Annotated in this window: 46 protein-coding genes, 2 pseudogenes and 1 other annotated feature (1 of these 49 cut by a window edge); of the genes and pseudogenes, 25 read left to right on the top strand and 23 right to left on the bottom strand. The window is 59.4% G+C overall.

Annotated elements, in window-relative coordinates:
- From ACVWZU_RS01675 to carA, 7 genes are all read left to right on the top strand, one after another.
- Nucleotides 1-468, top strand: partial view of a pentapeptide repeat-containing protein gene (locus tag ACVWZU_RS01675; RefSeq protein ID WP_457443025.1) — the 3' portion only. Its footprint begins 135 nt before the window's first position; 468 of the gene's 603 nt are visible here — the last part of the coding sequence; the start codon falls outside the window, past its left edge; it ends in the stop codon at nt 466-468.
- Nucleotides 469-572: 104 nt separating this feature from the next.
- A complete protein-coding gene (locus ACVWZU_RS01670) occupies nt 573-1,169 on the top strand; it encodes a response regulator transcription factor (RefSeq protein WP_011432870.1) in 597 nt (198 codons plus the stop codon).
- Nucleotides 1,170-1,324: 155 nt separating this feature from the next.
- Entirely contained in the window at nt 1,325-8,875 is a 7,551-nt protein-coding gene (hpsA, locus tag ACVWZU_RS01665; RefSeq protein ID WP_457443023.1) for a hormogonium polysaccharide biosynthesis protein HpsA, read from the top strand.
- Nucleotides 8,876-8,948: 73 nt separating this feature from the next.
- Nucleotides 8,949-9,704: a prepilin-type N-terminal cleavage/methylation domain-containing protein gene (locus ACVWZU_RS01660; RefSeq protein WP_099887272.1), complete on the top strand. Its 756-nt coding sequence runs from the start codon at nt 8,949-8,951 to the stop codon at nt 9,702-9,704.
- Between the two features lie 50 nt (nt 9,705-9,754).
- The gene (locus tag ACVWZU_RS01655) at nt 9,755-10,921 is read left to right on the top strand and encodes a PilW family protein (RefSeq protein ID WP_457443020.1); all 1,167 of its coding nucleotides are present in this window, start codon (nt 9,755-9,757) and stop codon (nt 10,919-10,921) included.
- A 5-nt stretch (nt 10,922-10,926) separates the two neighbouring features.
- Nucleotides 10,927-11,481 carry a pilus assembly FimT family protein gene (locus tag ACVWZU_RS01650; RefSeq protein WP_457443018.1) on the top strand — a complete coding sequence of 185 codons (555 nt, stop codon included), beginning with the start codon at nt 10,927-10,929 and terminating at the stop codon, nt 11,479-11,481.
- A 61-nt stretch (nt 11,482-11,542) separates the two neighbouring features.
- Nucleotides 11,543-12,730 (top strand): glutamine-hydrolyzing carbamoyl-phosphate synthase small subunit, encoded by a 1,188-nt coding sequence (gene carA / locus ACVWZU_RS01645; RefSeq protein WP_457443016.1) that lies wholly within the window; start codon nt 11,543-11,545, stop codon nt 12,728-12,730.
- A 2-nt stretch (nt 12,731-12,732) separates the two neighbouring features.
- Here the strand turns inward: carA and ACVWZU_RS01640 are convergent, their stop codons facing one another.
- From ACVWZU_RS01640 to ACVWZU_RS01620, 5 genes are all read right to left on the bottom strand, one after another.
- Nucleotides 12,733-14,265, bottom strand: coding sequence for a UDP-N-acetylmuramoyl-L-alanyl-D-glutamate--2,6-diaminopimelate ligase (locus tag ACVWZU_RS01640; protein WP_457443014.1), 1,533 nt, complete (start codon nt 14,263-14,265; stop codon nt 12,733-12,735).
- A 60-nt stretch (nt 14,266-14,325) separates the two neighbouring features.
- Entirely contained in the window at nt 14,326-16,089 is a 1,764-nt protein-coding gene (locus tag ACVWZU_RS01635; RefSeq protein WP_457443012.1) for an ABC transporter ATP-binding protein, read from the bottom strand.
- A gap of 59 nt (nt 16,090-16,148) precedes the next feature.
- Nucleotides 16,149-17,327, bottom strand: coding sequence for a 1-deoxy-D-xylulose-5-phosphate reductoisomerase (locus ACVWZU_RS01630; RefSeq protein WP_414350389.1), 1,179 nt, complete (start codon nt 17,325-17,327; stop codon nt 16,149-16,151).
- 388 nt (nt 17,328-17,715) lie between these two features.
- Entirely contained in the window at nt 17,716-18,978 is a 1,263-nt protein-coding gene (locus tag ACVWZU_RS01625; RefSeq protein ID WP_457443010.1) for an RNA-guided endonuclease InsQ/TnpB family protein, read from the bottom strand.
- 78 nt (nt 18,979-19,056) lie between these two features.
- Nucleotides 19,057-19,356, bottom strand: a complete 300-nt coding sequence (locus ACVWZU_RS01620; protein WP_457443008.1) for a nucleotide-binding protein — start codon at nt 19,354-19,356, stop codon at nt 19,057-19,059.
- Between the two features lie 201 nt (nt 19,357-19,557).
- On the opposite strand from ACVWZU_RS01620, the gene ACVWZU_RS01615 reads away from it, so the two are divergent.
- Together ACVWZU_RS01615 and rpsU are read left to right on the top strand one after the other, a co-directional pair.
- Nucleotides 19,558-20,844, top strand: coding sequence for a trypsin-like serine protease (locus tag ACVWZU_RS01615; protein WP_457384909.1), 1,287 nt, complete (start codon nt 19,558-19,560; stop codon nt 20,842-20,844).
- A gap of 354 nt (nt 20,845-21,198) precedes the next feature.
- Complete coding sequence (rpsU, locus tag ACVWZU_RS01610; RefSeq protein WP_011432857.1) at nt 21,199-21,384, top strand: 30S ribosomal protein S21; 186 nt, start codon at nt 21,199-21,201, stop codon at nt 21,382-21,384.
- Nucleotides 21,385-21,664: 280 nt separating this feature from the next.
- On the opposite strand, the gene ACVWZU_RS01605 is transcribed toward rpsU, so the two are convergent.
- Nucleotides 21,665-21,898 (bottom strand): TonB family protein, encoded by a 234-nt coding sequence (locus ACVWZU_RS01605; protein ID WP_457443006.1) that lies wholly within the window; start codon nt 21,896-21,898, stop codon nt 21,665-21,667.
- Nucleotides 21,868-23,019: a hypothetical protein gene (locus tag ACVWZU_RS01600; RefSeq protein WP_457443004.1), complete on the bottom strand. Its 1,152-nt coding sequence runs from the start codon at nt 23,017-23,019 to the stop codon at nt 21,868-21,870. Before ACVWZU_RS01600 ends, ACVWZU_RS01605 begins: the two co-directional genes overlap by 31 nt.
- Before the next feature lie 549 nt (nt 23,020-23,568).
- Between ACVWZU_RS01600 and ACVWZU_RS01595 the strand changes: the two are divergent.
- Nucleotides 23,569-23,826 (top strand): annotated as a pseudogene (locus ACVWZU_RS01595) (hypothetical protein); the annotation flags it as partial.
- 57 nt (nt 23,827-23,883) lie between these two features.
- On the opposite strand, the gene rplL reads toward ACVWZU_RS01595, so the two are convergent.
- From rplL to ACVWZU_RS01545, 10 genes are all read right to left on the bottom strand, one after another.
- Nucleotides 23,884-24,294 (bottom strand): 50S ribosomal protein L7/L12, encoded by a 411-nt coding sequence (rplL, locus tag ACVWZU_RS01590; protein ID WP_457443003.1) that lies wholly within the window; start codon nt 24,292-24,294, stop codon nt 23,884-23,886.
- 65 nt (nt 24,295-24,359) lie between these two features.
- Entirely contained in the window at nt 24,360-24,923 is a 564-nt protein-coding gene (gene rplJ / locus ACVWZU_RS01585; RefSeq protein WP_011432851.1) for a 50S ribosomal protein L10, read from the bottom strand.
- A 58-nt stretch (nt 24,924-24,981) separates the two neighbouring features.
- Nucleotides 24,982-25,141: a sequence feature (ribosomal protein L10 leader region), on the bottom strand.
- A gap of 79 nt (nt 25,142-25,220) precedes the next feature.
- Nucleotides 25,221-25,931 carry a 50S ribosomal protein L1 gene (gene rplA, locus ACVWZU_RS01580; RefSeq protein WP_457443001.1) on the bottom strand — a complete coding sequence of 237 codons (711 nt, stop codon included), beginning with the start codon at nt 25,929-25,931 and terminating at the stop codon, nt 25,221-25,223.
- Between the two features lie 106 nt (nt 25,932-26,037).
- Nucleotides 26,038-26,463, bottom strand: coding sequence for a 50S ribosomal protein L11 (gene rplK, locus ACVWZU_RS01575; protein WP_011432849.1), 426 nt, complete (start codon nt 26,461-26,463; stop codon nt 26,038-26,040).
- A 9-nt stretch (nt 26,464-26,472) separates the two neighbouring features.
- Nucleotides 26,473-27,138, bottom strand: a complete 666-nt coding sequence (nusG, locus tag ACVWZU_RS01570) for a transcription termination/antitermination protein NusG (protein ID WP_011432848.1) — start codon at nt 27,136-27,138, stop codon at nt 26,473-26,475.
- A 62-nt stretch (nt 27,139-27,200) separates the two neighbouring features.
- Nucleotides 27,201-27,473, bottom strand: coding sequence for a preprotein translocase subunit SecE (gene secE, locus ACVWZU_RS01565; RefSeq protein WP_414329112.1), 273 nt, complete (start codon nt 27,471-27,473; stop codon nt 27,201-27,203).
- A gap of 103 nt (nt 27,474-27,576) precedes the next feature.
- Nucleotides 27,577-27,954, bottom strand: a complete 378-nt coding sequence (locus ACVWZU_RS01560; RefSeq protein ID WP_457442999.1) for a hypothetical protein — start codon at nt 27,952-27,954, stop codon at nt 27,577-27,579.
- Between the two features lie 3 nt (nt 27,955-27,957).
- Nucleotides 27,958-28,713: a tRNA (guanosine(37)-N1)-methyltransferase TrmD gene (trmD, locus tag ACVWZU_RS01555; protein WP_414424411.1), complete on the bottom strand. Its 756-nt coding sequence runs from the start codon at nt 28,711-28,713 to the stop codon at nt 27,958-27,960.
- Nucleotides 28,714-28,718: 5 nt separating this feature from the next.
- On the bottom strand, nt 28,719-29,117 hold the full coding sequence (locus tag ACVWZU_RS01550) for a hypothetical protein (RefSeq protein ID WP_414355814.1): 399 nt from the start codon (nt 29,115-29,117) through the stop codon (nt 28,719-28,721).
- A 150-nt stretch (nt 29,118-29,267) separates the two neighbouring features.
- On the bottom strand, nt 29,268-29,462 hold the full coding sequence (locus ACVWZU_RS01545; RefSeq protein ID WP_414329471.1) for a hypothetical protein: 195 nt from the start codon (nt 29,460-29,462) through the stop codon (nt 29,268-29,270).
- Between the two features lie 142 nt (nt 29,463-29,604).
- Here ACVWZU_RS01545 and ACVWZU_RS01540 point away from each other — a divergent pair, with 142 nt between their 5' ends.
- The 5 genes and pseudogenes from ACVWZU_RS01540 to ACVWZU_RS01520 form a co-directional block, all read left to right on the top strand.
- On the top strand, nt 29,605-30,747 hold the full coding sequence (locus ACVWZU_RS01540) for a 5-(carboxyamino)imidazole ribonucleotide synthase (RefSeq protein WP_457442997.1): 1,143 nt from the start codon (nt 29,605-29,607) through the stop codon (nt 30,745-30,747).
- Complete coding sequence (locus tag ACVWZU_RS01535; RefSeq protein ID WP_457442995.1) at nt 30,744-31,193, top strand: hypothetical protein; 450 nt, start codon at nt 30,744-30,746, stop codon at nt 31,191-31,193. The genes ACVWZU_RS01540 and ACVWZU_RS01535 overlap by 4 nt, the downstream gene beginning before the upstream one ends.
- A gap of 6 nt (nt 31,194-31,199) precedes the next feature.
- The gene (gene rimI / locus ACVWZU_RS01530) at nt 31,200-31,733 is read left to right on the top strand and encodes a ribosomal protein S18-alanine N-acetyltransferase (RefSeq protein WP_457384917.1); all 534 of its coding nucleotides are present in this window, start codon (nt 31,200-31,202) and stop codon (nt 31,731-31,733) included.
- Nucleotides 31,734-32,292: 559 nt separating this feature from the next.
- Nucleotides 32,293-33,879, top strand: a complete 1,587-nt coding sequence (locus tag ACVWZU_RS01525) for a mechanosensitive ion channel (protein WP_457442993.1) — start codon at nt 32,293-32,295, stop codon at nt 33,877-33,879.
- Nucleotides 33,880-33,881: 2 nt separating this feature from the next.
- Nucleotides 33,882-34,532, top strand: a pseudogene (locus ACVWZU_RS01520) (zinc ribbon domain-containing protein); the annotation flags it as partial.
- Nucleotides 34,533-34,625: 93 nt separating this feature from the next.
- Here the strand turns inward: ACVWZU_RS01520 and cydB are convergent.
- Nucleotides 34,626-35,675: a cytochrome d ubiquinol oxidase subunit II gene (gene cydB / locus ACVWZU_RS01515; RefSeq protein ID WP_457442991.1), complete on the bottom strand. Its 1,050-nt coding sequence runs from the start codon at nt 35,673-35,675 to the stop codon at nt 34,626-34,628.
- Nucleotides 35,676-35,868: 193 nt separating this feature from the next.
- Nucleotides 35,869-37,302, bottom strand: a complete 1,434-nt coding sequence (locus ACVWZU_RS01510) for a cytochrome ubiquinol oxidase subunit I (RefSeq protein ID WP_457403576.1) — start codon at nt 37,300-37,302, stop codon at nt 35,869-35,871.
- A gap of 474 nt (nt 37,303-37,776) precedes the next feature.
- Between ACVWZU_RS01510 and mfd the strand changes: the two genes are divergently transcribed.
- The 3 genes from mfd (at nt 37,777) to ACVWZU_RS01495 (ending at nt 43,082) form a co-directional block, all read left to right on the top strand.
- Nucleotides 37,777-41,253, top strand: a complete 3,477-nt coding sequence (gene mfd / locus ACVWZU_RS01505) for a transcription-repair coupling factor (protein ID WP_457442989.1) — start codon at nt 37,777-37,779, stop codon at nt 41,251-41,253.
- 120 nt (nt 41,254-41,373) lie between these two features.
- Entirely contained in the window at nt 41,374-42,312 is a 939-nt protein-coding gene (locus ACVWZU_RS01500) for an ABC transporter ATP-binding protein (protein ID WP_457442987.1), read from the top strand.
- Nucleotides 42,303-43,082 carry an ABC transporter permease gene (locus ACVWZU_RS01495; RefSeq protein WP_457442985.1) on the top strand — a complete coding sequence of 260 codons (780 nt, stop codon included), beginning with the start codon at nt 42,303-42,305 and terminating at the stop codon, nt 43,080-43,082. Before ACVWZU_RS01500 ends, ACVWZU_RS01495 begins: the two co-directional genes overlap by 10 nt.
- Before the next feature lie 18 nt (nt 43,083-43,100).
- Here the strand turns inward: ACVWZU_RS01495 and ACVWZU_RS01490 are convergent, their stop codons facing one another.
- Nucleotides 43,101-43,634 (bottom strand): TM2 domain-containing protein, encoded by a 534-nt coding sequence (locus ACVWZU_RS01490; RefSeq protein ID WP_414342801.1) that lies wholly within the window; start codon nt 43,632-43,634, stop codon nt 43,101-43,103.
- Nucleotides 43,635-43,880: 246 nt separating this feature from the next.
- Here ACVWZU_RS01490 and ACVWZU_RS01485 point away from each other — a divergent pair, with 246 nt between their 5' ends.
- Together ACVWZU_RS01485 and ACVWZU_RS01480 are read left to right on the top strand one after the other, a co-directional pair.
- Nucleotides 43,881-44,156 carry a hypothetical protein gene (locus ACVWZU_RS01485; RefSeq protein WP_041436392.1) on the top strand — a complete coding sequence of 92 codons (276 nt, stop codon included), beginning with the start codon at nt 43,881-43,883 and terminating at the stop codon, nt 44,154-44,156.
- A gap of 80 nt (nt 44,157-44,236) precedes the next feature.
- The gene (locus ACVWZU_RS01480) at nt 44,237-45,211 is read left to right on the top strand and encodes an ABC transporter permease (protein ID WP_457442983.1); all 975 of its coding nucleotides are present in this window, start codon (nt 44,237-44,239) and stop codon (nt 45,209-45,211) included.
- Between the two features lie 68 nt (nt 45,212-45,279).
- On the opposite strand, the gene ACVWZU_RS01475 is transcribed toward ACVWZU_RS01480, so the two are convergent.
- The 3 genes from ACVWZU_RS01475 to ACVWZU_RS01465 form a co-directional block, all read right to left on the bottom strand.
- A complete protein-coding gene (locus tag ACVWZU_RS01475) occupies nt 45,280-45,705 on the bottom strand; it encodes a MarR family winged helix-turn-helix transcriptional regulator (protein WP_457443031.1) in 426 nt (141 codons plus the stop codon).
- Between the two features lie 336 nt (nt 45,706-46,041).
- Nucleotides 46,042-46,380 (bottom strand): hypothetical protein, encoded by a 339-nt coding sequence (locus ACVWZU_RS01470; protein WP_457442981.1) that lies wholly within the window; start codon nt 46,378-46,380, stop codon nt 46,042-46,044.
- A 256-nt stretch (nt 46,381-46,636) separates the two neighbouring features.
- Nucleotides 46,637-49,003: a transglutaminase TgpA family protein gene (locus ACVWZU_RS01465; protein ID WP_457442979.1), complete on the bottom strand. Its 2,367-nt coding sequence runs from the start codon at nt 49,001-49,003 to the stop codon at nt 46,637-46,639.
- A gap of 183 nt (nt 49,004-49,186) precedes the next feature.
- Here ACVWZU_RS01465 and uvrA point away from each other — a divergent pair, with 183 nt between their 5' ends.
- The 5 genes from uvrA to ACVWZU_RS01440 all read left to right on the top strand — a co-directional run bounded on the left by uvrA (nt 49,187) and on the right by ACVWZU_RS01440 (nt 57,546).
- Nucleotides 49,187-52,090 carry an excinuclease ABC subunit UvrA gene (gene uvrA / locus ACVWZU_RS01460; protein WP_457442977.1) on the top strand — a complete coding sequence of 968 codons (2,904 nt, stop codon included), beginning with the start codon at nt 49,187-49,189 and terminating at the stop codon, nt 52,088-52,090.
- A gap of 223 nt (nt 52,091-52,313) precedes the next feature.
- Nucleotides 52,314-54,554 carry a WD40 repeat domain-containing serine/threonine-protein kinase gene (locus ACVWZU_RS01455; protein WP_457387966.1) on the top strand — a complete coding sequence of 747 codons (2,241 nt, stop codon included), beginning with the start codon at nt 52,314-52,316 and terminating at the stop codon, nt 54,552-54,554.
- Nucleotides 54,555-54,604: 50 nt separating this feature from the next.
- Nucleotides 54,605-55,900 (top strand): FAD-dependent oxidoreductase, encoded by a 1,296-nt coding sequence (locus ACVWZU_RS01450; RefSeq protein WP_457442974.1) that lies wholly within the window; start codon nt 54,605-54,607, stop codon nt 55,898-55,900.
- A 109-nt stretch (nt 55,901-56,009) separates the two neighbouring features.
- Complete coding sequence (locus ACVWZU_RS01445; protein WP_457440626.1) at nt 56,010-56,735, top strand: glycerophosphoryl diester phosphodiesterase membrane domain-containing protein; 726 nt, start codon at nt 56,010-56,012, stop codon at nt 56,733-56,735.
- Between the two features lie 97 nt (nt 56,736-56,832).
- The gene (locus tag ACVWZU_RS01440; RefSeq protein WP_414329739.1) at nt 56,833-57,546 is read left to right on the top strand and encodes a hypothetical protein; all 714 of its coding nucleotides are present in this window, start codon (nt 56,833-56,835) and stop codon (nt 57,544-57,546) included.
- Nucleotides 57,547-57,671: the final 125 nt, after the last annotated feature.

Raw genomic sequence — 57,671 nt, 5'->3', positions numbered from 1 at the left:
AAAGATTGCCCCGCCTGCAACCTAACGGGGGCAGAACTGCCGGGAGCTGACCTCAGTGGGGCCAACCTGAAAGAAGCGATCCTCAGACAGGCCAATCTCCAAGCTGCCGACCTCTCCCAAGCAATCCTCAATCTGGCCGATTTGAGAGGGGCCAATCTGAGTGGCTCAGCTCAGGCAGGGGCTTTCTTGTGGGAAGCCGATCTGGCGCAGGCCAACCTGCAGCAGACAGATCTGACGGGTGCCAATCTGCAGGTGGCCAACTTAAGCGGGGCCGACTTGCGTCGAGCCATCCTCACCGGCGCCGACCTCACAGGGGCCAAGTTACACAATGCCGATCTGCGGGGGGCCGACCTGCGAGGCGCTTTTCTGGAGGGGGCGGATCTGACCGGCGCCCTGTACAATGCCCAAACCCGGCTGGATCCCACCTTTGACCCCCAGGCCCGCGGCATGGTCTTGGTGAAGCCATAACTCCCCTCTCCCCAAGGGAGAGGGGCTGGGGGTGAGGGCGCTTTATTTGGGATCCCCCCTTGGGCAGATTAAAACCAGCACCCCCTCGGCTGGGATCCCCTGCCATGACTTCCCCTGTCCGCGTTCTCATTGCCGACGATCATCCCCTCTTCCGGCTGGGGCTGAAGTTTGCCCTGCAAGCGCAAGGATTTGAGGTGGTGGCCGAAGCCGAGACGGGATCCCAGGCCGTTCAGTACTGCCGCAGTTGCCCCATCGACGTGGCCATTTTGGATGTGCGCATGCCGGATGGGGATGGGATCGCCGCCTGCCAGCAAATCACCGAGCTGGGCCTGCCGGTGGTGGTGGTGATGATGACCACCTTTCAGGAGCCGGGTCTGATTGAGGCAGCCCGCCGCGCCGGGGCCAAAGGCTACCTTTCCAAAGAGACCGACCCGGCGGAATTGGCCCGCGTCATCCGTCAGATTTTGTCCAACCCCGAACGAGACTGGCTGCCTGCCCGACAGGAGCTGCCCAAGCTCACCCCCCGCGAGCTGTGTGTGCTGCAACTGATGAAAGAGGGCCTGGCCAACAAGCAGATTGCCCGCCGCCTGGGCCTGAGCATCGAAACTGTCAAAGAATACGCCAGCACCGCCTACCGCAAGCTGGATGCCAGCGACCGCGTCACCGCCCTCCTCAAGGCGCAACAACTGGGGATTTTGTGAAAGGATATTGAGGATTCTTAAGAATCTTGCAGAGAGGGGGCTGGCAGCTCCCCCCAGCGGTGGGGATGTCCGAAACTCCGGATCCCTTGCATACTGTTGCTATCTTGGCATCTGCCCAAGTGCCCCTTCTCACCTGCGTTATCTGAGATACGGCCATGTCTGCTCCTTCCCCGCTGCTGCTCAAGCTCACCCTGCGCTTGCTCGCCTCTTTGAAAGCACGGGTGGATCGGCGCAAGATCCGAGAGCGGGGCTTTGTCCTGCCGGTCGCTGTTTTGATCGTGCTGGTCTTGAGCTTGGTGACGGTAGGGCTGCTGACCCGCTCTACCCAGCGCACCATCCAAACCCAGGTGGAACGGGCGGAGCTGACCATCAGCCGGCAACTGAATGCTGCCATCGACCGGGCCAGGGCCAAGATTGACAACCTCATTCGGGATCGCCGCCTGCCCAACAGTGCCCCCACCGATGCCCAATTCACCTCTGCGCTGCTCAACGATGGCGCATTGGTGCCTGCAGAGCCCTCGGATCCCTATACCCTTCCCGATGAGCGGCGCTTTTTGCTGAACTACAGCGCCCTTGTTCGGGATCCCCAGAATCGGAGCCAGGGAATTGAAGTGCAGCGGCAAGCCCCAGTCTGGTGGTTCTTGGTGGATACCGACAACAACGGGATCGACGACTCCGTTACCGCCTACACCATTCTGTACAACCGCCGAGCGCCGGTTACGGGGCAAAGGAACCTCCAGGACTTTGAGGAAAACATTTCCGATACTGAGCGGGCGCGGCGACTGGTGATCCGCGGTGGGCCACTGCAGGGTTCGGCCTTGGCGGGGTGTACCGATTCTCCGGCTGAACAGACGGTCAACCCCAACGTGGGGGACTGGTTCCAGGTGGGCTCATCTTTGCAAAAGCCCTTTCAGGTCTATGCAGTTACTCTTCCCATTGAGGGGGCCGACTCCACCACCCGCGCCGTTTCGGCTCTGCAGTTTCAGCAAGATCGGCGGCGGGATCTGCTGAACAAGTGGGGAATTTTCAACCGCGGCGACGTGGAGTTTTTCTTTACTCCTGGCTACAACTGGAACGGTGCTATCTACGCAGGCGGTAGCCTTTTCTTCCGGAACACTGCCAACAACTTGTTCCGGGCTTTCGCCATCAGCTCGGAGCAATCCTGCTTCTACATGCCCGCTGACAACTCTGAGATCACTGCCTTTGGAGAGCTGGTGGCAGGGGCCATTGGCTACGCCGGCCAGCAGGTGAGCGATACTCTGATTTTCGATGTTCACTCTGACCAGAAAGACGTAGCGCCACAGGTGCTGGCTCGGTTGAACAACCAAAATTTTGACTCGGTGCAGAACCAGGTAGAGCCAGAAAATGTGGCGCTGGATCCGCTGGAGCTACAGCTTTTTGGTCGCATTCGCACCCGCGGAACCTACGCCCAAGATGTAGCAGGATGGGCAAATTCTCCTCTCAACGCCAAAAAGAGAAAGAGGGAGGACCCTGACGCCCAAGAGAGGGAGAACCCTGGCCGGATTAAAGCTGGCGGCTTTCGGTCCGACCAGGCCTGCCCCCCCTACGTGGACGATGTGTATCGGGCCGACAACCGCTTTGGCCCCAAGGCCAGCTATGACCGTCCACCGGTCGAACCTAACCAGCAGAGGGGCTGCGACGTGGACACCTTTGCTCAGAGGTTTGGTGTCAATGCCGGTAGCCCGATTCCTGCTGATGCCAGGAACAACCAGAATGAGTCTTTGACCGAGGACAACCCACCCCCAGGCGCCCTTTCCGAGGTGGGCTTGGATGGCTATTGGGAGCGGCGGGCACGCGTGGAGGGCTTGCGGGTGATCGTGGGGCAGCGGCTGGAGCTAACCCGCACCGATTCTTTGCCTTTGCCTTTGGTGCCCACCGGGAATGCGGATGATCCCACCAAGTTACAGGCCATTTTCATCAGCAACGAGGCGCGGCAACGGCTAACGCTACGGGATAACCCAGCGGCAGTGCAGGCCACGGCCGTTTACCACTACAGCCATGAGCAGGGGCGCTTTCCCATTGCCTGCTTGGCCACGGTGGCTCACCCCGGCACTCCCTGGAGCTTGCAGCGGGCTTCCACCTTCCCTACCGGCGACCAGCGCACTCAACTGGGCATCAACTTCTTTACCGGAGAGGGCACCAACGTTTGGGAGTATGACCCCGAGCCGATGCGGGAGCAACTGCGGCCTGGCACTCCTTTGTGGACAGCGCTCACCAACCTGGCCAATTTTGCCGGCGATCCCGATGGGGCCTATCCACCCAAGCAAGAAGCGGGCCGCATTCACCCGGATCCGTTTATTACGGCTTTTGGCAACTTCTCCGAGCTGCGGCGGGCGATTGGGCAGGCGATTGATCTGGTCAACCGAGGCACTCCCGCTGACCAAGTGACTGACCAACTGAGCCTAGCCGACCAAACCACGCTGCAAACGGCAGGCTGCATGTTGGGCATGCTGGCCGATAACATCCTGCGCATTCGGGATGCCGCCACTGCCAGCAATCCTGATCCCACAGCTCAAATCCTTTGGAACGACATCCAAGCCAGCCGAGCTGGGAACCGAGAAGCAGCCAACCGGTTTTATCTGCCGCTGCGCTACATTTTCCCTCTGCAGCCCTTCCACCACAGCGTGCCCCCCAACCCCAACGATCCCCTTGAAGATGAGCGGAGGCGGGCCTACCCCTTCTTACAGGGGCCAGTAACCTATCAAGCCGTGGTGGATCTGGAATCCATGAGGCTGAGGCCCCGGGCCACCATTGACCAGTGGACTTTGCCCCATGCCCCAGCCAATTGCACTGCTGCTGGCCCCAATAGCAACCAATTTGATCTCATTCGGATTGGCAACCAGTGTCGTCGCGTGCCCTTCAAAGATTCCGTCTTCTACGATGGCCGCGAGGCGATGGCGGTGCGGGCCCTCAACATCGACCTGGCCCTGCTGACCAACAACGTCAACGGACAGGCCAGGGGGTTGATTAACGGGGACACTTGGCTGCCTGCCGGCATTGGCGAGAACCGAGAAGGGGGGATTTTCTACGCCTTCCGGGAAGATGCCGTGCGGGAAGATGCCATTGCTCGTCCGCCCTTGGGCACTTTTGATAGCTACCTAACCAGCTGGCGCAACGGAAATGCCCGCGGTGACTTGGGCAGCGCCGGTATTATGAACGCCGGTCAGCCGAATCGAGGCACGGCCAATGGCCAAACGGTCTGGGATCCCCCTGTTTCCAATCCAGGTGGACTCAGCCCCAAACCGGTGGACTACTATGCCGATCCGGATCGGCGGCCCTACGGCTTCCGCCTGCGCAACGGGGCAGTGTTGGCCCGCAGTGTGTTTAACCCCAGTAACGACATCAGGCCTACTGAAGCTCTCTTTGGCTTGTCCTTCATTTCCGACAACCCTGTCTACATCCAAGGGGACTTTAACCTGCACCAGACGAGGAACGGGCAGCGGCTGGAGGAGTTCAAAACTCTCCTCAATTTCGGAGCAGACGGCCTCTACAGCAACTTCTACGGGCGGCCGCGATTATTATTCAATAATGTCAATGAAGACCGGCGCTTTGCTCGGGTGGCGGAGGATCTCTGGCGGCCGAGCGACGTGTTGGGCGACTCGGTGAACATCCTCTCTGCCGATTTCTGCGATGGCAGCATCGACGACGGCTTTGTGCAGGATGCTACGCTCAACGGCGGCGGCAGCAGCTTTGTGGCTAACCGGAACTACCAGGGCAGCCCACAACGAGCCTCGGCTCCTCGCCGCAACGAACACTACGGCTGCAGCGGAAGTAACTTAGGAGCCAACACCTCCTTCCTCAACCAAGCGCTGGTGATCCGGGGCGACAACTGGCCGGCTCGGGATCCCAACAGAGATGGTGCTGGGGTTCTGCGCTTCGACAACACCAACGGGGCGCAGAATTTGGGCAACCACGTGCGGCAGCCAGGCTGGCCGGAGGTCTTCGCCCGCGACACCATCTTTGCCCGCCGCGACAGTGCCAACCCGAGCTCAAATAACGCTGACAGGACAGCAGGGCTTGGCGTGCCAGAAGTGCGGCTCTTGCGCGCACCCGATGCGGGCTATGCCAACTTTGGCACCCGCATTTCGGCTTTGGGCAACCCGGTGCTGGACACCTCCCGCTGGCTGCTGATAGCTTCCCTCCAGCCTTGCCGACCGCCTGAAATAGAAGGAGGCGGTGGCCTGTTGGCCGAGTACTACAACGGCTGGATAACCAGCCCGGAGAACCAGTACAACCCCGACACAGGGTTTGGGGACACCGACACCGACGTTGAAGTCTCTGAGCTTCTGAGGGCTCCAGATGCTAACCTGCCCTACTTGCGGGCAGTGCGCTGGCCGGATCCAACCTACCCTGTTCAGCATTGGAGGCTTGGCGTTCCAAATGAATCCTTCATGAGAGAAGAAGACCAGGGAGGACCAAAGTGCGATCCCTCAGGTGATTGGAACACTCCATACGACGAGCGAGCCTCACGGTGGTGGGCCTGCATTCGGGACGCTTTGGAAACAGATAAAGATGGCCAGGTTTCCGGCTGGCAGCCAGGTAGTTTTGCCCGCTGGGTCAGCGGTACCAATCTGCCGGTTTGGGGTGGGTTCTACTACCTGTTTGCCAACCAGAACTACCTGAACACCAACTCCCCCTTCCTCTGGCCCTTTGGCTGGGACGGCTGGCCTTTGTGGAATACTCAACCCAACTTTCCCAAGGCTGACTTTTTGTGGATGCCAAGATGCAGTGAGCCGGATATGAATCCGCCTCAACTTCCCGCTGATGCTCCAGACATAGACAGGGGCAACATAGGCTTCTGGCGCTCCTGCTGGCGGCGCAGAGAGGGGTCATGGGGAAGTGGCAACAACTATGGTAATGACTTTTTCGTGGTGCGCTGGGTAGGGGAGCTGTATCCCCGTTGGCCGGGTGTTGCCACCTACAACCTCAACACCGACGATGGGGGCCGACTCATCATCCGCAGGAACCCCAACTACACTCTTAACCCAGATGAGGAAGAGCCAGCTTTTAGAGGCTTCTATCGCAATGCGGGCACTCGTCTAGAAGAGCTGTCGGAGGATGAGGCTGTTGGTGCCGAAGCTTGGTCGGATAGCGCCGATAACCGTGTGAGTTTCCGGCTGGAGCTGCAGTGCGTTACCGACTACACTCGGCCTTCTCCCTACCTGGTGGAGATCCAAACCTACGAGAACATGGGCAATGCCTTTGTCCGCTTCACAACTCAGGGAGATGGGCAGCCGCTGGAAAACTATGACCTGCGCTACCTGAAGCCGCTAAAGCCCGTCAACCTGCCCTGCCAGCCGGATCAGACTAAACCTCTGGCACCCAACCAGCAGTACTGCGCAGAACCCCTCAATTGCGATCCCATCTGGACAGACTGGACTCCTGCATGTAAAACCAACATCTGTCAGCAAACCACTATTAAACAAACCAGAACTGCCACCTTGCCTGCCGGTTGCCCTGGCACTCCGCCGTCGGAAACTCGGACGATCATCTGCTACCCTCAGTACAACTACGGGAAATGGTCGGACTGGACGCCTCAGTGTACCCAGCAGCAGCAGTGCAACAAAACCACCATTACCCAAACCCGCAGCCGCACGGTAACGCCGCTCTGTACCAGCCAAAGCCCCTTTGTCGAAACTGAACGCCAAACCATCACCTGCCAGCCTCCAGGTGCTAGCTGCGGTGCTTGGTCTAAATGGACTCCTGAGTGTACGGTGGCCAACGGCGGCACCAAAGTCACCCAAACTCGCAGCCGCACCTGCACAGTGGCAGCTTGCGGAACCAGCTACACCGAGACGCAATCCGAGACGGTTACTTGCCCGCAGATTTGCAACTACGACTGGGGGCCTTGGACGCCGGCCAGTTGCGATGAGGTCATCAACCAGATCGCCTGCGGCACAACCAAAACCTTTACCCAAACCCAGACGGGCACCCTCATCGACAGCACCAGCAGCCCCACCTGCTCGCCCACTGCAACGAAGACCCAACGTTTGACCTGTCAAGGGCGTCCCTGCGGGCCGAGCACCTTTGCCCCAGAAACGCCCTCCAAGAGCCCCTTGGACGAGTGGATGGCAGCCAAGCCCAACACGGTGGAGCTGCGCCCCATTCAGGCAGTCGAGGCCGATCCGGAGCCGGAGACCATCAGCGTGAATACGGTGGCTGCGGCTCCTGCCGAGGGCGTAACCATTGCCCTGCAGCCGCAGCTTTCCCCGGTGCTGGAGGTGAAAGCCGGGGTGCCCAAGCCACCCAAGTGGCCCAACCCTGCCGAGGCTCTGCAGGCGGCCTTCAATTGGATGTTTGGCGAACCGGCCTATGCTGCCCGCGAGGGCTTGGTGAGAGGTGGCGTTCTCTCCGAGATCGTTTCTCAACCCAACCGCGAGCCCGGCATCCGCCCGGCTATCAAGGGAGAGGCTCTAGCAGGCTCGTTTACAAAGGGAACCGACCTCTGGGCCCGAGCGCTGAGGCGCAAATTACTTAGGGAAGATCTGACGGTGGGCTGCCCCTCGGAGGAGGAAGGCCCAGATTCCAAAGGCGGCTTCTGGGTGCCCGGAGTGTTTCGCCCCAACTTCAACACCACCTTCAAGTACACCGCCTACACCGGTGACAGCCGCCCCAGCACGTTGCGCATCAAAGACTGGAACGGAGACGGCCAACTGAACTTCTGGGACAAAAACGGCGACGGCGTTCGCGACTCCAACGAGCCTTGGGATGTACTGGATCGGGATCCGCTGTTTGCGGAGAAGAATCCTGCCAATCCCAATAAACTACTGGTTCAGCCCCAGATGGCGTTGAACCCCTATGCTTGGGTAAACGAAGGTGACACTCAGAACTACTCCCCAAGCTCCAACTATCGTGGCGGTTACTACATTGACACCAAGGGGAGCGAAGATATCCGCAATGGCCTGTGCTTCTACGTCAGGGTGGACTCGGGCACCAAGAGGGTTCAAATCCAGATTGATCGCAACGGTTCCACAATGACCGACAGCGATTTCCCCAGCGATACCGCCGCTTTTGCTTGGGTGGATGTGGAGCCGTTCACCCTGGACCTGAACAAGACTCCCACTGGCTTTGCCGGCGAAAACCCGGTGCTGGGGGTAATCCTGGATGAGGTGACCCGTCGGCCCATTCCCATTCCCCGCTTCCAAGAGCTGGCTTCAACCGATGTGAACCAGCGCCGCCGCAACGACGATGGCAGCCAAAACCGGCAGCTGCAGCCGGCCAGGGAAACGCGGGTGAATGCCATTGCCATCAGCGGCACCCTGCCCTCGCGGCTAGACCAAACTGCCGGCGGCATGCACAACTTCCTGCGCCTCAACGAGCTGTGGAGAAATACCAACCTCTTCTTCAGCGGCTCGATGATCCAGCTCAACTACAGCACCTATGCCACCGGCCCCTTCCTGCAGCAGAGCTTTGAGCCGCCCAACTTGGTTACGGGCTCGGCCCTCACGCGGGGCTACGACTACTACTACCCACCCAACCGCCGCTTCGGCTACGATGTGGGCCTGCAAATTGCCCGTCGTCCCAGCGCGGTGTCGGCTCGCTTCCAATTCCCCTCCAATGCCCGCACTGAGTTCTTGCGGGAGTTGGATCCTCAGGATCCGTATGTGCGGCGGCTGCGCTGCGGGCTGCAAGCTCAGCCAGATGTGCCCCTGCAGGCGGCTGCTCGGATTGGAGGCTGCAACTAATTCAACTGATATTGACTTCCCATGCCAGGGGTAGATTCAAGGTAGGCAGATCTGGGCGAGCGCTGGAGGGGATATGAAAAAGTGGCGGCTTTTGCGGCAGCAATTGGAAGCAGAAGGCTTCACGCTCATTGAGGTCTTGGCCTCGGTGGTCATTGTGGCTTTGGCTATGGCCGCTCTTGCTCCTGCTCTCACCCTGATCGCCTACCGGCGGGCCATGACGGAGCGGATAGAAGTGGCCAATCAACTGGCCCGGGCTGAGGTGGATCGCATTCGCACTCTGGTTGACCTGGAGCTGGCCGCTAACCCAGCTGCTTTCCAGAACCCGGCTCAGTTGGCTCGTCTGCCCAGGATTGGAGCAAGCCCCTTGGCCAATACCCCGCCTCCTGCCGATATGGACAACCCCGGCCCCAACTACTCCATTCGCCTGGCCGAAGTGCGGTTGCCGGGGCGAAACCCCGAAACCTATGTCATCCAAACCTTTCGGGATAGGGGCGGGGAATGCATTGACCGACGCAACAACACCGTCATCTCAGGGGTTCCCTGCTCCTTCTTTTTGGGGGTGAGGGTGTACCACCGCTTTTCTTTTGATCCAAACACTCGGCAAGCTCTTCCTGGCCTGCGCGCTGAGACGGTCTCCGCCAATCAGAACTTGGCCAATGCCGATGTGTGGCTCTTTCCCATGGCCAGCTCGATTGTAGAAGTCAACCTGGCTGCCAATTTGGGGGATGTTTGCCGGGCCGTTTTGGCCGATGTTCAAGCCAGGGGTGGGATCCCGACCAACAACTGCAATGCCTTCCCGCTGCCCAGCCCAAGCCCTACCTCGCTTTGAAGCGATGGGTAAGCTCCTCCTGCAGGCTCACAAAAAGGTGGTGTTTTCCTATGTTCAAGGTTTTTCGCCACAGGGTTTACCAGAGTGCGGGGTTTACCCTCATCGAGCTTTTGGTGTCGCTGGTGGTAGCCTCGATCTTTCTGCTGGCCACCGGCATGATCGTTATCGAAACCATGCGGCTGGATCGGGAAGAGACAGGGCGCACCCAGGTGCAGGCGGAGCTGACCCAAGCCATGGAATACATCCAGCAGGATTTGGCGGAGGCTCTTTACATTTACAACGACACTGAGCAGAACCCACAGCAATCTGATCGACTTGGGGACGGGATCCCGGATGTCATTCAGCGGCTCTACGCGCCGGGCTGGATCCGCCGACCCGATGACGCTATCCCGGTTGTTGCCTTTTGGAAGTTGGAGCCGATCCCGCAGGGATGCTACGCGGGCAACCCCACCTTGCAAGATATTCGAAGAGGCAATGCTACCCTACCAGACCAGCCACCTCCCGAGTTTCCGCGCGATCAGAACGGTAGAAATGCGGATTGGGACACTCTTGTCAGCCGCCGCGGCATCTACACCCTGGTGGTGTACTACCTACGCCGCAACTACAACAACGCCGGCAACCCAACGGGGCGCACTCCCTGGGAAGGCAACGCGCGGATCGACCGTTTTGAGTTGCGACCCTTCAACATTCAGGGTCAAAACAACTGCGCCGGTCGCAGCCCATTCTTTAGGGTTGATCCCGATCCTTTCCAGGAGGGTTTTCTTGCCTGGCCCTCTCAGCAGGCTCTGCAAAGGCTCCAGCGGGAGGGAACACCCCAGGAGCGTATTGCTGATGCAGGCAATCAAGGCCCCCGCCTGACAACTCTAGTCTCCAACATCTTCAGCAGCCGGGAGGGAAGTCCGCAGGTTGCACCCGCTTGCCCGCAGGGCTATGCCTTTGGTGGCGGCAGGCCCAACGGCGTCACCTTCCCAGGGCTGGGAGATAACCAAAACGACGTGGGCTTCTCTGTCTGCGTGCGGCAAAGCGTCGGCGCTGACCGACCGCAGGATGTGATCATCAACATCACCGCCACGGCCATGGAGCGAGCCAACCCTGGCCTTTTCCGTCGCTACATCCGAAATGCCACCAGCGTCGATATCTCAGAGGTGTCGCGCTACTTGCTGCCAATGCAAACACAGGTTCTTGCCCGCGGTGTTATCAACCGTCAGCTCTCCTAGGGGGAATGTCCACCATGTTGGCCTTGGAGAAAAAAGCAATTGGCCGAGCTCAGCCTTTTCGATCCCGGGGCTTTACGCTGACAGAAGTCCTAGCGGTGGTGGTCATCATCGGCATCCTGGCTGTGCTGGCCGTTCCCTCTGGGATCAACATCTGGGCGCGGATCCAGCTTGATGATGCGCAAAACAAGGTAGAGCGGGCTTTGCGCACCGCCCGCACCAACGCCAGAGCCTCTCTCCTGGGCCGAGCTTGGGTGGTGGGGGTGGACAATTCAGAGCCAAACGTGCCGACTCTGGTTATCCAGGATGAGGAGGGCCTCTGCGATGAACCTACCCCCTGTCAGCGGCTACGCCTGAACAATTTTGTAACTGTGGCCAACACCTTCAATGACGAAAGGGCGGTTTTTGAATCCGATGGCCGCGCCCGTCAACTGGGTCGCTTTGTAGTTAGCAGCACCTACTCCCAGGGCGAAAACCGCTGCGTGGTGGTGAGCACCTTGATAGGCACCATCCGCAAGGACAACGACCCGGCTTGTGCGGGCGGAGCAGATGCGGAAGACTAGCCAGGCTTGCAACCTTCTTGAAAGAGGGTAGGATGGTCAGGCCGATGTTTTTGGGTGGAGCATGGCTTCTCCTTCCCTGATCCCTCAGGAAAAAACTTTCCCTTGGCAGGCTCGTCAGCCTGCTTTGCTGGTGCTGGCGGATGGCACTTCCTTTGCCGGTTGGTCTTTTGGGGCGCCGGGCACGGCGGTGGGCGAGGTGGTGTTTAACACGGGCATGACCGGCTACCAGGAGGTGATCACCGACCCTAGCTACCGGGGGCAGATGGTTACCTTCACCTGTCCGGAGCTGGGAAACACCGGAGTCAATGAGCTGGACGAAGAATCGGCTCGGCCCCAAGTCGCGGGGGTGATTGCCCGCAATGTATCGCGCTTGGCCAGCTCCTGGCGGGCTACTTCCACCCTCCCCGAATACCTGCAACGATATGGGATCCCGGCCATTGCTGGGGTAGATACGCGGGCTTTGGCACGGCGGCTGCGCTCCCAGGGGGTGATGAACGGGGCCCTTTCCACGGAGACTTTGGATCCCCAGGTTTTGTTGGAGCGGGTGCGCCAGGCTCCTTCCATGCAGGGGTTGAGCCTGGTGGCGGAAGTTACTACTCCCCAACCCTACGAGTGGCTGGAGCCTACGCCTGCCGATTGGGACTATGGCCGCAGCCAAGGGATCCCGATCCCGGAGCCGCCCCTGCGGGTGGTGGCCTTGGATTTCGGCGTTAAGCGCAACATTCTGCGCCGCCTTACCCGCTATGGCTGTCGGGTGATGGTGTTGCCGGCCAATGCCAGCCCGGAGCAGATTTTGAGTTACAACCCCGATGGGATCTTCCTCTCCAATGGGCCAGGGGATCCCGCCACTGAGACGACTGCCATCCGCACCACGCAAGCGCTGCTGCAAACCGGGAAGCCCCTATTTGGGATCTGCCTGGGCCATCAGATTCTCAGTTTGGCCCTAGGGGGATCCACCTACAAGCTCAAGTTTGGCCACCGCGGCCTAAACCATCCCTGTGGGCTGGAGAAGCAAGTGGAGATCACCAGCCAAAACCACGGGTTTGCGGTGGATGCCGCTTCGATCCCCGCCGATGGGGTGGTAATCACCTACCTCAACTTGAATGACCGTACCGTGGCCGGGATCCGCCACCGTCACCTGCCCCTGTTTTCTGTGCAGTATCACCCGGAGGCCAGCCCCGGCCCCCACGACGCCGATCACCTCTTCCGCGAGTTCGTGGAGCTGATGCTGCAGCACCGCTCCCGTTAGCCTCACCCCCGGCTTTTTTCCCTCAGGGCCAGGGCGGCGCGGGCTTCTTCTCGGTCGTCGAAGTGAATCTTCTCGGTGCCCAGGATCTGGTAGTCCTCATGGCCTTTGCCGGCAATGACCACCGTATCCCCTGGCTGGGCTGCGAGGATGGCCAGGCGAATGGCCTGCCGCCGATCCACCTCCACCGCCCTGGGGGATCCAGGGATCCCGGCCAAAATATCCCGTAGGATCTGCTGGGGATCTTCGGTGCGGGGGTTGTCGGAGGTAACGATCACCTGATCGGCCCAGGTGGCGGCAATGCGGCCCATCTGCGGTCGTTTGCCCCGATCCCGATCCCCGCCACAGCCAAAGACGCAGATAAGTTGCCCTTGCACCTGGGAGCGCAGGGCCTTGAGCAGGTTTTCCAGGCCGTCGGGGGTGTGGGCGTAGTCCACAATCACCGCGATATCCTGCCCCGGCAGGGTCACCCGCTCCACCCGCCCCGGTACGCCCGGAAAGTGGGGCAGGGCCGACTGGATGATCTCGACAGGGATCCCCAAGTGCAGGGCTACCCCCACCGCCGCCAGCAGGTTGGCCAGGTTGAAGGATCCCACCAGGGGGGCCTCCACGGCAAACGTGCCCGCAGGGGTGTGCAGGGTCGCGCTCAGGCCGGTGGGGCGCAGTTGAACTTGGCCGGGCCAGAGGCCGGGGATCCCTTCCAGAGGCTGCAGCGAGTAGGCCCAGGGCTGCAGATCGGGCCGAATGGCTTGCAAGAGCCGCCGTCCCCCAGCATCGTCGGCGTTGATCACCGCCCGCCCTTGGAGATATTCCTGTCGGAAGAGGGTGGCTTTGGCCTGCCAGTAGTTCTCCATGCTGCCGTGGAAATCCAGGTGATCCTGGGTAAGGTTGGTCCAGACGGCAGCGGCAAAGGAACATCCCCACACCCGATCTTGAGCGAGAGCATGGGAGCTCACCTCCATCACCGCCACCTCCGCCCCGGCTCTCTGGGCTTCCCTGAGGCTGCGCTGCAGTTCAGGCGGAAAAAGGGTGGTGTGGGAGGCCACTTCGCTATAGCCAGGCCAGCGGTTGTACAGAGTGCCCAGCAAAGCGGTGGAGCGACCGGCAGCCTGCACCAAATGTTCAATGAGATGGGTGGTGGTGGTTTTGCCATTGGTGCCCGTCACCCCCACCAAGGTCAGTTGGCGGGCGGGAAACCCATAGAAAGCTGCCGCCACCTGGGCCACGGCCCTGTTCAGGCTGGCGCGAGGCAAAACCAGGACGGGCTGACTTCCCCATCCAGCCTCTCCGCTGACGCTCTCCCACGCCTCTTGGGAAATGAGGGCCGCCACTGCCCCTGCCGCCAGGGCTTGGGCCACGAAGCTACCTCCATCCACGCGGGATCCCGGCATCCCCAAGAAGAGATCCCCCGGCTGTACCTGGCGAGAGTCGGCACAGAGGCCCCAGACCTGCACCCCCTCCAGGGATCCCTGGGCCAATTGAGGCTGGATCCCAGCTTGGTGGAGCAATTTGGACAAAGTGATCCCAGCAGTTTCCATCGTTGCCACTCCCCACAGCTTTGCCGGTTAGGGTAGCGGCCAGGGATTGCCGCCGTCAAATTAGGCCAGGGCTTCCTCCAGCTTTTGCTTGGCCCACAGAGAAGCGTAGAGGCCCTTCTCGTCCGCCAGCAATTCGGCATGGGATCCCTTCTGCACAAGGCGGCCCTGGTCCATCACCCAAATCTGATCGGCTTCCACCGCAGCCGTGAGGCGATGGGTGATGAAGATCACCGTTTTCTGGGCCGTGACCCGACGCAGATGGCGAAGAATGGCCTGAGCCGTCTGATTGTCCACACTGGAGAGAGAGTCATCCAGGATCAAGATGGGAGCATCCACCAGCAAAGCCCGGGCCAAGGCCACCCGCTGTCGCTGGCCACCGGAGAGGGTGATGCCCCGCTCTCCCACCAGAGTGTCGTAGCCGTTGGGGAAGTTGAGGATCTCGGCGTGGATGTGGGCGGCTTTGGCAGCCCATTCCACCTCCCAATCTTCGGCATCTGGCTTGCCGTAGCGAATGTTATCCCGGACCGTGGCGCTGAACAGGAAGCTCTCCTGGGGCACATAGGCAATGGCCCGGCGCAGGGATCCCAGTTGCAGACGGGTGATATCCCGCCCATCCAAAAACAGTTGCCCCGGCTGGATCTCCAGCAGCCGAGGCAAGGCATTGGCCAGAGTGGACTTGCCCGCCCCAATCGGCCCCACCACCGCCACCATCTGGCCCGGTTCTATGCAAAAGTGCAAATCCTCTAGAGCCGGAGCTGCCGCAGGGCCGGCGAAGGCAAACGCGAGACCTCTGGCCTCGAGGCGACCCTGCACCCTCTCCAGAGGCAACGGCAAAGCGCCTGGGGCGTCTCGGATGGTGGGTTCTACCCCCAACAGAGCATCGATCCGCTCCAAGCTGACCTGCCCCCGCTGGTAGGCCGTGATGGTGAAGCCCAGCAGGGCGGTGGGAAATACCAACCGTTCCACGTAGAGGGTGAGGGCCGAAAAATCCCCGATGGTCAGCGTCCCTGCCGCAATCTGCGGCCCCCCCACCGCCAGCAGCAGCAACAAGCTTAGGCTGACCAGCGCCACCAAAGAAGGGAAAAGCAAGTTGCGAGTGAGGGCCAAGCGCAAATTGGCCTGCAGCAGCCGCTGGTTCTGGCGGCGAAACCCCCGCTGCTCGTGCTGTTCCTGGCTGTACACCTTGATCAGGGCAATGCCGTTCAGGTCCTCTTGAATGAGATCGCTCAGATCCGCCAACTCCTGCTGCACCTGGAGCTGCTCCTGCTGCAGGCGGTTGCTGCTCAACTTCACCAGCACCAACATCACCGGAAACACCGATAGGGCCAGTGCGCTGAGGCGGGGCTCAATGCCAAACATGGCGGGCAGAGTGGTGGCATAGGCAAAGATCGTGTTGGCCAAATTGAGTAGGGCAAAGCCCAACAGGCGGCGGATGTTTTCCACATCGCTGGTGATGCGGGTGAGAATGTCCCCAATGGTCTGCTGGGCAAAGTAGGAAGGCTGCAGGGTGAGCAAATGCTCGAAGATGGCTTGCTTGAGGTGAAACTCCACCTGCCGTCCCACCCCAAACATCCACACCCGCGAGGCAATGCGAATGCCCATCATCAGGCTGGAGACGACCAGCACCGTCAAGGCGTAAAGGGCAATGCGCCGGGCCGACAAAGTGGCCAGGTTCTGGCTGAGGTCATCGATGACCAGCTTGACGTACCAGGGCAGGAACACCCCCAGGCCATTGACCAAGAGCAGGGATCCAATGCCCAACCCCACCTGTCGTCGATAGGGGCGCAGATAATGGGCCAATTGTCGGAGATGGGATCCGGTCACTCACTTGCTCCCTGCATCCTCTCCCACTCTAGCGCTCAGCCAGATCCCCCCGGTAGGGATCAGGCCAGAACCTGAGCCGGAGCTTGCTGGGCCAATTGCGCTGTTTCCCGCCGCGCCCAGGCATCCGCCTGCAAAATATCCTCCAGGCTGGGATCGGCAATGACTTGATGCCGCTCACAAACCCGCTCCAAGAGACGGGGAATATCCAAAAAACGGATGCGCTCCTGCAAGAACAGGGCCACCGCCGCTTCGTTGGCCGCATTCAACACTGCCGGCAGCGTTCCCCCCCTCCGTCCAGCGGCATAGGCCAACTCCATGCAAGGATACTTGCGGTGATCCGGGGCCTTAAAGGTGAGGGATCCCAGCTTGACCAAATCGAGGGGATCCCAGGGGGTGGCCAGGCGTTCCGGCCAACTGAGGCCGTAGAGGATGGGCAGGTGCATGTCCGGCCAGCCCAACTGGGCCAGAACCGAGGTATCGGCCAGCTCGATCAGGGAGTGGACAATGCTCTGCGGGTGGATGAGGATGTCGATGTGGTCGTAGTCCAGGCCGAAGAGCCAGTGGGCCTCGATCACCTCCAGGCCCTTGTTCATTAGGGTAGCCGAGTCGATGGTGATTTTGCGCCCCATCACCCAATTGGGATGCTTGAGGGCATCGGCCAGGGTGACCTGATCCAATTTTTCGGCAGGCCAATCCCGAAAGGCGCCACCCGAGGCAGTCAACAGGATTCTTCGCAGGGATCCCGCGGGCACCCCCTGTAAACACTGGAAAATGGCCGAATGCTCAGAGTCGACGGGGATCAGGTTCACCCCGTACTGCCGCACCAAGGGCAGCACCACCGGCCCCCCTGCCACCAGGGTTTCTTTGTTGGCCAGGGCAATGTCTTTGCCGGCACGGATGGCCGCCAGGGTTGGCAACAAACCGGCGCAGCCGACGATCCCCGTCACCACCCGCTGGGCCGCCGGGTGAGCCGCCACCTGACACAGCCCCTCCGTTCCGGCCACCAACTCCGGCAGCGGTCGGATCCCGGTCAGCAGCGACCGCAGCTCCGGCAGCAGTTCTTCCCGGCCAATGGCAACCATCTGGGGCCGAAACCGCCGTACCTGCTCGGCCAAGAGGGCGACGTTGCTGTAGCTGGTCAGGCCAACAACCTGAAAACGCTCTGGATACTGGGCCACCAAGTCCAGAGTTTGGGTGCCAATCGAGCCGGTGGAGCCGAGCAAGGTGATGGCTTGCATAAAGGATCCCTTTACCCCTGAAAGAGCGTGACGTCCTCCCAACGCAGACTTCCCCTCGCGCAACTTGCCCAAGGACTCCGTCCCGCTATTGCGAACGGCTCCACCTCGCGTTCGGGGATCCCTGCCTCACGCCCCTTCATCTTATTCCTATCTGGCTCTCAACTGGAATCTGTGGGCTCCCTCCGATCCCCGACAGCGGGATCCTATGCGGCTGTGGGGTCCGCGATGCCCCCCTTCCCCAGATTTTGGTTTCAAACCTTTCCCGACTGAGAACGCAGCCACTGGCTGAGCAGCGCCTCGATCAGCTCCGAAAGATCTTGATCCGATTCCAACAGGATGCGCTTCACGGCTCGGTGAGTCTCTTTGGGGATTTGACATACTCCCCTGCCTAAAGACAGAGGATTCTGGTTCCTGGTTCTGCGACAGCACTTACCGTGTCAGGTTGCCCCTCCACAGCAGCGGTGCTCATCTCCCCAGGCGTTTCCCCTTTCGGGGCGGTTCCCTTTTGCCCAAAGGTACCGTTGTTCCACTCCTCACCCAACAGCTCCAGCCCCTTGCGCAGGATGTTGATGGCCGCGTTCTCATCACGGTCAATCACCACCCCACACTGAGGGCAGCGGTGGGTACGAGTGGACAGCGTCTTCTTCACTCGGCAGCCACACTGAGAGCAGTCCTGACTGGTGTACTGCGGCGGCACGGCCACCACCACCTTGTTGAAGACCTTCCCGTAGTAGTCGAGCCACCCGGTGAATAAACTCCAACTCGCGTCGTGAATCGACTTGGCTAAGTGGCGATTCTGCGCCAAGTTACGCACCTGTAAGTCCTCATACGCCACGACGTCGTTAGACGCCACTACGCACCGGGCCAGCTTCACAGCCCAGTCTCTACGCTGGCGTTGAACCTTCAGGTGTACCTTGCCCAGCCGCTTCCTCTGCTTGTGGTAGTTCTTAGATTGGGGTTTAGCCCCTTTCCGAAACTTCCGGCTCAGTCTGCGCTGCTCTCGCTTCAACCTCCTTTCGGCACGACGCAAGAACTTTGGGCACTCTACCTTGTGGCCGTGGCTGTCGGTGTAGAAGTGCATCAAGCCCACATCCAGCCCCACCACCTCGCCGGTGTAGCCCACCTTCTCCCGACGCTCCACGTCCAGGCAGAACTGGGCGTAGTAGCCATCGGCTCTCCGCACTACCCGCACCCGATTGATTTTCAGGGTGAGGATGTCCCGCCGCGCCTCGCTGTTGCAGTACAGGGCAAAGGTGCCCGCCTGGAAGCCGTCCGTGAAGGTGATAGACATCCCATCCTGGGAGAGCTTCCAGCCAGACTGCTTGTACTCCACGGAGCGACAGTGCTTCTGGAACCTTGGATGGCCCTTCCGAGCCGCCTTCTCCTTGCAGCGGCGATAGAAGTTGGAGATGGCAGACCAGGCTCGCTCCGCACTAGCCTGCCGGGCCTGAGAGTTCAGCTTCTGGGCGAAGGGGAACTCCTGAGCCAAGTCCTTGCAGAGGGAGTACAACGTGGCCCTGTTCACCCCCTGATGATCCATCCAGTGGCGCAGGCACTTGTTGCGCACAAACTGGGCAGTACGAATGGCCTCATCCAGGGCTTGGTACTGCTGGGCTGTGCCGTTGAGGAGCTTGGCTTCGAGGACGCGCATGGGCCCACTCTAGCGCAGGTTAGCAAGATAAAAGCCGCCCTGGTCGCGTCAGCGGGCCGTAGGCCTTAGGGCGGGGCTTTAGACCCAGTTTTTTGGTAACTGTTCCGAGGTGGGACGGGCAGGGGTGTCGATCACCGTGTGCTGAAAGCCTGTGGGCGCGGGAGTGGTGGGATCCCCGGCCAATACCTTGATAGGAAAGGATGATCCCCGTTCTGCCCAGCGAGAGGCCGAGCGATTGGGATCGGCATCGATCAACAGGGCCATCCCCGACCCACCCAAAGGGGCTGCCCCTTGTTTTTGCTGAAGGTAGAGGGCCAGGTGTACCGCCGTGGTGGTTTTGCCCACGCCCCCTTTGAACCCCAAGACCGCGATATTCATCTGCCACACACCCTCCCACCCTGGTTTTACTGCCCAGTTGCGCAGGCGGCAAGAGGCTAAAGTGCGCATCGCCACGTTGGGTCTTGGGGCAAATCGGAAGAGCCGGGCGCGGGGGGAAGCGTTCCCGGTTCCGCAATCCTTAGGCTTCGCCGGTAGGATATCCTTGGCTGGCATAACCGGCTGGCTTTGGAGAATCTGACCATGCCTCATCTCTCGCGATCCCATTCCTCCTTGGGCTTGGCTCGCTCTTGGTCTATTCCGCTGGGGTTGTGTCTGGCCCTGAGCATAAGCGCCTGTGGCGGCGGGGGTTCCAGTCGCCCGCTTCCCCCAGTCTCAGCTCCTCCCACAGGACGAATTGAGGGATCCCATTTCGACGATCTCAACGGCAATGGGCTGCGGGATCCGGGGGAGCCGGGGCTGCCGGGCATTACCACGTTTTTGGACTTAAACGGCAATGGCCGCCTCGACCCGGGGGAGCCCAGCACCGTCAGCGATGCCAGCGGTAACTTTCGCTTCTCCAACTTGCCCCCTGGCACCTACCGCGTCACCGCCCTTTTGCCCCCAGGGCGAATCTTCACCACGCCGCGCTCAGGCTTGGGGCTGGAGCGGATTGTGGGCGGCAGACCTGCTCCCGAAGGGGCCTTTCCCTGGATGGTGGCCTTGCTGAACGCGGCTGAGCCGGATCCTTTTCAAGCGCAGTTTTGCGGCGGATCCCTGATCGCGCCGGAGTGGGTAGTTACCGCTGCCCATTGTTTTTTCGACGAACAAGGCAAGCAGGTAGTGAGTGCCCAAAATCTGGATCTGCTGTTGGGTACCAACCGCCTACAAATCGGCGCCGGTCAACGCATTCGCGCCGCGCAAATTGTCCTCAACCCCGGCTACAACCCCCAGGTGGGGAAACTCGGGGGGAACGACATTGCCCTGGTGCGCCTTTCTCGGCCAGTAGCTTTGGCCACCCTGCCGCTGGTGCAGCCCAACCAAACCAACCTGACAGCCCCCGGCACTGCCGCCACCATCCTCGGCTGGGGAGCCACCTTCCCCCGCGCCCTGGATCAAGAACCCAGCGGCTTTCCCCGAGATTTGCAGCAGGCCACCGTTCCCATCGTCTCCAATGCGGTGTGCAACGCGCCCCAATCCTACAATGGCACCATTTTGGATACTATGCTCTGCGCCGGCTTTCCCCAGGGAGGAGTCGATACGTGTCAGGCTGATAGCGGTGGGCCTTTGATTGTGTCCAGTGGCACGGGTTTTGCCCTGGCCGGAATCACCAGTTTTGGCATCGGCTGCGCCCAGCCCAATTTCTATGGGGTGTATACGCGGGTGTCTAGCTTCGCCGGTTTTGTGCAATCGGTAATCGGCAGTGCCCCCAGCCCAACTCCAGCACCACCCTCCCCTCCACCCCCCACCGGGACAACTGCTTCATTCGTTGTCAATTTGAGGGAAGGTGAGGTGGTTGCGGGGCTCAACTTTGGCAGCCGGGCGCAGTGAACACGAACTGTGGCAGCAAGCAGTGGTGTGGCGATCGTTTAGCTAGGCCGCCGTTCGCGCTAGCGGGACGGAGTCCTTGAAGCCCCGCCCTCTGTCCGTAGGACGAGGGTCGGAATGAAAGGCGGACATCCCCTGTTCTATAATCAACCTGGCTGTGCAAAACGGCATTGCCGGAATCTGGTACAGCTACGCGGTGGGGCATCCCGTGTCTGCTCGTGGAGGGTTCTTGCACTAGCTCCCCAATGAAGCGAGAAGCCCGCTCCGTACCGCCAGCAGTCGGAGTCGGGAGTATGTCACGATAGGGATCCCTGTTGTAACCAAACCCATTTGATTGACGGAGGAGATGTCTTTCCTATGACCCAAGTGACGATTGGCGAAAACGAAGGGATCGAATCTGCGCTGCGTCGCTTCAAGCGTCAGGTTTCTAAGGCGGGCATTTTGCGGGATTTGCGCAACCATCGGCACTTTGAAACCAACCTAGAAAAGCGCAAGCGCAAAGCGGTGGCCGTCCGGCGGAACCGCCGCAAATCTATGGCCTAGGCCATTGCCGACACTCGGAAATCTGAACCCCTCTGAACAGGGCTTGTGGCCTTGCCTGAGGTTCTGACGTTAGTTTCTCGGAATCTGGGTTGGGCCAGCCTGCAGGGAAGCCCCGCACTCTCTGCAACAGCAGGAGGGTCGGAATGAAAGGCGGATATATTCTGTGCTATAGTAATGATGCGGACACCAGAAACGGTTGTTTAAGGCACTGGTAACGGTCGATTGGGGGTGCTGTAAACCATCCCAGAGGTCCGTGGTTAGTTTACTAACTGCAGGGCTACTAAAAGCCCTCTCTGTACTGCGAAGCAGTCAGGGTCGGGTAGTTTACTTCTTCGCCAACATAGCTCTCGGGCAAAGGAGCAAAGGGGGCTGAGCGCTGGATGGCACTGAGCACGGCTGCATCCAACAGGGGATCTTCTGAGGGGGTTTGCAGGCGCAGTTCCCGCAAGGATCCCTGTCGATCCAGACGCACCTGCACCACTGTTACGTAGGAGCCGGATGCTCGCCGTACCATCCAGTGTTGGCGAACCCTTTCTTGAAATCTTGAAATTGAGCCAAGTAGTCTCCCCAATCTGGATCGGCGACGGCATTGAGGCTGGGTGGGCCTGCCTGAGAGGACTCGATCCCACTGGTGCGACCGAAGTCGGAGCTGTGGGATCCGGTAGGAAAAGTCGGGGGCAAGGTGGGAGAAGGCTCTTCCAACGGGGCTGCGATCGGCTCTGGAGAGGGCAAAGTTGGATGCGGATCCGCTGGAGCCGACAGGTAGGGTTGTGGCAAAACCTCAGGAGAACTTGCTGCTCTTTCGGGTTGAGGCTTGAGGGATTGAGCAGGAGAGATCTGAGCCGATTTGGTCTCCACTGCTGCTGCCGAGGAGGTAGCCAGTAGGCTTTGCAGATGCTGACGATAGTCCTGCAGTTGCTGGCGCTGTGGAGAGGACAGAGGCCAGTGATCCAGCCATTCTTCCGTCAGATGTAGCGCCTCCGCCCAATTGTGATCGGCAACTGCCTGCTCCAGAGCTGCTAAACCCGCTGACAGATTTTCTAACCTGGCCTTTGGCTGCTGCTGAGGAGAGGCAGAGTCGCGGTTGGGTTGGGGCATCTCAAGCTCCCTTGGGGATGGGGGGAGGATCCCAGGGACAGGACTCCCTGCGGCTGAGGTAACCAAAGGCTGTGCCGCCGCAGAAGTGGCCTCTTCACTTGGGCTGGGCACTTGCGACTGCCGCACCGATACATCGTCCCAGGGTTCAGAGACACCGGACTCACGGGCGGAGACGGGCGCAATCCACTGCGACTCTGGGGGCGGCTCATCCGCCATCTCCACCCACTGAAAGGGGAGGATCTCCTCCTCTTCCCGGATCCTAGGCTGCCAACCCACCCAGCTCATCGCAATGAAATGCAACGCGATGAAATGCAACCCTGCCGAGAGCACATTGGCCAGCCCCAGACGGCAAGGTAAGGAGCGGCGTTCCTGCTCTCGTTTTTGTTGAGAACGGCTGAGGCGAGGATCTGGATCCGTCAGTTGGTTTGGCCGGCTCTCAGCAGCCGGTTCTGGTTCGAGAGAGCTGAGCTCTGCGGCAGGTTGGGCCGGGATCCCTGTGTTACGGAGATCTCGGTTGGGGTTCAATTCGTTTTGCACCTTTCCACCTCTCCCCACAGCCACATGCCAACAGAAGCCCACTGACACTTTTCTACTGTCAGAGGATCGCACAGTGCGTATCCTGGAGGGCACCTGGTTTATGCCTTTTGGTCGCAAGCTCAAAATCACCTACCCCAACGGCCTCATCCACATCATTTTCACAGCGGCTACCCCATCGACGACCAAACCTCGCAGGTGGTGCAATTCTGTTTGCGCAACGATTCAGAAGCAGAGGTGAGTGCTGAGAGCATGACTCTAGTCAATAATAAGCTCAACTATACTGAGAATAATGTATAATATGTTCAGTACGGATTACTACCAGTTGATCTTTCTGTTTACTTTCGAGTCTGCCAACATGGTAGCCAAAGCAAAGCAGAAAATTGGTAGTAAGACGACACGGAAACTGCGCTTTGGGTATTCTACTCAAAGCTTTGCGGGATACCGCCATTCTGTTTGGACTCCGTCCCGCTAACGCGAATGGAAACAAACAGAATGCTATCGCTGCATAGTTGAACAGTGATGTTCAGCAGTGTTCAGCGTAAATGTATCAGTATCATCGCCTTCGATCGGCAGGTGACCCTTGAGGATCAACGGGTTCTGGAAAGCACCGACTATGACGTTCCCCTCGATATCAAGGCGGAGCAGCACATGTTCACGGATAAACCCGGCATCATCATGCGTCGCAAGCTGGCTGCCCTCTTGAAAGCCCACGGAGAGGTGGAAGTGCGGCGGAGCAGGGATCCCGAACCCACGCCAATGGTCGGGCAGACCCAAAAGAGGGGCCGGAGCAGCCCCCCTTGGGTTTGAGAGTCTTGATTAGATTCCTCGTCAGAGCAGGGAGAGGCGCTCTCCTCGTAACTGGAACTACTTGATCTTGACGGTAGCGCCGGCTTCTTCCAGCTTCTTCTTGATGTCGTTGGCTTCCTCTTTGGCAACCCCTTCTTTGACGGGTTTGGGAGCCGCCTCGACCAGATCTTTGGCATCCTTCAGACCCAAGCCGGTCAACTCGCGCACCACCTTGAGGATGGCGATCTTCTTGTCGGCTGGCACAGCCTCGAGGATGACATCAAAGGCAGTTTGCTCTTCCACCGGCTCAGGGGCTGCCGCCGGAGCTGCCGCCGCCGCTGCCACAGGAGCTGCCATGACCATGCCGCTGGCTGGGGCTGCTGCACTGACGCCAAAGGTTTCCTCGATGGCTTTCACCAGCTCGGAAGCTTCCAGCAAGCTCAAGGCTTTCAACTCTTCCAAAATCTTTGCAACGCGCTCTGAAGGCATGATGGTTTCTCCTTAAGGGGTAATGGAATGGATGACATAGGTTTGGGCTGATGAACCGAAGCCCTTTAGGCAGCCTCCTTGTCGGCAATGGCCCGGATGGCCCGCCCCAGAGAGGCTGGGATCTCGTGGATACCGCGCGCCACTTGCGTGGGCACAGCATTGAGCCCGACCGCCAGGCCGGTGGCCACCGACTTGAGGCTGCCCGCCACTTGGGCCATGAGCACTTCCTTGGGTGGTAGCTCGGCGATGGCCTTGGCCTGCTCCAAGGTCAGGGATAGCCCTTCAATGCCAGCACCGCGGAACTCGGTTTTCTTGGTTTGCTTGGCAAAATCTTGATACGCCTTCAGGGCGGCTGAAATATCGCCCCGAATCAAGATAAAGGCCGTCGGCCCCGCCAAAAAGGGAATGATCCCTGCCCAAGCTTTTTGGTCGGCGATGGCTCGCCGCATCAGGGTATTCTTAACAACCATGCAAACCGAATCCGACTTGCGCAGCTCTGCCCGCAGTTGGTCCATCTCCGCAACGGTCAGCCCCTTGTAGTCGATCACCAGCACCATTTGGCTGGCCTGCAGCAGGGATCGGACTTTATCGACGATCTCCGCTTTCTTCGCTAAAGGTTGCTTGCCCATGCGCTCACCTCCTTTGTTGTCAATGGTCACCCAGGGTTAACGGGTGGTGAATCTGGGTTCTGCCAAACAGAATGCGCCCCAGCCGTAGCCGAGACGCATGGAGATAAGCGCACCCTCAAAAGCGATCCAAGAAGGGATCCCTTTGAACTTCGCTCAAACCTCGGCAGGACATTAAGCCCGCGGGCACCTGCTGTCTTCGGCTTGCTATTCGACTGGGGAAAGATGTTCTGCCGGGATCCTCCTCCAAATTACACTCACTCAAACCCTTTTCAACCCATCGCAGCGCCGAAGCCAGGCTTAGGTCGCCGACTTCAGCTCCCGCAGGGCATTGATATCAACCTCAATCGAGGGCCCCATTGTAGCAGAAACGTGTAGGGTTCGCCAATACTTGCCCTTGGCTCCAGAGGGACGGTTGCGATCGATGGACTCCTGCACTGCCTTTAGGTTCTCCAGCAGAGCTTCGACGGGGAACTTGCACTTGCCGAAGATCAAATGCACAATGCCGGTGCGATCTGCCCGATACTCCAGCTTGCCGGCTTTAAACTCTTTGATCGCCTGGGCCAGATCCATGGTTACCGTTCCCCCCTTGGGAGAGGGCATGAGGCCGCGCGGCCCCAACAGCCGCCCCAGCTTAGCCACCTGGGGCATCACATCGGGGGTGGCGATCAGAAGGTCAAAATCCATCATGCCCTTGCTGATTTCCTCGATCAGGTCTTCATAGCCAACCCGATCCGCCCCTGCATTTTGGGCCTCCACCACTTTCTCGCCGCGGGCAATCACCGCCACTCGGATTTCTTGGCCGGTGCCCCTGGGCAAGACCACGGTGGTGCGCAGTTGTTGGTCGGCGTACTTGGGATCGATCCCCAGGCGGATGTGAACCTCTGCCGCCTCTTCAAATTTGGCGGTGGCCGTCTCTTTCATCAGGGCCAAAGCCGCTTCGGGAGCATAGGCAATGGGCTTCACCTTCTCCCGCAAAGCCTGCATACGTTTGGAAAGCTTTCGAGCCATTGTTTCTCCTCGGGGTACTGGCGAGAACTTCTCTCCCCCACAGTGGTTTGCTAGAACAACTTTTTCAAGACCGTGAACACCTCAGACCGGGCAAGGGATCCCTCCATCAATCCACCACCGTCACCCCCATGCTGCGAGCAGTTCCGGCAATAATTTTCATGGCCGCCTCCACATCGTGGGCATTCAAATCCGGCAGCTTCTGCTCGGCGATCTGGCGCAGTTGAGCCCGCGTCAGGGATCCCACCTTGGTTTTGTGGGGCTCGCTGGAGCCGGACTCAATGCCCAGAGCCTTCTTGATCAACACCGAAGCCGGCGGCGTCTTGAGGACGAAGGTAAAGCTGCGATCCTCGAAGATGGAGATTTCAACAGGCACCACCATCCCGGCCTGATCCGCCGTCTTGGCGTTGTACTCCTTACAAAAGGCCATGATGTTGACCCCGTGTTGACCCAAGGCTGGGCCAATGGGGGGAGCGGGGGTGGCCTTGCCCGCCTGAATGGCCAACTTGACCACGGCCACCAACTTCTTAGCCATGAAACGCGGTTACACCTCTTTTCGCACTTGACCAAACTCTAATTCTACCGGGGTATCGCGCCCGAAAATCGAGATCAACGCCTTGAGCTTGCCCCGTTCTGGGCTGACCTCCACCACCTCGCCGTAGAAACCCTGGAAGGGGCCGGATAGCACCTCGATGCGATCCCCAGGGGCCATGTCGATTTTGAGGGGCACTTCCTCCACCTCGACGCTGCTGAAGATGCGCTGGACTTCGCTTTGGCTGAGGGGACGCGGTGTAACATGCCCCCGACCGCGACCGTAGGCCCGCTTTTCTTCGGTGCCAACAAAGTTGATCACATTGGGGGTTGTTTTCACCACCATCCAAGTGTCGTCGTTCATGTCCATGCGCACCAGGACATAGCCGGGAAAAATCTTCTCCTCTTGCTCCTGGCGCTTGCCGGATCGATCCAGCTTGAAGCCCGTCCGCTTCGGGATCACCACCTCGACAATTTGATCCGCCACATCCAAAGCAGCCGCCCGTTGCATCAGGGTGCTCTTCACTTTGTTCTCGCAGCCTGAGGCCACCTGCACGGCGTACCAGCGCAGGTTGCGACGCTCTTGACCTTCCCCCTCGTCTGGTTCCGGGATCGCGTCTGCAGGCTCAAAGTGCTCCACACGGCCCCCACGACGTTTTCGCTGCTGCTCTGGCCTCATCACCTCACATCCTCCCTGTAGCCATCCTTGAACATGACTCTCTTGCCCCTCAGGACAGAACATCACAAGAACAGCTGAGTGGCTACCCAAGCAAACACTTGATCGACCAGGTAGATGAAGGAAGCAAAAGCCAACACAATCAGTAAGACCCCTACCGACTCGCCGATCAATTGCCGGCGGCTCGGCCAAACAATCTTGCTTAATTCTGTGCGGGTCTCTTGAATAAAACCCAGGATCCCTTTGGGTGCGGTGGAACTGTCTTTGGAGTGGCCCCGGCTGGCGGGATCCAAACGCTGCTCCGTATCGGTTTTGCTGGAGGGGGTGCTCTTAACCACGGCGGTGTTCTCCTAATGGATCCCGAAAACGGCGTACCGCATTTCAGCAGGCACGGGATCGGCTTTGCGATCCTAACAGATTTACCGGGAATGGGATCCAACCTTAGGGAGTGGGGGTGGGCTCAGGTGCCAAGGAACCGGGAGAAAGCGGGAGGGAGCGGCGGCGGGATTGGTTAAATTGCTCCACAGCAGCATCAACGCTGGCCTTGCCGTCCCAGCGGGAAGCAGCATTCTGGCGGGAGAGGAAGTCGGCAGCCCGGAAGAGATCGTTGACGTTGATGCTGGTGCCATCCAACAGAGGGGGATTGCTGTCGCGGCGAATGGCATCGTTGACACTTCCGCTTTGGGCCAGGGCCACCCCAGAACCGCTCAGAACCGAGCTCAAGGCCATTCCCACCAGAAGCAGCACTGGGGGCGAGGGGATCCCACGCCAGGAGACAAGCGATGGATTCAGGAGACGGTTGAGAAGCTTGCCGAGCATGATTTATTTCTCCGCTTCGTTTACACGAGGGTGCTGCTCCGCCAGCCCCTCTACCAACAACTGCTGCTCTTCGGCGGTCAAGGGGCGCTTGGCCAACAGGTCTGGCCGCCTTTGCCAGGTTCGAACCAGCTGCTGCTGCAGACGCCAACGGGCAATGGCTTGATGGTCGCCTGAGAGGAGTACCGGCGGCACCTTGTGCCCCTGAAACTCTGCCGGGCGGGTGTATTGAGGATAGTCCAACAGCCCCGCCTGGAAGCTTTCGCTCTTTAACGAGTCTACCTTGCCCACAGTGCCCGGCAAGAGCCTCACCACGCCGTTGATCAGGGCCAGCGCCGGAATTTCCCCCCCCGTTAGGACAAAATCCCCCAGCGACACCTCGCGGGTGGCCAGGTATTGGCGGATGCGTTCGTCAAAGCCCTCGTACTGGCCACACAGCAGGATCAGCTGCGCCTTCTGGGCCAGCTCCTGCAGCAGCGCCTGGTTTAGCGGTTGCCCCTGGGGCGTCAGCAGAATGATCTCGCAGGGATCCAACCGGGGCAGGGAGGCGACAGCAGCGAAGAAAGGCTCTGGCTTGAGCACCATGCCCACCCCACCCCCGTAGGGCTCATCATCGACACGGCGGTGCTTGTCGGTGGCGAAGTCTCGTGGGTTAGTGCAGTGGACTTCGGCGATCCCCTGCTGTAGGGCTTTGCCCACCAGCCCAATGCGCAGCGGCGTTTCGAAAAATTCGGGGAAAAGGGTGAGGATATCGAACCGCACAGGACTCAGGACGAGGTGCGCAACCGCTCCAAATCCAGGCGCAAGGACTCAATCTGATGGATCAGCTCCATCAACTCAGCCATCTCTTCTCTGGAGATAGCCGGCTTGTTGGGGGAGGAAGCTGGTGTCGGGGGAGCATTCTCGACAGGCGCTTCAGAGTCAGGACTTGCCGAGGGGGCGTTGGCGGCTGGATCCCTGAGACTCTCAACGTAACGAACTGCCTCCTGCTCGATCAACTCTCCCTTTTGCTCCAGCTCCGCCGCCAGTTGTCCCAAGTCCATCGAAAGGCGGTTGAGGTTTTCGGTGCGCTTTTCCGGGTCTTGCAGGATCTCCACCAGAGCGGTGGCTGTGCCGTAAAAAATGTGGCGAGCCCGCGTGAACCAATCTGAAGAGCGAGAACTCATGGCAGCAGAAAGAGGTGGGTTGTGGATTATTCTAGGCGATCCACCCGACGGGATGAGCCCAAGGATACAAGCAGAATACCCGGCGTTCGAGGACAGACTGGAGTCTAGTTCTCCAAAGTCTTGAGGGCAATCTCAACCTGAAGACAGGGTTTAATCGACGGCGCGGATCTCGCCGCTGTTCAGGCGCTCCACAATCGATTCCAGCAGTTCGTGCTCTTCTGGGGAAATTTCTTGATCGGCCATGACGGCACTGAGAATCTGCTGTTGCTCGGCGCGAGTCAAGACTTTGTCCGCCAAAGCCCGGTTGATTAGAGCTCTCAGCTCAGAGGGTTGAGAGGGTTCCACCGTTTTTCTCCTAGCGCTGGAGGGCAAGGGGTCCCATAATGGGGTTCTGGATCCAAGAAGCAATGGACAGCGGCCCACCACCCAGTATAACGGTACGGCTGTGGAAACCCAGGTATCCTCAAAAGACCAGAGATCCCAACCTGTGGGGGTGATTGGCGGCGGGCAGTTGGCGCAGATGTTGGCCTTGGCAGCTCGCCAGATGGGGATCCCGCTGGTGGTGCAGGCTGCTGCTCCCACCGATCCGGCGGTGGCAGTGGCCGATGGGGTGGTTTGGGGATCCACAGCCGACAGCCAGGCCACGGCCCAGTTGTTGGAGCGCTGCCCGGTGGTTACTTTTGAAAACGAGTTTATCCCTCTGCCGGAGCTGAAAAAACTGGATCCGGAGGGATCCCGCTTTCGTCCCAGCCTCAGCACGCTAGAGCCGCTGCTGGACAAGTTGCACCAACGGCAGTTCCTGGCGCGGTTGGGGTTGCTGGTGCCGACTTTTTTTCCGCTGGAGGCGGTGTTGGATTCGGCAGACCTGGCTGGACTGGGCTTTCCGGTGGTGCTCAAGCGACGGCGGCAGGGCTACGATGGGCAGGGCACCCGCATCTTGCACGAGCGAGCGGCTTTGCAGCAGGCCCTTAGCCAATCTGAGGGGATCCCGCTATTGCTGGAGGAATGGATCCCGTTCGAGCGGGAGCTGGCGGTGATGGTAGCGCGGGGGCTGAAGGGAGAGATCCGGGTTTATCCGGTGGTGGAAACTGTGCAGATTGAGCAAATCTGCCGCCATGTCCTGGTGCCTGCCCGCATCCCCCCAACCACCGAGGCCGAGATCCGGCGCTTGGCAGCCGATCTGATGGAAAAATTGGGTGCAGTTGGCGTGTTTGGCATCGAGCTGTTCTGGGTGCCGCCGCCCCACCCCAAGGCCGGGATCTGGATCAACGAAATCTCGCCGCGGGTCCACAATTCCGGCCACTACACCCTAGAAGCCTGCCGCACCTCACAATTCGAGCAACACCTGCGGGCCATCCTCGGCCTGCCCTTGGGGGATCCCTCCCTCAAGTGTGGGGGGGCAGTGATGGTGAACCTCTTGGGCTATGAGCATTCCACCGGCGATTACGCAGAAAAGCGGCAGCGCCTGGCCCAGCTCCCCAATGCCACGGTGCATTGGTACCACAAAACCCCTGCCCGCCCAGGGCGGAAACTGGGCCATGTGACCGTCTGTCTGCCGACTGCTCCCTCTCCTTTCGAAGCAGCAGCCCTTGTCCGCACCCTCGAATCCCTCTGGTACCCCCAGCCATGAGCCAAGCGCAGGATCCCTCATTTTCTCCAGCCACACAAGCCCTGATCCAGGCCATGCAACGGCGGGATGTGCCCGCGGTAGCCCAGCAGGTCAACCGCCTCTCCCCCCAAGAGCGCCCCGCCGTGTTGACCCCTGCCCTCCAATACCTGGCCGAGGTGGATCCCGCCAGCGCCCAGTGGTTTGTTCGCCACCTCATGGCCCCTGCGGTCAAAGCGCAACTGCGAGAAGGGATCCTCAAAGCCGCCCAAGACTACCTACAGGAAGCCGGCTTCACCGAAGGGATCGACTACGAATTCAAGCCTGTTCGCGAAAGCGGTGCAGAGCACCATCCCCAATCGGGGGGCAACATCTTGAGCATCAGCCGCAGAGCCTTGCCCTACGCGGCTCCCGATGACGATCCCTTGGGGCAGTTGTTGTTGGCGGAATTCTGCGAATTGCGGGACTAGGCCACTATGAGCAGTACGAGTTATCGGCTGCAGCTGTTGGACATCACCGCCCTGCCCCAACTGCTGGAGCTGGATCGGCGGTGCTATGGGGGATACTGGGGAGAACAGGGATATCGAGCGGAGCTGGAACGACCCACAAGCACGGTGATTGGGGTAGTGGCGGAACCCGTTGCCGTTGGTGCCCCGTGTGGCTCGGGCCGAGCCGAGTTCCCCCTTCCCTCTCCAGGCCCCACCTCGCCGACGCAGACGACAAAAGAGCTGGTGGGCTTCGGCATTCTCTGGCGTATTGAAGAAGAAGCACATATCATCTCCTTGGCGGTGGATCCCGAGTACCGACGACAGGGCTTGGGCCGGCGGATTCTGGAAGAACTGCTGAACCAAGCGAGAGCAGCAGGCTGCCGCTGGGCTACTCTGGAGGTAAAGGCTTCCAATCAAGCGGCAATCCGCCTGTACGAATCGGCAGGGTTTCAACGGCTGGGACGTCGCAAGGGGTATTACAACGGAGAAGATGCGCTGGTGTATTGGAAGAAACCGATTTAGAAAAGCGTCAATTGTATATAAATTGAAGGGCTGTGAACGTTTTTCGGGATACACCTCAAGCCAGACAACAAGCAAGCCAATGGGCTAAGAATATCAAGGCTGCGGGCGATACAATGCAATACAACACATTGACCGGGTGCCGATTGCGTATTTGATTCTTTTATAGATCATCAAAGTGCTCTCGTTTTGTGGATGCAAACTGCTCGACACAGCTCCTTCCGGCAACATTGGCTCTAGCCAATGCAGGCGCATCTACCGTGCAACGGAGACGCTGACTTGATCACGGAGCTCCTGCTCGGTGGGGAAAAGCTATAGCCTGCGATATCAACACCTTGAATTCGATCCTTGCCGTTTGGTGGCCGATCAGAGCTTCAACTTACGGCTGGAGTCCTTGGGCTAATAAGATGTAAAGTTTTATTTCGAGATCCAACATTTCTGCTTCAATATATATTTTTCATATCGTATCCCCCCTCTGGCCAGCTTGCCTGAAAAAACACTTCAGGCTAACCTACACTTGTTATCTGTCCATCCTGAGCATTTTCAAGCTGTGAGGATCATTATGGACATCTCTGGAAACACCATTGGAGATGAGGCCATCTCTTTTGTCGTCAGTCTTTGGTCTAGGCTTATCGATTTTATGCCCAATCTCCTTGCGGCGATTGCCATCTTAATTCTGGGTTGGATAGTGGCCACGGCGGTAGCCTTCGGCGTTAGAGGACTGCTCAAAAGGACGCAACTGGACAATCGCTTGGCTGCTTGGGTTTTGGGCCAAAAGCCCGGCGAGAAGCTGCCCCAAACGGAGCGCTGGGTGGCCGCTGCCGTCTACTGGGTGATTCTTGCTTTTGTGTTGGTGGCGGTACTGAATGCCCTGCAGCTTCAAGCTGTCTCCGATCCGCTCAACAGGTTTTTGGGGGAAATCTTCGTTTATCTGCCACGGGTGGGTGGGGCGCTGGTGCTGCTGGCTGTGGGCTGGGCGGTGGCTACAGTTGCCCGGCTGGCAGTCATCCAGGGGCTGCGGCGTTTCAACCTCGATGAGCAGTTGGCCCGGCCTCTACAGCAGGAAAGCGCTGCCGGTGAGGCAGGTGCAGAAGGAACCCCAACCGGCCAAGAGGGAGGTACAGAGGTCACCCCTTTCCTACTGAATGAAACTTTGGGCAATGCCCTTTACTGGCTGATTCTGCTGTTCTTTTTGCCGATCATCCTGGATACCCTGAACCTGCAGGGGCCGCTGCAGCCGGTGCAAAACCTGCTGGATCAGTTGCTGTCGATGGTGCCGCGGATTTTGGGGGCGCTGATCATCGGTGTGGTGGGCTGGTTTTTGGCCCGCATCGTGCGTGGGATCGTCTCCAATTTGTTGGTGGCAGCAGGGGCAAATCGGTTGGGGGCACGCTTTGGCGTTCCCCAGTTGGCCCAGATCGTCGGGACGGTGGTGTATGTCTTGGTGTTGATCCCGGCGGTGATTGCGGCGCTGAATGCCTTGGAAATTCGGGCCATCTCCGATCCGGCGGTGGCGATGCTGGAGCAGGTGTTGCGGGCCATTCCCATGATCGCGGGATCCGCTTTGATCCTGGCCGTCTTTTACTTGCTGGGGCAATTTTTGGCCAGCTTGGTAACCCAGTTGCTGCAGGCGGTGGGTTTTGACCGTCTGGTCGCGGGGCTGGGCTTGCCCCTACCTGCTGCTCCTGAGCCTGAAGGGGATCCCGCTGCCAAACGTCGCACTCCCTCCGAGATCGCCGGCTTGGTGGTCTGGGTAGGCGTGGTCTTGTTTGGGGCGGTGCCGGCAGTGGAGTTGCTGCAGTTTGCCGCCCTAACCGACATTGTGCAGGGGCTGTTGCTGATTTCCGGTCGGGTGCTCATCGGCGCCCTGGTGTTTGGGATCGGTCTTTATTTGGCCAATTTGGCCCACTCTATGATCAAGAGCTTGGGTAGCCCTTCCTCAGGGGTACTGGCCCGGGCGGCGCGGGTGGCTATCTTGGTTTTTGTTGGCGCCATGGCCCTGCAGCAGATGGGCGTGGCCACCGACATTGTGGTGTTGGCTTTTGGTCTGGTTCTGGGGGCGATTGCCGTGGCGGTGGCGTTGGCTTTTGGGTTGGGAGGTCGCGATGTAGCTGCCGAGCAGATCCGGCAATGGCTCAAGAGAGAGTGAGAGCGGGCTTCGTAGATATCGCCAAGGGAGACTTTGGTAGAATCACTCGGCTGTGCTACCACCTAGACGATCTGCAATCTAGGCTGAGCAGAGCACCGAGACTCAAGCGTAGGCGAATGCGGCAAGCGGCGTTTCGTCTGCGGGAGAGAATCAGGAACTTGGTGGACGAGTGCCATCGCAAGGTAGCGGCGTTCCTAACGGATAACTACCGATTGATATTCCTCCCCACTTTCGAGTCAGCCAAGATGGTTGCCAAGGCAGGGAGGAAGTTTGGTAGCAAGACGGCAAGGGCGATGCTCACCTGGGCGCACTACCGGTTCAAGCAGTTCCTGAAGTTTCAAGCCAAGAAGAAAAACGTGGTCGTCGTGGAAGTATCGGAAGCGTACACCAGCAAAACCTGTACTAAGTGCGGGCACATCCACACTAAGTTAGGTGGCGCAAAGGTGTTCACATGCCCCAAGTGCAACCACAGGCTACCACGAGATTGGCAAGGCGCTCTGGGTGTTATGCTCAGAGCTTTGCGGGATACCGCCTTTCTGTTCGGACTCCGTCCCGCTGACGCGGTCGCGTCAGCGTCGCGTAGTGACAACGGAAACGGACAGAATGCTATCGCTTCACCGTTGAGCAGTAATGCTCAGCAGTGTTCAGCGTAAATGTATCAGCCTTTCTCTGTAGACGTTCGATTGCACCTAAAAAATTGCCCCGCCCATCACCGGGCGGGGTTATTGCTGCATCCTCAGGCCAGCTTAAACTGCCTCTGGAACTTTGGCCTCTTCCGCCGCCACTTCCTGCACCACGATCTTGCCCCGGAACACCACGTAGTTGTAGATGTTGTAGGACAAGATAACCGGGATCAGAAAGCCAATAAAGGTGAGCATAAACACCAGCGAGCTGGGGGAGGCTGCCGCTTCGTAGATGGTGACGCTGGGGGGGATGATGTTGGGGAAGACCATGAACCCCAAGCCGATAAAAGAAAGCGCAAAGATCAAAAAAGTGTAAACCAAAACGCTATTTTCTTCCCGCCGGCGCAGGCTGCTCAGCAACAACGCCACAAACAAAAGCCCCAGCGCCGGAATGGCGGCAAAGATGTAGAAAAGGGGAGGCGAGAAGAGCTGGGATCGCGCCTGCTCGGACATGATGGGCGTGCTGACAGTGATAAACAGCGCCCCAAGCAGGGTGGTCCAGGTGGCGATGGTTGCCGTCCTGTAGTAGGTTTTTTGGAGTTCCCCGGTGGTTTTCACAATCAAGTAGGCCGAGCCGATCAAGACATACCCCTGGATGAGGGTAAGAGCTACCAGCAGGGAGCGCCAGGTCAGCCAATCCCAGGGGCTGCCGGCAAAGTGGCCGGCTTCGTCCACGCGGATCCCTTCGAAGACGCTGCCCAAGGCAAATCCCTGGCCCAAGGCTGCCAAAAAGCTGCCCACTCCAAAGGCCAGGTTCCACACCAACTTGTTGTCGGCGTTTTCCCGAAACTCGAAGGAAACGGCCCGCAAGATCAGGCCCACCACCATGATCACCAAGGGTATGTAGAGGGCATTGAGAATGGTGGCGTAGGCGAGAGGAAAAGATCCAAATAGGGATCCCCCCATCAACACCAGCCACGTCTCGTTGGCATCCCAAACATTGCCCAAGCTGGTCATGAGGATGCTGCGCCGGGTCTCGCTGGAGGCCGTCAGGGATAGGATGCCGACCCCCAAGTCAAAACCGTCCAGCAAGACGTAGAGGAATAGGAATAGGCCCAGGATAAAAAACCAAACCTGGGGCAGAAACCGCTGTAAAGGCTCAAAAGATTCCATCGCTGTTCCCTCTGCTTTGAGTATTTCTGACCAGTGCGAGACAGTTCCCGATGGCGATCCCCAGTCCCTCTCCCTCTAGGGAAGGGAAGTTGGGAGTTGACGTAGCGAAGGGTTTCACTGCTGTGGGGAATGGGCCTGCTACGTTGCCCTGTTGCTACTTGGAGTCACCAGTTAGATGGCTACCAAACTGCTGCTACCGAGCTTCTGCAGGACGGCGATCTGGCTCGTGGCGGGCAGGCTCGACCACGATCACCGGCTGCGTTGCCGGGACAGGGGCGGGCAACTCCAGGTTTGGCCCTTCGCGGATGATGCGGCTGCCAAAGTAGAGAGCGGCAACGAAGAACACAGTGTACAATGCGGTCAGGCCAACCAGAGAAAATAGCACTTCTCCTGCCGGCAGGGGCGAAACCGATTCCACCGTGCGCAGTTGTCCATACACAATCCAGGGCTGCCGACCCACACAGCGGACGATCCAACCGGTTTCAACGGCGATGTATCCCAGGGGTGCTGCGAAGATCCAAGCTCTCATCAGCCACTTTTGCTGAGAAAGGGCCTCCACTGAGAGCTTGCCCCTCAGCCATTGCACAAGGGTAACTCCGACAAGCCCGGCTAGGAGGAGGCCAATGGCCACCATTGTCCTAAAGGAGTAGTAGATGAGGCCAACCATGTGGGGACGATTTTGGGGATCCCAGCTTTTGAGCCCTTGAATGGGTCGATCCAGCCTGGGTTTGAACTCCAGCAGATAGCCCAGCGCGCCAGGGATCTTCACCTCCCACTCGTTGCGCTCTTCGCGGTCGTTGGGCACAGCCAACAGGCTCCAGTCTGCCCGCTCGCCGGCAGGGATCGTCTCCCACTGGGCCTCCATGGCCGCCAGCTTGGCCGGCTGATAGCGATAGACTTGCTCCGCGCTCAGATGGCCGACGAACACCTGCAAAGGGGCGACCACCAGGGTCATTGCCAAGACCACTTTGAGGGAGCGGGAGAAGAACTCGCTGTGCCGCCGCTTGAGAATGTACCAGGCACTGATGCCACCGATAACAAACAAAGAGGTTTCCAAGGTGGCAAAAAACATGTGCAGAAAGCTGTTGACCATGAAGGGGTTGACAATAGCTTGCAGGTAGTCCCGCACCACAAATTTCCCATCGACGAACACGCCACCTGCCGGCGTCTGCAGCCAAGAGTTGGCCGTCAGGATCCAAAAGGTGGAGAGGTTGGCGCCAAAGGCCACCAGGATCGTCGAGATCCAGTGAATCACCGGCGGGACGCGCTCCCAGCCGAACAGCATGATCCCCAAAAAGCTGGCCTCCAGCATGAAGGCCATTGTGCCTTCAAACCCCAGGATGGTTCCAAAGAAGTCCCCCACTGCTTCGGAAAAAGGTGCCCAGTTCATGCCAAACTGAAAAGCCATCGGCAAGCCTGAGGCCACGCCAATGCCAAAGTTCAACACATAGAGTTTTGACCAGAAACGAGCGTGACGATAGTAATCTAGGTTGCGGGTTTTTAGCCAAAGCCCCTCAATCACAACAAGATAAATGGCCATTCCTGTTGTTAAGACCGGCCACAACATGTGAAAAATAGCCGTGAGGGCAAATTGTAGCCGAGAAAGCGCGACGGTGTCTAGAAACATAATTTGTACCAAGTTTAGGTGGATTGATTCATGCAGCTTTTTCCGACAACATCTGCTGCAATTGATACAGCTACATCTCTTGCATGAAAAACATCTTGCTGACTAGCAGACATCAGATGAGGCCGGGAAAGCCGCGCTTTGTGGTTCCTTCTAACATCGAATCTTGGCTAAGACAATCGACAAGCCGTCCGACTCTAAAGGTTAATTTTAGGATTCTGTGAGATATAGACCTTTTTTTGTAATTTGGACTACAAAGCAAAAAGCCCTCTGTGAACCTAGCGGCCAAAAACTGGCAGGCCATTGACATAGGGTTCTGGTTTTCTTCGTCTTTAAACAACAAAACTGTTGTCCCAATAGATCGAGGAGCAATTCCCAGCAAGGGGCGACTTCCCGTCTACAGCGCCAGCAGACGGCTGCTGATTGTCCCCGGAGCCTGCCAGAATTGGGATCCCAGTTTGCAGGGTGGGGTGGAAGATGTCGTTTATTCCGCTGGTGCGCTTTCTAGGCCAGTCCGGCTTGATTCAAGAGCTGGCCGCCTGCTTGAGATCGCAGCGACGGGCAAATCTGCAGGGGGCAGGGCGGATTGCCAAGGGGTTGATCGCCTCGGCTTTGGCCCAGCAGGAGGGAAGATCCCTGCTGGTGGTCACTGCCACGCTGGAAGAAGCGGGCCGGTGGACAGCGCAATTGGAGGGCATGGGCTGGGAGAGTGTGCAGCTCTACCCTACTTCAGAGGCTTCCCCCTACGAACCTTTTGACCTGGAACCGGAGCTGGTGTGGGGTCAGTTTCAGGTGCTGGCCGATGGTCTCCAGGGCAGGAAGGACATGGCCATTGTAGCCACGGAGCGGGCCCTCCAACCCCACCTTCCCCCTCCAGAGGTGTTGCGGGCCTTTTGCCTCAAGCTGGAACCCGGCCTGGAGATGTCGCCGCAGCAGTTGGGGCAGCAGTTGGCTCGTCTGGGCTATCGGCGGGTAAGCCTGGTGGAAAGCGAAGGGGAGTGGAGCCAGAGAGGCGATATTCTCGACGTTTTCCCGGTGGCCTGCGAATGGCCGGTGCGCCTAGAGTGGTTTGGCAACGAGCTGGAGCGACTGCGGGAGTTTGACCCAGTCAGCCAGCGCTCCCAAGATGGGATCCCCTACGTCTGGCTGACCCCCACTGGCTACGGACCCATCCTCTGGCCCGCTCTGCAGGAAAAAGCCGATCAGCTCTCCCAGGGCCTACGGCAGCAGTTGGAGCAGTCGCCCACCCCCCCGGAGGGCTTGCGCCGTTTTCTCGGCCTGCTCTACACCCCTCCCGCCAATCTGCTCAGCTATCTGGATCCCACCACCCTCATCCTGATCGACGAGCCGGAGCAGTGCCAAGCCCACAGCCGGCAGTGGCTCTACCACGCCCAAGAACAGTGGAAACAGGCCCAGGTTGCGGAGCCGGCTCTGCAGCCCTTTCACCGCCCCTTCGATCTCCATGCTCCCGACTGGGATCCCTTCCCCTGCCTGTTGGCCCGCACCTTTGCCCCTGCTGGCGAAGCCGAAGCTGCCCTTGACCTAAAAAGCCGGCCTGTGCCTACTGCTCCCCACCAGTTTGGATCCCTGGCCAAAACCCTGCGCGAGTACCGCAAGCAGCAGTTGCAGGTGTGGATCCTCTCTGCCCAGCCCTCCCGCACCGTAGCTCTGCTGCAGGAACACGACTGCCCCGCCCAGTACGTGCCCAATCCCAAAGACTTCCCGGCCATCGAGCGCCAGCTGCAGTCCTACACCCCAGTGGCCCTCAAGTATTCCGGCCTGGCCGAGCTGGAGGGGGTTCTCCTGCCCACCTTGGGGTGGGTGGTGCTCACCGACCGCGAGTTTTTCGGCCAACACAGCCTGGCCACCCCCACCTATGTGCGCAAGCGCCGCCAGGCCAGCTCCCGCCAGGTGGATCCCAACCTGCTCAAGCCAGGGGATTTTGTCGTTCACAAGGCCCATGGCATTGGCCAGTTTCTGCGCTTAGAAAGCCTCACCATTGGGGGCGAAACCCGCGAGTACCTGGTTATTCAATACAGCGATGGCCTGTTGCGGGTGGCTGCCGACCAGGTCAACTCCCTTTCCCGCTACCGCGCCAGCGGGGATGGACCACCTGCCCTGCACAAGATGTCCGGCAGCACCTGGGAAAAGACCAAACAGAAGGTGAAAAAGAGCCTGCGAAAAGTGGCCTTTGACCTGCTGCAGCTCTATGCCAAACGCGCCGAACAGGAGGGCTATGCCTTCCCGCCCGATTCTCCTTGGCAACAGGAGCTGGAAGATTCTTTCCCCTATCCCCTGACGCCGGATCAACTCCGAGCTGTCCAGGAGATCAAGCGGGATATGGAATCTCCACGCCCTATGGATCGGCTGCTGTGTGGGGACGTGGGCTTTGGCAAAACAGAGGTGGCAATCCGCGCCATTTTCAAGGCCGTAACCGCCGGCAAGCAAGTGGCTCTTTTGGCGCCGACCACCATTCTCACCCAGCAGCATTATCACACCTTAAAAGAGCGCTTCGCTCCCTATCCTATTCAAGTGGGGCTGCTCAACCGCTTCCGCACCTCGGAGGAGAAAAAAGAAATCCTATCCCGTCTCAAGAGTGGCGAACTGGATGTTGTGGTGGGCACCCACCAGCTTTTGGGCAAGGATGTGCAATTTCGGGATTTAGGCCTTTTGGTTATTGACGAAGAGCAGCGCTTTGGCGTCAACCAAAAAGAGAAAATCAAACTTCTCAAAACCCAGGTGGATGTACTCACCCTCACCGCCACCCCTATTCCCCGCACTCTGTATATGGCCTTGTCGGGTTTGCGGGAAATGAGCTTGATCCAAACTCCGCCTCCTTCCCGCCGGCCTATCAAAACTCACCTTTCTCCCTACAACCCCGAAGTCATCCGCACGGCTATCCGCCAAGAGTTGGATCGCGGCGGTCAAGTCTTCTATGTCGTCAACCGCATTGAAGGCATCGAAGAAACCAGTGCCAAATTGCGGGAGTGGGTGCCCGGTGCTCGCATTGCCATTGCCCACGGGCAGATGCCGGAAGGGGAGCTAGAGGCAACGATGCTGGCTTTTAACAATGGGGAAATCGATATCCTGGTCTGCACGACGATTATCGAATCCGGTTTGGATATTCCCCGCGTCAACACCATTTTGATTGAAAATGCTCAGGAGTTTGGATTGGCTCAGCTATACCAGCTGCGGGGGCGGGTGGGCCGGGCTGGGATCCAAGCCCATGCTTGGCTGTTTTACCGAGAAGACGGGATCCTCACCGAGGAGGCCCGCAAACGCCTACAGGCCATTCAGGAATTTACCCAACTGGGATCCGGCTATCAGTTGGCAATGCGGGATATGGAAATTCGTGGCATTGGCAACCTGCTGGGAACGGAACAATCCGGGCAAGTCAATGCGGTGGGCTTCGATCTTTACCTGGAAATGCTGCAAGAAGCCATTCGAGAAATTCGCGGCCAGGAGATCCCGCAGGTGGAGGACACGCAAATCGACCTGAATGTTACCGCCATGATCCCGCAAAGCTATATCCCCGACGAAGATCAAAAGATGCAGGCTTATCGACAACTGGCCGCTGCTGGCTCTCGGGTCGAGCTGTTGCAAATTGCCCAGGAATGGCAAGACCGCTTTGGCCCCCTGCCCAAGCCTACCCAGGAGCTGCTGCGGGTGATGGAGCTGAAGATCCTGGCCCGCACGCTGGGCTTTTCCCGCATCAAACCGGCCAAAGAGCATGTGCTTTTGGAAACCCCCATGGAGGAGCCGGCTTGGAATCGCCTGAAAGAGGCTCTGCCCACTCACCTGCAGCCTCGCTTTGTCTACCAACCGGGCAAGGTGACGGTGCGAGGGCTGGGGATGGTGCCGGCGGCGCAGCAACTGGAGAACCTTTTGCAGTGGCTGGACAAGATGAGCCTGGCCCTGAGCCGGATGGAGGCTGGGATCCCAATGACCCCCTAGATCTTGCCGGATCCCTCTCGAGGCGGGCCCATGCTCTGGTGTGAGAGAGTGGAATGGCCGGCCCTCCTCTCTTCAGCGCTCCTTTTTGCATCGGCTTCGCGTTTGCATCGGGTTCGCGTCATGAAAGTTCTAGAAGCTCACCACCTCCAAAAAACCTACCGGCAAGGAGGCAGGGAGGTGCGGGCGGTGGTGGATGTCTCCCTGACGCTGGCAGCAGGGGAGATCCTGGCTTTTTTGGGGCCCAACGGGGCCGGCAAGACCACCACCATTAAGATGATTGCCGGGCTGATCCAACCGGACGCGGGCACAGTGTGCGTTCTCGGACGGGATCCCCATACCGATCCGGGGGCCCTGGCCCAGGTGGGGGCAGTGCTGGAAGGCAATCGCAACCTCTACTGGCGGATGACCCCCCTACAGAACCTGGAGTACTTCGGTGTGCTGCGGGGGCTATCCCCCAGAACCGCTCGGCAACGGGGGCTAGAGCTGCTGGAGACCTTTGGCCTGCAGGAGAAACAAGATGTGGCCGTGCAAACCCTTTCGCGGGGTATGCAGCAGAAGGTGGCCATTGCCGTCGCCCTCCTGCATCAACCGGCCCTGTTGCTGCTGGATGAGCCCACCCTGGGGTTGGATGTGGAATCGGCGCAAGCGGTGAAATCCCTGATCCGCCAAATTGCCGCTTCGGGTCGAGCCATCTTGCTCACCACCCATCAACTGGATATTGCGGAAGCGCTCTCGGATCAGGTAGCCGTTATTCGACAAGGGGTGATCATCGCCCAAGCCCCCACGGGAGAGTTGATCCGGCACTTTGCCGGCGCCGTCGGTACTTACCGGATCGAGCTGGAACAGGGGCTGGATCCCTGGAGGTTTGAACAACTGGCCCGCCAAGGGGTGGAGATTCTCGGATCCCATCGGGTGCGGTTCAGCGGCCCGCCAGAGATGCTCTATCAGGTGCTGGAGATCTTGAAGCCTTTGCCCTTGCTCAGCCTCAAACGAGAGGAAGCCGATCTCACCCATATTTTCCTCGAGTTGTTGAAAAGAGGGGATAGACAATGCCAGTGATCCACCTGTTTTGGGCCGAACTAAAGCGGGCCTGGATCCAGTACATTCGCTATCCGGCGGAGGCCCTGGGCGGGATCCTGATCACCACGTTCTTCTTCTATGCCCTCTTTGCCGGCGCCCAATATGTGGCAGGGCCTGCCTCCCAATTTGGCGAACGGTTGGATGCGGTGGTGATCGGCTATGTGCTCTGGACGCTGGTCATTTTTGTGGTGAACGACATCGCCCTCAACCTGCAGGTGGAAGCCCAGACAGGCACCTTGGAGCAGGTGTTGCTCTCGCCATTTTCGGCAGCCACTCTCTTCTTGGCACGGGCTTGTGCCAGCTTGGTGTTGCGCTTTTCCATTGTCGTCGTCATTCTGGGCGTCATCTTATTGCTGACGGGCAGCCGGTTGCGGTTTCCCCCTGCTCTGGTGTTGCCTTTGGTGAGCGTGGTGCTGGGGGCCTACGGTTTTTCGTTTTTGCTGGGATCCGCCGCTCTGATTTGGAAGCGAATTCAGCAGCTTTTGATCATCAGCCAATTCGGCTTGCTTTTTCTGTTGGCTGCTCCCACGGAAGAATGGCCGGGATCCCTGAAGGGGCTGGGGCAGATGCTACCCATGACAGCGGGGGCGGGGCTGTTACGCGACGTAATGGTGCGTGAGGTAGGGCTGGATCCCGTGCGGCTGATCATGGCTCTGACCAGCGGCGTTTTCTACTTCGGCCTGGGCTTGCTGACCTTTCGCCGGGCGGTTCGGGCAGCCAAGCGCCGAGGGATCCTGGGATCCCAGTAGAGGTCTGCAGGAGGGCATCTAGAGCGAACGTTGGTCGGGGGAGCGGTGCAGCAGGTGAGGGAAGTGGTATTCTACCGCTCCAGTGACCGGGTTGTTTTCGGGGAAAGCCATGCTCCGCCGGCTCAGCTCTTGCAGCGCCTTTTCAATTTCGTCAAAGTCGGCAGGTAAGTCGATAGCTATCTCCGCAAGGGTGAGGATCCCTTGCCGCTGTTGGGCTAGCCGCAGGATCTCCCGCATCAGAGCTTGACCTTTGAGGGGCTGAGGAGGTGCTGAGGTGGTTTTTGAGGAAGCTGGGGATGGGGAGGGTCGGGATCCCTGCAGGACGGCCAGCTTGAAGTTGTAGTTCTCCACCATGCCTGGGATCAAAAACAGGTCAATTAACTGGCCAAAGCCCAGCAGGCCAAAGGTGAACAGCCAGAGGATGCCTGTTCCAGTCTTGCCCAGGTAGAAGCGATGGACGCCACAGATCCCGAAGATGCCCAACGCCCAGAGGATATAGGCAGTACCGACAGACTTGGGTTCAGCGGGGGGCAGCAGGTAGCGAGAACTCATGGGGATTTGACGAGATAACTCCGAGCGGGTACTTCCAGTTTGTCATCTTCTGGTCTGGACGGGCAGAAGAGAACCGGCGTGATCTCTGCAAGCAAGCTGGGATCCCTTCTACGCTCTTGTCTGAGGGAGGGCAGCCTCAACGGGAAAACAACCGGAATAATGAGATCCAAGTCCCCCAGGCTCAAAGAACTCCGTCTCCCGCTCACGCAAGCAGTGGACATGCCTATAGAAGGCAAGGGAAAGTCGATGTTTGAGCCAATTTTAATCGGGTTGAGCGCTGTGCTCTGGGGCCTCCTCTGGGGCTACGCTACACTGCTGGTTGTGCTGGTGAACTTTAAGGAGCAAGGATCGGTTTACGCCTACCCTATGCAGGCGGTGCTGGATCGCTTTGTCGAATCCTTGGGGCTGGGCTGGCTTAAGGATCTGCATGCCCTGCAACTGAGGCCGCTGCGCCGGATCAGCTATGCTCTGTTTGGTGCCGTCACCCTAGGGGTGGCTTTCATGCTCTGGGTGTTGGGGTGAGGCGATGACCAGATCGACAGGCGCATTCCCGCAGCAACTGCAAATGCGTTAACCCAACCCGAGTTCTCGACAGGCTCATAATGACCGCTGCCCAACTGGTTGCTATTCTCTCCACTGCCATTGCCACCGCCACACCGGTGGTCTTCGCCTGTGTGGGGGAAACCATTACCGAGCGGGCAGGGGTGATCAACCTCTCCGCAGAGGGGACGATCATGCTGGCGGCCATGGTTGGGTTCGCCGTGGCCAAGCTGACGGGAAGCTTGGTATTGGGCTTTTTGGCTGCCGCCGCGGTGGGAGCGCTGTTTGCTGGGATCGTGGCCTTTGGCTCGCTGACCCTGAAGGGATCCCAAATTGCCATTGGTTTCGTCTTGACCCTATTGGGGGCGGATTTGTCTTCCTTTTTGGGCAATCCGTTCGTGCGGATCCCAGGGCCAACGGTGCCCAGCCTGCCCATCCCCTTCCTGAGAGAGGTGCCGCTGCTGGGGCCACTCCTGTTCCAAGGGGATCTGTTGCTGTACGCCAGCTACGCGCTCATCGGGGGAACTTGGTTCTTTTTGTATCGCACTCGGCCTGGCCTGATGTTGCGGGCCATGGGAGAACAGCCGGCAGCAGCCTTTGCCCGGGGCACCGATGTCATTTTCTGGCGCTATGTTTACACCCTTGTGGGGGGATCCCTATTGGGCTTGGCGGGGGCTGCCTTTTCTCTGGATTTCAAGGCCGGCTGGAGCCACCGACATACAGCAGGGTATGGCTGGATTGCCTTGGCCATCGTCATCTTCGGTGGCTGGAACCCCTTGCGGGTAGCTCTGGGGGCCTACCTGTTCGGCATTTTGCAGTCCTTTGCCGGAGTTGCCCAGACTACCATCCGCGCCGTGCCCACCCAAGTTTTTACGGTGGCTCCCTTTGTGTTGATGATTTTGGTGTTGGTGCTCACTTCTGGGGAATGGTGGGAGTACGGCTTGCGCGGGATCCCACCTCGGCTGCGGCGCTGGATTCAGCAGGCGGTGAAGGCCACGCCGCCGGCAGCTCTAGGGCAGCCGTTTGAACCGGGCTAGAGGTTGCTTCCGGCACTGCGGCTTGGGGGTCGCTGATCAGCCGGATCGCAGAGGGGAATCTGAAAGCGCTAGAAAATAGCCTGCAGCTTTTTGAGGTAAGCCTGGATCTGCGCCATCTCCGAGGGATCCAGCTTTTGGAAGCGCTCTTTCAAGTAGGCGACGTGGGCCGGGAAAATTTCCTCAAACAGTTTTTCCCCCGCTTCTGTCAGCACGACCTTAAAGCAGCGTCGGTTTTCCGGGGGCACTTCCCGGCGCACCAGCCCTTTTTGTTCCAGGCGATCCACAATGCCGGTCAGTGTCCCTTTGGTCACCAGCGTTTTTTGGGCCAAGACATTCATGGTCATCCCAGGGGTATTGCCAAGGGTAACCAACACATCGAATTGGGGGGCCGTCAGCCCCATTTGCCGAATGTGAACCCCGGCGTAATTTTCAAAAGCTTGGTAGGCCCGCGCCAGATCCCGCAACAGCCCCAAAAAAGGCTCACGGGCCGCCAATACCGTCCCCCTCAGCGGAACAGAGTCCTCAGGCTTGAGAACCTCGTCGCTTTGGAGAAGGGGGGATGGAGAGGAGTCAGCGGGAGTGGGCATGGTTGAAGATCGCAGTTCGCGTTGGTGGAACAAACTCAAACCCAAAGGACAGTCTCGGCTCCATGATAGCCCACTGTAGTACAGTTCTAACGCAAAATGAACTACGTCTATCTGCTTTGCTGAGCTAGCCCCTTCGCCGTTATGTGGTTCTCATAAAAAAAGGGGATCCACTGGATGGATCCCCCGTGACGGACAGAGCTTGTGGGGCAAACACCCGCCCAAGGCAGGTGACCACAGCAGACACTAGGGCTTCAGCTCGCTCCCAAAGCTCTTGGCGTGGACACGAGTTCCTGTGGCATGGGTCACCGCTCCGGCGTTGGAAGTTCCCCCAAGCTGGTCGAGATGGTGCCCGCGATAGGTGGTAATCACGGGAAGACGATCCCAGTTCAGAAAGCCATCGGGGCCGTAGTGGAGAATGCGTGTGATGTCCCAGTGAGAAGCCGAAGTGCCATCCGGGTGAAAGAAGATGGCCCCGTTTCCGGTCGGCTGAGGCGCCGCTTGAGCCACACTAGAGGAAAAAACTGACGAGGACAGCAGACACAAAGTTGCAGCCAAAGCCGCCCTCAAAGAATAGCTACGCATAGCTAACACGCCCTTGCTCGTTCGAAGCTGAACGTTAAAAAACGTAACACAGCTTCAGATGAGTTTGCAAGGGCATAGCAATGCAGCAGCGCGAAACGTGCCTGAAGCGAGTGCGCCACTGAGCGATTTCCCCGTCTGACAGTGCAGCTTACGGGGTCTATAACTAACGTTAACTATCTCTTAACTATCTCATAACTGTCAAGGTTTCTCGCAGGGCTTTTGGGGTACCTGCTCCAGGGCATAGCCGTCCTTCTGGTCAGGCGGCTCTTCTGGGGGTTTTGGCCAGTGGCTGCCATGCTCGTCTGAGCCGTTTGAATTGCTGTTGCCAGCGCTGCAATTCGCCCGCCTCCAACGGGATCCCACCGAAGCGCACCTCCAGGTAGCGCTCCAAGAACTGGATGGCCACCTGGGCTTGTGGTAAGTCGGAGTGGCGCAAGTGTTCCAGGCAGGCCTCAGGGCCTAGGTGGGCTGGGATCCCCACCGCCGTCGCCAGATCCCGCAGTTGCAGATAAAGCCTTGAGATAAGCTGGCGGCGCTGCTGCGACTTGGGTAGAGCCGCCGGGATCCAGCGCATCCCAGCAAAGGCCAGACTCGGTAGCAAGAGGCCAACCATCCAGGTGGGCCAGGGGGGCGGAGGCTGCCACAGGGATCCCATCACCACCCCATTGCCGGCAGTGGCCAACAGAATCCACCCCCCATCCTGCCAGCGCACGGCCTGATAGCGGCGGCGGCGACCCCAATAGGCCATGGATCCGGTGATCAAAACCACCCCCAACACCGGCAGGCCATTCTGCTGCAACGTTTGCCCCAAGGCAACCAGGCTGCGACGGAAGCCAGCACCGACATCCTCTCGATCCGGAGAGGCGGCTACAGCGCTGGCCAGCTCCTGGATCTGCCGCCAGATCTGCCGCTGGGTGGATAGGTCGTACTGGATGACGTACTTAAACCAGCGGAAGCGCAAGCTGTCGTAGAAATCTTGAAGGGGATCCCACCAGCTCTGCCGCTGACTAACATTGGCCTCTGCCGGCGTAGCGTCAAAGATGACCCAGCCGTAGGGGCCAAAGGGGATCTCCGTCCAGGAATGGGCGTCGGCATTGCGTACTGCCAGATAATTTTCCTGCGCCACCCAGCGCCCGCCCAAAAAGCCATTCACCATCCGGGCCGGGATGCCAATGCTGCGGGCCAGTATCGTCAGGGCTGTGGCGAAATATTCGCAGTGGCCCCGCCGATGGGTGAACAGAAAGGCTTCCAAAGGCGGTTCAGGGCCGGGATCCGGCAGATCGGTGGTATAGGCGTAGTTCTCCAGCAGGTAGTTCTGCAAAGCCGTCACCTTGCCAAAGACATCGGGGATCCCAGCGGTAACGTCTTCAGCCAAGGCGGGAATGCGCGGATCCAGGTCTGCTGGCAACTGCAGATAGGCTGCCTGTTGGACTGGGTCGAGAGCACTGAACAGCTCCGCGTGGCCTAGCCGGCGCAAGCGCGGGCTTAACTCCCTTGAGATCCGGCTCCGGGCGCGGTAAAGATGGGGCACCTGCCGAGGCAGAGAATGGCCAACATCTCCGGTCTCGCTCAGGATAAGGCGGCGATTCTGCCGTTGCCAAGCTTGTTGCACCGTCGCTGCTCCGCCCCGCTCCAGCCATTCCATCTCCACCAGCGGGGCCACCCCAAAAACGGTGTTGGTGACCAGCGGCTCCAGATAGATAAGCTGCTCCAAGGGGAGAAGCAGCAGGTCGGGAGCAGTGGGGATCAAGCTGGAGGCAGAGAGATCAAATACCCCTGCTGCGTTGGGGAAAATGGGGATGAAGCGGTCTAGCGTTCGCGACCAGGCCCGTCCATCGTAGCGATCGAAGCTGATCCCGCGCCAGTAGAGGGACTCCACACGGGGCGGCACCCCTGCCGGAAATTCCACCCGCATGACAACGGTGTTATCGGTTTTGAGGGTGCCGAATGCTCCCAGGCTGACTTCCTCGGCAAAGCCAGTGGTCATCACCGGCGAGCGGGCCTGGCGACCCAGAATTCCTAAACTGACCCGCGGGAACAAGAAAAACAAAGCCACGGACAGGATCACCGCCAGCAAAGCCAGGGATCCGAGAAAGCCCAAAAAGTTGAGGTTGATGCCACGGGTTTGGCTGGCTGCCTGCGGGTGCTGCTCTGCTTGCAGGCGCAGGTGGTAAAGGGTGAGGTTGATTAGCCCTACCCCCACGTACAGCAAAAACAGCAGCCCAAAGCTGATGTCTTCGTTGAACAGAGTGGCAATGGCCATCAGCAGCAGAGACAGCACCGCCAACTGGATGTGATCGGCTGCCCGTTCCCGCTGAAACAGCTTGGCCCCCGTTAGGTAAAGCACCAAGCCAATGGCCCCATCGGAAAAGGGAAGGATCCCAAAGATGACCAAAGCCAGCAGGCTGAGCAACACCGCCACCGTCAGAGGCATCCACAGGGGGGCATAGCGGGCAAAAGCAATCCTTGGCGGCTCCCAAAACCAACTGCAGGCCCCTGCGGCCAAGCAAACGGCAATGACCGGTGGCGACAAAGCCTGATCCCCCAGACAAAGGGCCGTGAAGGCGATCCCCACCAACAGGTAAACAAACACCTTTTGAACGGATGGCAGTGTCCAGGTCATGGCCCTTGGGGGTCGATCTTTTCCAGCATAGCCAAGTCTTTTTTGCTACCGGTTTGCCCTCCCTGGGATCCCCTTTTGGACAAAGCGAAGAGCATTAGAATCGTTAACTAAGAATCGTTAAGATTTTGTTACTCGCCGGTCTCGACGGGATGCCTGTGACACGCTGCGCGAAAAGGTGGTGAGATGTCCAGCCAAAACGAAATTCACGTGGTGGGGGCGCGGCAGCACAACCTCAAAAATGTCGAGCTGAGGATCCCGCGCGATCGCCTGGTGGTATTCACGGGCGTCTCCGGATCGGGCAAGTCCTCCTTGGCTTTCGACACCATCTTTGCCGAGGGACAGCGGCGCTATGTGGAATCCCTCAGCGCCTATGCGCGACAGTTTTTGGGGCAACTGGACAAACCGGATGTGGATCGCATCGAAGGGCTGAGTCCGGCCATCTCCATCGATCAAAAGTCCACCAGCCACAACCCCCGTTCCACCGTCGGCACCGTTACCGAAATCTACGACTACCTGCGGCTTCTGTATGGGCGAGCTGGGATCCCTCACTGTCCCCATTGCAACCGGGTGATTGCCCCGCAGACGGTGGATCAGATTGTGGATCAGATCATGGCTCTGCCGGATCGGACGCGGTTTCAGTTGCTCTCGCCGGTGGTGAAGGGGAAAAAGGGCACCCATGCCAACCTGTTGCAAAGCTTGCGCCAGCAAGGGTTTGTGCGCGTGCGCATCGACGGCCAGGTGCGGGATCTGAGCGAGGAGATCGAGTTAGCCAAAAACAAAACCCACACCCTTGAGGTTGTGGTGGATCGGCTGGTCAAGAGCCCCGACATAGCGGAGCGACTGGCCGATTCTCTGGCAACCTGCCTGCGCCAGTCGGGAGGAATTGCGGTGGTGGAGCTGCTGCCGCGGGAAGAGGAGCGAGAACAGCTGCTGCAAAAGGTGGCCGAGTCGGCGGGGCAATACCTGAACAGCAAGCCAACGGAGCTGATTTTTTCTGAGCAATTTGCCTGCCCGGAGCACGGTTCGGTGATGGGCGAGCTGTCGCCGCGCCTGTTTTCCTTCAACTCGCCGATTGGGGCCTGTCCTGTCTGCCACGGGCTGGGTTTTGAGCCCATCTTCGACCCCGAGCGGATCGTGCCCGATCCCAAGCTCCCCTTGTACGCGGCCATCGCCCCTTGGGCAGAGCGGGAGAACCCCTACTATCTGGCTTTGTTGGCGGGAGCCGCCAAGGCTTTTGGCTTTGACCTCAGCAGCCGCTGGTGTGATCTCACCCCCCAGCAACAGCAGATCATCCTCTACGGCGCCGACCAGGAGGTCTACATCGCCGAGGTAGAATCTCAGTACCGAGGCCGGGGGTACTATCGCCGCTATGAGGGGGTGATTCCCCAATTGCAGCGGCACTACCAGGAAACCACTTCCGAAATCTATCGGCAAAAGCTGGAAGCCTACCTCACCTACCGTCCCTGTTCCGCCTGTGGGGGATCCCGTCTCAAGCCGGAAGCTCTGGCCGTGCGCATCGGCGGCTACCGCATTACCGATCTCACCGAGATCTCCATCCGCGACTGCCTGCACCGCCTGGAGCAGTTGAAACTTACCCCGCGACAAGTGCAGATCGGCGAGCTGGTGCTGCGGGAGATCAAAACCCGGCTGCAGTTTCTGGTGGATGTGGGCCTGGACTACCTAACGCTGGCCCGCCCGGCCATGACCCTCTCCGGGGGCGAGGCGCAGCGGATCCGGCTGGCCAGCCAGATGGGCTCCGGCTTGACGGGGGTGCTCTACGTGTTGGACGAACCCTCGATTGGCCTCCACCAGCGGGACAACGAGCGCCTGTTGCAAACCCTGTTTCGCCTGCGAGATCTGGGCAACACGCTGATCGTGGTGGAACACGACGAAGAAACCATCCGTGCCGCCGATTACATCGTGGATATCGGCCCTGGAGCCGGGATCCACGGGGGGGAAGTGGTGGTGCAGGGATCCCTGGCGGACATCATGGCCCGCGAGCGCTCCATCACCGGAGCTTATCTTTCGGGGCGGCTGCGGATCCCTACCCCTGCGCAGCGGCGGGCTGGGAAAGCGGTTGCCCTCAGGCTCACCAATGCCCACAAAAACAACCTCAAGCACATCGATGTGGAGATCCCTCTGGGCAAGTTGGTCTGTGTTACAGGCGTCTCCGGCTCCGGCAAATCCACCTTGGTCAACGAATTGCTCTACCCTGCCCTGCAGCACCATCTTGGACACAAGGTGCCCCAACCCGCGGAGATGGGAGAACTTGAGGGCATCGAACACATCGACAAGGTGATCGTCATCGACCAATCTCCCATTGGCCGTACCCCCCGCTCCAACCCTGCCACCTACACGGGTTTGTTTGATCCCATCCGCCAAACCTTTGCCCAAACCTTGGATGCCAAGGCCAGAGGCTACCCATCCGGCCACTTTTCCTTCAATGTCAAGGGGGGGCGCTGTGAAGCCTGCAAAGGGCAGGGGGTGAACGTGATTGAAATGAACTTCCTGCCCGATGTGTACGTCACCTGCGAAGTCTGCGGGGGCAGCCGTTACAGCCGCGAAACCCTGCAGGTCAGGTACAAGGGCAAGAACATCGCCGAAGTCCTGGATATGACGGTGGGGGAGGCGCTGGAGTTTTTCGCTGCCCTGCCTCCTGCCGCCAAGATCCTGCAGACCTTGGCCGATGTGGGCCTCGATTACATCAAGCTGGGCCAGCCAGCTCCTACCCTCTCCGGTGGGGAAGCGCAACGGGTCAAGCTGGCCGCAGAACTGGCCCGCCGCTCCACCGGCAAAACCCTCTATCTGCTGGATGAGCCCTCCACCGGCTTGTCTTTTTACGATGTCCACAAGCTCTTGAACGTCCTGCAACGGCTGGTGGATACAGGCAACACCGTGCTGGTGATCGAGCATAACCTGGACATTCTCCGCTGTGCTGATTGGATTATTGACTTGGGGCCAGAGGGCGGCGACCGCGGCGGCCAGATCATCGCCGTTGGCACTCCAGAACAGGTGGCTGAGCACCCCGGATCCCATACAGGGCGATATTTGAAGCAGGTTTTGCAACAACATCCCCCAGGTCGCTGAGCAACTCAGCCTGCTCCAGGGAGAAAGTTGACCGAAAGCGGCTGTCGGGATCCCCTTTCGCTTTTTGCTCTGCTCACCTCAGCCATGGCGGTGGAGGACTGATGCGGCGAGGACTCTATCCCACCCAGGCGCTCCGCACCGTGAACGCAAGGGTGAACGGTTAGCCTGAGTCTCACGTCGCTATGGCATGATGGGTCGGAAGGAAAAGGTTCGCACTCTCCCCATGGTAGGGCAGACCCTGGGTGGCCGCTATCAGATCTTGGAAGCACTGGGATCCAGCGGACAAACCTACTTGGCACAGGATAGCCATCATCCTGAGCGGCTTCGGGTGGTGCTCAAACGCTGGCAGGCCGGCCAAAATGCTCCGCACCGCGAACACAGTGAGGACTCCGCCTCGCTACGGCATCTCTTTCAGCAAGAAGTGGCGCTGCGGGAGCACCTGGGATCCCACGAGGGTATCCCCCGCCTGTTGGCCTGCTTTGAGCAAGAGGGGGAGTTTTATTGGGTGGAAGAATGGGTTGAAGGGCCCACCCTGGAACAAGCTCTATTGCTAGGTAACGCAACCGAGAGGGGCCAGCTAACGACTCCGTCCCGCCAAATGCACTGCCATTGGGGGCACGACTGGACAGAGGCTGAGGTACGAGCCTTGTTGCAGGATGTGCTGCAAACCTTGGCCTTCCTGAATGGGGAAGGGGTGAGCTGCTGCAACCTGCAGCCCTCTCGCTTGATCTACCGTCAGGCGGATGGCCGATGGGTGTTGTTGAAGTGGGGGGGTGAGGAACAGGGTCTGGCTTTTTCCGGCTCTGGCTTCGGGAACCCCTATGGCCCCAGGCATTGCAGCGACCTCTATGCTCTTGGGCTGATTGCCCTGCAGGCCCTCTGCGGGATCCCGCCCCAGAAGCTGTTTCGCGACCCGTTGACGGGGGAGTTGCGCTGGCACGATCTGGCCTCTACTAGCGCTCCTTTTGCTGCTTTTCTGGATCGTTTGGTGAGCTGCAACCCACAACAGTGCTTTCCTTCAGCAACAGCAGCTCTGGCCGCTTTGCAGGCTTTGCCCCCCGCCGAGAGCCCCCCTGCCGCCGAACTCCTGTCCCAGCCCAGCCCTGTCGCCGCCGAGCCCTTACAGGAGCCAACCACCCCACCGCGTTCTCCGGTATCGCTGCGGGCGCGTCCCCGGATCCCACCGGTTTGGGCAGGAGGCAGCTTGGCGGCTTTGCTGGCGTTGACGGTGGCAGGGGTATGGCAGATGAGGGCGAACCTTGGCCTGCGGGGGGAGCCCAAGGATTCTGTCCCCCTCACGAGAACGGGATCCTCTGGCCCGGCAAAGCGCAACGGCCTGGGACTCCGTCCTACTCGCGAGAACGGTTCTCATGCCTCCGTCCCCACCGCCGTCACGGTCGCGGAAGCGTCGCGTAGCGATAACGACCCGGCAGACTGGGCCAAGTCTTTGCAGCTCAAGGCTACGCTGGAAGGCCCTGTCGCCGTCACTGCTCTGGCCATCAGCCCGGATGGAAATCTCCTTGCTGCCGGGGGAGACGACGGCGTGATCCGGCTTTGGGATCCCCAGGCTGGCCAACTGCTCCAGAGCTGGGCAGGCCACGAGGGATCCGTTGAGGCACTGGCCATCAGCCCAGATGGTACCTTTTTGGTGAGTGGGGGGGCAGACAAGACGGTACGGGTCTGGGATCTGGCGACCCTGGGGGATCCGGCTCTCTCGCCTGGGGATGTGCTGGCGCGGCTGCAGTTGCAAGGGCACACCGGGTTGATCAACAGTGTCGCCATTAGCCCCGATGGTCGTTGGATTGCCAGTGGCAGCGCCGACCGCACCATCCGCCTTTGGCAGGCCGACAACGGCCAGTTGATCCGCACCCTGGCGCCTCCCACTGCTGCCGCCCAGGAGACCCCTCAGAGGGCTGGCATTACAGCAGTGGCCTTTGGCCCAAGACCTACCCGTATGAATACTTCCCACCAATCTGAAGGGATCCCCCCTTGGATCTTGGTGGCCGCCAATGGAGATCCCACCGTTCACCTTTGGGATCCTGGCAGCGGGGCCTTGCTGGAAACCCTAAAGGCCGACTACCCCATCGAGCAGGTGCTTCTGAGTCCAGATGGCCGCTATTTGCTCGCTGGCAGTACCGGTGGCATCTTGGTCTGGAACTTGGGCACGGGATCCTTGGAGCGCACCTTGCCCCAGACTTTGTCCGGCTTGGCCGCCCTTGCCCTCAGCCCTGATGGCCGCTTGCTCGCCAGCGGCACCGATTACCGCGCTCACCAGATCAAGCTCTGGGATCTGCGCAGCGGAGAACAGTTGCGCACCCTGGGCGGCCAGACTTGGATGGTGAGCGTCTTGCTGTTTGGCCCCGGTCGCGGAAGCGTCGCGCAGCGATATGGGCAGACCCTTCTCAGTGGTGGCGCCGATGGCTCAATTCGCATTTGGGGGCCAGCCGACCCAGCTCAGCCCTAGTGGGATCCAAGCAGATAAAATACTCGACGAAGAAGGGATCCCGGCAGAGCATGGGCAGAGTAGTCATTATCGGGGCGGGGCTGGCCGGCTTGACCTGCGCCAAGGTGCTGGCCCAAGCGGGCCAAAGGGATGTTCTGGTCCTAGAGAAAAGCGACAGCCCCGGCGGGCGGGTGCGCACCGACGCGGTGGAAGACTTTCGTTTGGATCGCGGCTTTCAGGTGCTGTTTACGGCCTATCCCCAGGTGCGGCGGCATCTGGATCTGAGCCAGCTCGATCCCCGTCCCTACCGGCCCGGCGCTATTTTGGCTCAACCCGGTCGCTGCTGGCTGTTGGGGGATCCCCTACGGGATCTGTCCAGCCTTCTCCCCTCTTTGCTCAACCCCTTGGCCAGCTTTGGGGACAAGCTCAAGGTGCTGCAATTGCGATCCGAGCTGGCGCGCCGCAGCCCGGAGCAGGTTTTTCAAGAAGGGCTAGGGGGATCCGATTGCTCGCTGCGGGAGTTTCTGGAGCAGTACGGCTTTTCCCAACAGATCTGCCAGCACTTTTTCTACCCCTTTTTCCGCGGGATCCTTCTAGATCCGGATCTGGGCAGTAGCGCCCGCCTCTTTGCCTTTTATTTCAAGATGATGGCCGAGGGATCCATTGTCACCCCGGCCTTGGGCATGGGAGAACTGGCCCGACAACTGGCCGGTCACCTGTCCCCCGAACAGATTCGCTACCAAACCCCGGTGGAGCGCATCCTGGCAGAAGACGGGAAAGTGGGCGGGATCCGCACCGCCGGCGGAGAGGAGATCCCTGCCGAGTGGGTGGTCTGCGCCACCGAGGCCCCTCAGGCGCGGGCCTGGCAAGCAGAGCTCTGTCCCCATGCCGCTATGCCCATCCCCACCCAGGGACGGTCGGTTACCTGCCTCTACTTCTGCGCTCCCTTTTCTCTAGCCCGCGGCGCCTACTTGTACCTCAACGCTGGCGTCCAAGGCAGGATCAACCACTGGGTTCAGCTCACCCGCATCAGCCCGGCACTGGCTCCTCCTGGCCAACACCTCTATTCGGTGACAGTATTGGGGGATCCCCCCTTAAGCGACGAGGAGCTGGCCCAAACCTGTCGGGCCGAGCTGCAGGTCTATTTTCCCAAAGCCCCCTTGAAACAGTTGCGCCTGCTGCGGGTGTATCGCATCCCTTTTGCCCAGTTTTTGCAGCCGCCTAGCTTCCAGCAGCATTTGGTTCCCACCTATAGCGGTCTGCCAGGCCTTCTCTGGGCTGGGGAATACACCCACCAGAGCAGCATCGAGGGATCACTGCGCAGCGGCGAACAGGCAGCAGCATGGATCCTGCAAAAATCGGCCTAGATCTGTAAAAAAAAGCAATGTAGACTTTCTTAACTCTACTCCCCGAACCAAAGCCGGGATCCCGTGGTATGAAGGGGGTGGACTGGATGCCGACGAGGATCCCTCCGCCATGCAAAACGCCACCCTTAGCCCAATCCCGCTCCTGCAGCGATCGTTTGAGTTGGTAGGCCCCATCTATGGGCCGCTGCTGATCCTGGCCTCTCCTGGCTTTGTCGTCATTGCCATCATCGCGGAACTGATCCCACTTTTCGGGGGAATCTTTAGCTTGGCCTATATCCTAATCGGCATGCCCATCCTGACAGGAGCAGCCTTGTGGCTGGTGGATCAGCACCTGAAGGGGCAAGCTCCCCTACTGGGCAACAGCCTCGACCGAGCTGCCTCGAAGGCAGTACCTCTGGTATTCGCCAACATCCTGTTGGTGTTGATTGTCTCGCTGGGGATGCTGCTGCTTGTACTTCCCGGCATCTACTGGGGGGTAAGGCTGGCTTTCGCTCTCTGCGCGATTGTTTTGGAAGACAAAGGAGTCACAGAAGGGTTGGGCTACAGTTGGAACCTTGTCAAGGGTCGCTGGTGGGGAGTGTTTTGGGCACTTCTTATGGTTGTCTTCATGGCAATGATTGTGGCACCTTTTGCTGGAGCTTTCATCTTTGGCTTCACGGTAGGTGTGATTTCGCCTTCCGCTGAGACCTTTGCTGACAGAATCGTGGAAGCTGGAAGCCCTGTGGCTGGGATTGCTGCCATCACGGCAGTCGTGCCTATCCTGAATGTCTACGTCGTGCTCCTGTTCCGATCCCTGCAACAATTGAAGGGGCAGGCGGTCTCCTATTGGGGATAGCAAAAAGGGGGTTCCCCGTGCCTGGCTTTGAGATGAGAAGGGATCCCTTCTTGGGATTTCGGCTCAACCCGAGATGTCCTAGGTGAGATCCCGTGGTATGAAGGGAGTGGATCGGATTGCCCAGGAGGATCTCTCCGCCATGCACAACGCCACCCTTAACCCGATTCTGCTCTTGCGGCGGTCGTTTGAAGTCGTAGGCCCCATCTACTGGCCGCTGCTGATCCTGGCCTCTCCAGGCTTTATTCGGGCCATCGTCACGGAGCTGACCCCACTTCTCGGGGGGATCCTCCAACTGGCCTATGGCATTGTTGCACCGATCCTAGTTGGAGCAGCCTTGTGGCTGGTGGATCAGCACCTGAAGCGGCAAGCTCCCCTGCTGGGCAACAGCCTCAACCGAGCTGTCTCGAAGGCAGTGCCTCTAGTTCTGGGCACCCTCTTAGCAGCACTCCTCTCTTCCCTTGCCTCCATCTTTCTGATCATTCCAGGCATTTATGTAGGGGTTAAGCTGGCCCTCACACCTTGTGCCATTGCTCTAGAAAATCAAGGAACTACAGGAGGGCTGCGCTACAGTTGGAATCTCGTCAAAGGTCGTTGGTGGGGCGTGTTTTGGGCCCTTCTGGTCCTGGGCTTGATTCTTGGTTTTGCGGGTGGATTGATAGTTGGATTTGTCATAGTTGTGGCTGATGTTGGCGACTTTGGGGTGAGAATGGTTGCGGCTGCCGCTGCCACAGCCGTTGTGCCCATCTTCTGGGTCTATGTGGTTCTCCTGTTCCGATCCCTGCAACGATTGAAGGGGCAAGCAGCCTCCTAGTTTCCGCTTTTGCCCCCATTGGGGATAGCAAAAAGGGTGCTCCCCGTGCCTAGCTTTGAGATGAGAAGGGATCCCTTTTTGGGATTTCGGCTCAACCCAAGATGTCCTAGGTGAGATCCCGTGGT

The organism is Thermostichus sp. MS-CIW-26 (assembly GCF_054059115.1).
Note: the sequence above shows the minus strand (reverse complement) of the source record. Positions and strands in the feature narration are given on the sequence as shown.

Excerpts from the sequence above, each read along its gene's own strand:
- ACVWZU_RS01670 (WP_011432870.1), top strand. The coding sequence starts at position 573 with ATGACTTCCCCTGTCCGCGTTCTCATTGCCGACGATCATCCCCTCTTC.
- hpsA (WP_457443023.1), top strand. The coding sequence starts at position 1,325 with ATGTCTGCTCCTTCCCCGCTGCTGCTCAAGCTCACCCTGCGCTTGCTC.
- ACVWZU_RS01660 (WP_099887272.1), top strand. The coding sequence starts at position 8,949 with ATGAAAAAGTGGCGGCTTTTGCGGCAGCAATTGGAAGCAGAAGGCTTC.
- ACVWZU_RS01655 (WP_457443020.1), top strand. The coding sequence starts at position 9,755 with ATGTTCAAGGTTTTTCGCCACAGGGTTTACCAGAGTGCGGGGTTTACC.
- ACVWZU_RS01650 (WP_457443018.1), top strand. The coding sequence starts at position 10,927 with ATGTCCACCATGTTGGCCTTGGAGAAAAAAGCAATTGGCCGAGCTCAG.
- carA (WP_457443016.1), top strand. The coding sequence starts at position 11,543 with ATGGCTTCTCCTTCCCTGATCCCTCAGGAAAAAACTTTCCCTTGGCAG.
- ACVWZU_RS01640 (WP_457443014.1), bottom strand. The coding sequence starts at position 14,265 with ATGGAAACTGCTGGGATCACTTTGTCCAAATTGCTCCACCAAGCTGGG.
- ACVWZU_RS01630 (WP_414350389.1), bottom strand. The coding sequence starts at position 17,327 with ATGCAAGCCATCACCTTGCTCGGCTCCACCGGCTCGATTGGCACCCAA.
- ACVWZU_RS01625 (WP_457443010.1), bottom strand. The coding sequence starts at position 18,978 with ATGCGCGTCCTCGAAGCCAAGCTCCTCAACGGCACAGCCCAGCAGTAC.
- ACVWZU_RS01620 (WP_457443008.1), bottom strand. The coding sequence starts at position 19,356 with ATGAATATCGCGGTCTTGGGGTTCAAAGGGGGCGTGGGCAAAACCACC.
- ACVWZU_RS01615 (WP_457384909.1), top strand. The coding sequence starts at position 19,558 with ATGCCTCATCTCTCGCGATCCCATTCCTCCTTGGGCTTGGCTCGCTCT.
- rpsU (WP_011432857.1), top strand. The coding sequence starts at position 21,199 with ATGACCCAAGTGACGATTGGCGAAAACGAAGGGATCGAATCTGCGCTG.
- ACVWZU_RS01605 (WP_457443006.1), bottom strand. The coding sequence starts at position 21,898 with ATGGTACGGCGAGCATCCGGCTCCTACGTAACAGTGGTGCAGGTGCGT.
- rplL (WP_457443003.1), bottom strand. The coding sequence starts at position 24,294 with ATGCCTTCAGAGCGCGTTGCAAAGATTTTGGAAGAGTTGAAAGCCTTG.
- rplJ (WP_011432851.1), bottom strand. The coding sequence starts at position 24,923 with ATGGGCAAGCAACCTTTAGCGAAGAAAGCGGAGATCGTCGATAAAGTC.
- rplA (WP_457443001.1), bottom strand. The coding sequence starts at position 25,931 with ATGGCTCGAAAGCTTTCCAAACGTATGCAGGCTTTGCGGGAGAAGGTG.
- rplK (WP_011432849.1), bottom strand. The coding sequence starts at position 26,463 with ATGGCTAAGAAGTTGGTGGCCGTGGTCAAGTTGGCCATTCAGGCGGGC.
- nusG (WP_011432848.1), bottom strand. The coding sequence starts at position 27,138 with ATGAGGCCAGAGCAGCAGCGAAAACGTCGTGGGGGCCGTGTGGAGCAC.
- ACVWZU_RS01560 (WP_457442999.1), bottom strand. The coding sequence starts at position 27,954 with ATGCTCGGCAAGCTTCTCAACCGTCTCCTGAATCCATCGCTTGTCTCC.
- ACVWZU_RS01550 (WP_414355814.1), bottom strand. The coding sequence starts at position 29,117 with ATGAGTTCTCGCTCTTCAGATTGGTTCACGCGGGCTCGCCACATTTTT.
- ACVWZU_RS01535 (WP_457442995.1), top strand. The coding sequence starts at position 30,744 with ATGAGCCAAGCGCAGGATCCCTCATTTTCTCCAGCCACACAAGCCCTG.
- rimI (WP_457384917.1), top strand. The coding sequence starts at position 31,200 with ATGAGCAGTACGAGTTATCGGCTGCAGCTGTTGGACATCACCGCCCTG.
- ACVWZU_RS01525 (WP_457442993.1), top strand. The coding sequence starts at position 32,293 with ATGGACATCTCTGGAAACACCATTGGAGATGAGGCCATCTCTTTTGTC.
- cydB (WP_457442991.1), bottom strand. The coding sequence starts at position 35,675 with ATGGAATCTTTTGAGCCTTTACAGCGGTTTCTGCCCCAGGTTTGGTTT.
- ACVWZU_RS01510 (WP_457403576.1), bottom strand. The coding sequence starts at position 37,302 with ATGTTTCTAGACACCGTCGCGCTTTCTCGGCTACAATTTGCCCTCACG.
- mfd (WP_457442989.1), top strand. The coding sequence starts at position 37,777 with ATGTCGTTTATTCCGCTGGTGCGCTTTCTAGGCCAGTCCGGCTTGATT.
- ACVWZU_RS01500 (WP_457442987.1), top strand. The coding sequence starts at position 41,374 with ATGAAAGTTCTAGAAGCTCACCACCTCCAAAAAACCTACCGGCAAGGA.
- ACVWZU_RS01495 (WP_457442985.1), top strand. The coding sequence starts at position 42,303 with ATGCCAGTGATCCACCTGTTTTGGGCCGAACTAAAGCGGGCCTGGATC.
- ACVWZU_RS01490 (WP_414342801.1), bottom strand. The coding sequence starts at position 43,634 with ATGAGTTCTCGCTACCTGCTGCCCCCCGCTGAACCCAAGTCTGTCGGT.
- ACVWZU_RS01485 (WP_041436392.1), top strand. The coding sequence starts at position 43,881 with ATGTTTGAGCCAATTTTAATCGGGTTGAGCGCTGTGCTCTGGGGCCTC.
- ACVWZU_RS01480 (WP_457442983.1), top strand. The coding sequence starts at position 44,237 with ATGACCGCTGCCCAACTGGTTGCTATTCTCTCCACTGCCATTGCCACC.
- ACVWZU_RS01470 (WP_457442981.1), bottom strand. The coding sequence starts at position 46,380 with ATGCGTAGCTATTCTTTGAGGGCGGCTTTGGCTGCAACTTTGTGTCTG.
- ACVWZU_RS01465 (WP_457442979.1), bottom strand. The coding sequence starts at position 49,003 with ATGACCTGGACACTGCCATCCGTTCAAAAGGTGTTTGTTTACCTGTTG.
- uvrA (WP_457442977.1), top strand. The coding sequence starts at position 49,187 with ATGTCCAGCCAAAACGAAATTCACGTGGTGGGGGCGCGGCAGCACAAC.
- ACVWZU_RS01455 (WP_457387966.1), top strand. The coding sequence starts at position 52,314 with ATGGTAGGGCAGACCCTGGGTGGCCGCTATCAGATCTTGGAAGCACTG.
- ACVWZU_RS01450 (WP_457442974.1), top strand. The coding sequence starts at position 54,605 with ATGGGCAGAGTAGTCATTATCGGGGCGGGGCTGGCCGGCTTGACCTGC.
- ACVWZU_RS01445 (WP_457440626.1), top strand. The coding sequence starts at position 56,010 with ATGCAAAACGCCACCCTTAGCCCAATCCCGCTCCTGCAGCGATCGTTT.
- ACVWZU_RS01440 (WP_414329739.1), top strand. The coding sequence starts at position 56,833 with ATGAAGGGAGTGGATCGGATTGCCCAGGAGGATCTCTCCGCCATGCAC.